The 56,478-nt window shown below is 46.9% G+C and carries 64 protein-coding genes (2 of these 64 running past the window's edge); 61 read left to right on the top strand and 3 right to left on the bottom strand.

From position 1 onward, the window contains the following. From rpsA to AC4PM4_RS20270, 9 genes are all read left to right on the top strand, one after another. Positions 1 to 521 carry the final stretch of a 30S ribosomal protein S1 gene (gene rpsA / locus AC4PM4_RS20310; protein WP_063566753.1) on the top strand. 694 nt of this gene lie to the left of the window's left edge, so 521 of the gene's 1,215 nt are visible here — the last part of the coding sequence; its start codon lies beyond the left edge, outside the window; it ends in the stop codon at positions 519 to 521. Positions 522 to 705: 184 nt separating this feature from the next. Next, on the top strand, positions 706 to 2,028 hold the full coding sequence (gene der, locus AC4PM4_RS20305; RefSeq protein WP_063566754.1) for a ribosome biogenesis GTPase Der: 1,323 nt from the start codon (positions 706 to 708) through the stop codon (positions 2,026 to 2,028). An 11-nt stretch (positions 2,029 to 2,039) separates the two neighbouring features. Further along, positions 2,040 to 2,663, top strand: a complete 624-nt coding sequence (plsY, locus tag AC4PM4_RS20300) for a glycerol-3-phosphate 1-O-acyltransferase PlsY (RefSeq protein ID WP_063566755.1) — start codon at positions 2,040 to 2,042, stop codon at positions 2,661 to 2,663. Next, positions 2,656 to 3,696, top strand: a complete 1,041-nt coding sequence (locus tag AC4PM4_RS20295) for an NAD(P)H-dependent glycerol-3-phosphate dehydrogenase (protein WP_491614438.1) — start codon at positions 2,656 to 2,658, stop codon at positions 3,694 to 3,696. The genes plsY and AC4PM4_RS20295 overlap by 8 nt, the downstream gene beginning before the upstream one ends. Positions 3,697 to 3,795: 99 nt before the next feature. Next, the gene (locus AC4PM4_RS20290; RefSeq protein WP_024630680.1) at positions 3,796 to 4,071 is read left to right on the top strand and encodes a stage VI sporulation protein F; all 276 of its coding nucleotides are present in this window, start codon (positions 3,796 to 3,798) and stop codon (positions 4,069 to 4,071) included. A 170-nt stretch (positions 4,072 to 4,241) separates the two neighbouring features. After that, complete coding sequence (locus AC4PM4_RS20285) at positions 4,242 to 4,421, top strand: DUF2768 family protein (protein ID WP_063566757.1); 180 nt, start codon at positions 4,242 to 4,244, stop codon at positions 4,419 to 4,421. A gap of 83 nt (positions 4,422 to 4,504) precedes the next feature. Continuing rightward, positions 4,505 to 5,122, top strand: a complete 618-nt coding sequence (locus AC4PM4_RS20280; protein WP_491614435.1) for a hypothetical protein — start codon at positions 4,505 to 4,507, stop codon at positions 5,120 to 5,122. A gap of 16 nt (positions 5,123 to 5,138) precedes the next feature. Beyond that, positions 5,139 to 5,492, top strand: a complete 354-nt coding sequence (locus AC4PM4_RS20275) for a 2Fe-2S iron-sulfur cluster-binding protein (protein ID WP_109998486.1) — start codon at positions 5,139 to 5,141, stop codon at positions 5,490 to 5,492. Between the two features lie 35 nt (positions 5,493 to 5,527). Further along, positions 5,528 to 6,301 carry a YphF family lipoprotein gene (locus AC4PM4_RS20270; protein ID WP_491614432.1) on the top strand — a complete coding sequence of 258 codons (774 nt, stop codon included), beginning with the start codon at positions 5,528 to 5,530 and terminating at the stop codon, positions 6,299 to 6,301. 152 nt (positions 6,302 to 6,453) lie between these two features. On the opposite strand, the gene AC4PM4_RS20265 is transcribed toward AC4PM4_RS20270, so the two are convergent. Then, positions 6,454 to 6,843, bottom strand: coding sequence for a tautomerase family protein (locus AC4PM4_RS20265; RefSeq protein ID WP_491614429.1), 390 nt, complete (start codon positions 6,841 to 6,843; stop codon positions 6,454 to 6,456). Between the two features lie 455 nt (positions 6,844 to 7,298). On the opposite strand from AC4PM4_RS20265, the gene spoIVA reads away from it, so the two are divergent. From spoIVA to AC4PM4_RS20240, 5 genes are all read left to right on the top strand, one after another. Beyond that, the gene (gene spoIVA / locus AC4PM4_RS20260) at positions 7,299 to 8,777 is read left to right on the top strand and encodes a stage IV sporulation protein A (RefSeq protein ID WP_024630674.1); all 1,479 of its coding nucleotides are present in this window, start codon (positions 7,299 to 7,301) and stop codon (positions 8,775 to 8,777) included. Positions 8,778 to 8,996: 219 nt separating this feature from the next. Further along, positions 8,997 to 10,094: a sugar ABC transporter substrate-binding protein gene (locus AC4PM4_RS20255; RefSeq protein ID WP_063566761.1), complete on the top strand. Its 1,098-nt coding sequence runs from the start codon at positions 8,997 to 8,999 to the stop codon at positions 10,092 to 10,094. Between the two features lie 109 nt (positions 10,095 to 10,203). Next, positions 10,204 to 11,721 carry a sugar ABC transporter ATP-binding protein gene (locus tag AC4PM4_RS20250; RefSeq protein WP_064636844.1) on the top strand — a complete coding sequence of 506 codons (1,518 nt, stop codon included), beginning with the start codon at positions 10,204 to 10,206 and terminating at the stop codon, positions 11,719 to 11,721. Beyond that, a complete protein-coding gene (locus AC4PM4_RS20245) occupies positions 11,718 to 12,704 on the top strand; it encodes an ABC transporter permease (protein ID WP_063566763.1) in 987 nt (328 codons plus the stop codon). Before AC4PM4_RS20250 ends, AC4PM4_RS20245 begins: the two co-directional genes overlap by 4 nt. A gap of 220 nt (positions 12,705 to 12,924) precedes the next feature. Further along, the gene (locus AC4PM4_RS20240; protein ID WP_024630670.1) at positions 12,925 to 13,197 is read left to right on the top strand and encodes an HU family DNA-binding protein; all 273 of its coding nucleotides are present in this window, start codon (positions 12,925 to 12,927) and stop codon (positions 13,195 to 13,197) included. Positions 13,198 to 13,263: 66 nt separating this feature from the next. Here AC4PM4_RS20240 and AC4PM4_RS20235 read toward each other — a convergent pair whose 3' ends face one another. Continuing rightward, positions 13,264 to 13,425, bottom strand: coding sequence for a hypothetical protein (locus AC4PM4_RS20235; RefSeq protein ID WP_491614427.1), 162 nt, complete (start codon positions 13,423 to 13,425; stop codon positions 13,264 to 13,266). Positions 13,426 to 13,572: 147 nt separating this feature from the next. Between AC4PM4_RS20235 and mtrB the strand changes: the two genes are divergently transcribed. From mtrB to AC4PM4_RS20070, 33 genes are all read left to right on the top strand, one after another. After that, entirely contained in the window at positions 13,573 to 13,794 is a 222-nt protein-coding gene (mtrB, locus tag AC4PM4_RS20230) for a trp RNA-binding attenuation protein MtrB (protein ID WP_024630669.1), read from the top strand. A gap of 98 nt (positions 13,795 to 13,892) precedes the next feature. Beyond that, the gene (locus tag AC4PM4_RS20225) at positions 13,893 to 14,444 is read left to right on the top strand and encodes a hypothetical protein (RefSeq protein WP_063566764.1); all 552 of its coding nucleotides are present in this window, start codon (positions 13,893 to 13,895) and stop codon (positions 14,442 to 14,444) included. Between the two features lie 101 nt (positions 14,445 to 14,545). Beyond that, on the top strand, positions 14,546 to 15,409 hold the full coding sequence (locus AC4PM4_RS20220) for a heptaprenyl diphosphate synthase component 1 (protein WP_063566765.1): 864 nt from the start codon (positions 14,546 to 14,548) through the stop codon (positions 15,407 to 15,409). A 14-nt stretch (positions 15,410 to 15,423) separates the two neighbouring features. Continuing rightward, the gene (locus AC4PM4_RS20215; RefSeq protein WP_053780684.1) at positions 15,424 to 16,152 is read left to right on the top strand and encodes a demethylmenaquinone methyltransferase; all 729 of its coding nucleotides are present in this window, start codon (positions 15,424 to 15,426) and stop codon (positions 16,150 to 16,152) included. Beyond that, positions 16,145 to 17,011, top strand: a complete 867-nt coding sequence (locus AC4PM4_RS20210; protein ID WP_063566766.1) for a UbiA-like polyprenyltransferase — start codon at positions 16,145 to 16,147, stop codon at positions 17,009 to 17,011. The genes AC4PM4_RS20215 and AC4PM4_RS20210 overlap by 8 nt, the downstream gene beginning before the upstream one ends. 2 nt (positions 17,012 to 17,013) lie before the next feature. After that, positions 17,014 to 17,631 carry a UbiX family flavin prenyltransferase gene (locus AC4PM4_RS20205; protein WP_090951460.1) on the top strand — a complete coding sequence of 206 codons (618 nt, stop codon included), beginning with the start codon at positions 17,014 to 17,016 and terminating at the stop codon, positions 17,629 to 17,631. A gap of 339 nt (positions 17,632 to 17,970) precedes the next feature. After that, a complete protein-coding gene (locus AC4PM4_RS20200; protein WP_063566768.1) occupies positions 17,971 to 18,945 on the top strand; it encodes a polyprenyl synthetase family protein in 975 nt (324 codons plus the stop codon). A gap of 189 nt (positions 18,946 to 19,134) precedes the next feature. After that, positions 19,135 to 19,578, top strand: a complete 444-nt coding sequence (ndk, locus tag AC4PM4_RS20195) for a nucleoside-diphosphate kinase (protein WP_063566769.1) — start codon at positions 19,135 to 19,137, stop codon at positions 19,576 to 19,578. A 24-nt stretch (positions 19,579 to 19,602) separates the two neighbouring features. Next, positions 19,603 to 20,397, top strand: a complete 795-nt coding sequence (locus tag AC4PM4_RS20190; protein ID WP_064636850.1) for a CheR family methyltransferase — start codon at positions 19,603 to 19,605, stop codon at positions 20,395 to 20,397. Positions 20,398 to 20,643: 246 nt separating this feature from the next. Further along, positions 20,644 to 21,813 (top strand): chorismate synthase, encoded by a 1,170-nt coding sequence (gene aroC, locus AC4PM4_RS20185; protein ID WP_063566771.1) that lies wholly within the window; start codon positions 20,644 to 20,646, stop codon positions 21,811 to 21,813. A gap of 1 nt (position 21,814) precedes the next feature. Next, positions 21,815 to 22,909 (top strand): 3-dehydroquinate synthase, encoded by a 1,095-nt coding sequence (gene aroB, locus AC4PM4_RS20180; RefSeq protein ID WP_090807391.1) that lies wholly within the window; start codon positions 21,815 to 21,817, stop codon positions 22,907 to 22,909. A 5-nt stretch (positions 22,910 to 22,914) separates the two neighbouring features. Then, positions 22,915 to 23,292, top strand: coding sequence for a chorismate mutase (gene aroH, locus AC4PM4_RS20175; protein WP_063566773.1), 378 nt, complete (start codon positions 22,915 to 22,917; stop codon positions 23,290 to 23,292). Positions 23,293 to 23,320: 28 nt separating this feature from the next. Further along, positions 23,321 to 23,503, top strand: coding sequence for a hypothetical protein (locus tag AC4PM4_RS20170; protein ID WP_143813571.1), 183 nt, complete (start codon positions 23,321 to 23,323; stop codon positions 23,501 to 23,503). A gap of 488 nt (positions 23,504 to 23,991) precedes the next feature. Then, positions 23,992 to 25,563 (top strand): anthranilate synthase component I, encoded by a 1,572-nt coding sequence (gene trpE, locus AC4PM4_RS20165; RefSeq protein ID WP_063566774.1) that lies wholly within the window; start codon positions 23,992 to 23,994, stop codon positions 25,561 to 25,563. A gap of 86 nt (positions 25,564 to 25,649) precedes the next feature. After that, positions 25,650 to 26,672 (top strand): anthranilate phosphoribosyltransferase, encoded by a 1,023-nt coding sequence (gene trpD, locus AC4PM4_RS20160; protein WP_371121629.1) that lies wholly within the window; start codon positions 25,650 to 25,652, stop codon positions 26,670 to 26,672. Further along, positions 26,662 to 27,453 carry an indole-3-glycerol phosphate synthase TrpC gene (gene trpC / locus AC4PM4_RS20155; RefSeq protein WP_063566775.1) on the top strand — a complete coding sequence of 264 codons (792 nt, stop codon included), beginning with the start codon at positions 26,662 to 26,664 and terminating at the stop codon, positions 27,451 to 27,453. The genes trpD and trpC overlap by 11 nt, the downstream gene beginning before the upstream one ends. Then, on the top strand, positions 27,450 to 28,187 hold the full coding sequence (locus tag AC4PM4_RS20150; protein WP_072733417.1) for a phosphoribosylanthranilate isomerase: 738 nt from the start codon (positions 27,450 to 27,452) through the stop codon (positions 28,185 to 28,187). Before trpC ends, AC4PM4_RS20150 begins: the two co-directional genes overlap by 4 nt. Then, complete coding sequence (gene trpB, locus AC4PM4_RS20145; RefSeq protein WP_063566776.1) at positions 28,184 to 29,383, top strand: tryptophan synthase subunit beta; 1,200 nt, start codon at positions 28,184 to 28,186, stop codon at positions 29,381 to 29,383. Before AC4PM4_RS20150 ends, trpB begins: the two co-directional genes overlap by 4 nt. Next, complete coding sequence (gene trpA, locus AC4PM4_RS20140) at positions 29,380 to 30,186, top strand: tryptophan synthase subunit alpha (protein WP_063566777.1); 807 nt, start codon at positions 29,380 to 29,382, stop codon at positions 30,184 to 30,186. The genes trpB and trpA overlap by 4 nt, the downstream gene beginning before the upstream one ends. A gap of 86 nt (positions 30,187 to 30,272) precedes the next feature. Beyond that, entirely contained in the window at positions 30,273 to 31,373 is a 1,101-nt protein-coding gene (gene hisC / locus AC4PM4_RS20135; protein WP_072733416.1) for a histidinol-phosphate transaminase, read from the top strand. 27 nt (positions 31,374 to 31,400) lie between these two features. After that, positions 31,401 to 32,495: a prephenate dehydrogenase gene (locus tag AC4PM4_RS20130; protein ID WP_063566779.1), complete on the top strand. Its 1,095-nt coding sequence runs from the start codon at positions 31,401 to 31,403 to the stop codon at positions 32,493 to 32,495. A 663-nt stretch (positions 32,496 to 33,158) separates the two neighbouring features. After that, complete coding sequence (locus AC4PM4_RS20125; protein WP_053780698.1) at positions 33,159 to 33,752, top strand: RNA polymerase sigma factor; 594 nt, start codon at positions 33,159 to 33,161, stop codon at positions 33,750 to 33,752. Further along, a complete protein-coding gene (locus tag AC4PM4_RS20120; RefSeq protein WP_491614426.1) occupies positions 33,749 to 34,384 on the top strand; it encodes an anti-sigma factor family protein in 636 nt (211 codons plus the stop codon). Before AC4PM4_RS20125 ends, AC4PM4_RS20120 begins: the two co-directional genes overlap by 4 nt. A 40-nt stretch (positions 34,385 to 34,424) precedes the next feature. After that, the gene (locus AC4PM4_RS20115) at positions 34,425 to 35,024 is read left to right on the top strand and encodes a histidine phosphatase family protein (RefSeq protein ID WP_491614425.1); all 600 of its coding nucleotides are present in this window, start codon (positions 34,425 to 34,427) and stop codon (positions 35,022 to 35,024) included. A 237-nt stretch (positions 35,025 to 35,261) separates the two neighbouring features. Next, the gene (locus AC4PM4_RS20110; protein ID WP_491614424.1) at positions 35,262 to 36,380 is read left to right on the top strand and encodes a hypothetical protein; all 1,119 of its coding nucleotides are present in this window, start codon (positions 35,262 to 35,264) and stop codon (positions 36,378 to 36,380) included. Positions 36,381 to 36,424: 44 nt separating this feature from the next. After that, the gene (locus AC4PM4_RS20105) at positions 36,425 to 36,931 is read left to right on the top strand and encodes a gamma carbonic anhydrase family protein (protein WP_063566783.1); all 507 of its coding nucleotides are present in this window, start codon (positions 36,425 to 36,427) and stop codon (positions 36,929 to 36,931) included. Between the two features lie 23 nt (positions 36,932 to 36,954). Then, positions 36,955 to 37,134, top strand: coding sequence for an IDEAL domain-containing protein (locus AC4PM4_RS20100; RefSeq protein ID WP_063566784.1), 180 nt, complete (start codon positions 36,955 to 36,957; stop codon positions 37,132 to 37,134). A gap of 164 nt (positions 37,135 to 37,298) precedes the next feature. Continuing rightward, complete coding sequence (locus AC4PM4_RS20095; RefSeq protein ID WP_491614423.1) at positions 37,299 to 37,721, top strand: DUF2487 family protein; 423 nt, start codon at positions 37,299 to 37,301, stop codon at positions 37,719 to 37,721. Between the two features lie 193 nt (positions 37,722 to 37,914). Next, complete coding sequence (locus AC4PM4_RS20090; RefSeq protein WP_063566786.1) at positions 37,915 to 38,457, top strand: QcrA and Rieske domain-containing protein; 543 nt, start codon at positions 37,915 to 37,917, stop codon at positions 38,455 to 38,457. 15 nt (positions 38,458 to 38,472) lie between these two features. Continuing rightward, on the top strand, positions 38,473 to 39,144 hold the full coding sequence (gene qcrB / locus AC4PM4_RS20085; RefSeq protein ID WP_017687726.1) for a menaquinol-cytochrome c reductase cytochrome b subunit: 672 nt from the start codon (positions 38,473 to 38,475) through the stop codon (positions 39,142 to 39,144). 21 nt (positions 39,145 to 39,165) lie between these two features. Beyond that, positions 39,166 to 40,047 carry a c-type cytochrome gene (locus AC4PM4_RS20080; RefSeq protein ID WP_452562498.1) on the top strand — a complete coding sequence of 294 codons (882 nt, stop codon included), beginning with the start codon at positions 39,166 to 39,168 and terminating at the stop codon, positions 40,045 to 40,047. A gap of 113 nt (positions 40,048 to 40,160) precedes the next feature. Then, complete coding sequence (locus AC4PM4_RS20075) at positions 40,161 to 40,787, top strand: DUF1405 domain-containing protein (RefSeq protein WP_090807585.1); 627 nt, start codon at positions 40,161 to 40,163, stop codon at positions 40,785 to 40,787. A 66-nt stretch (positions 40,788 to 40,853) separates the two neighbouring features. Next, positions 40,854 to 41,723 carry a sporulation protein YpjB gene (locus AC4PM4_RS20070; RefSeq protein ID WP_064636870.1) on the top strand — a complete coding sequence of 290 codons (870 nt, stop codon included), beginning with the start codon at positions 40,854 to 40,856 and terminating at the stop codon, positions 41,721 to 41,723. A 104-nt stretch (positions 41,724 to 41,827) separates the two neighbouring features. Here AC4PM4_RS20070 and AC4PM4_RS20065 read toward each other — a convergent pair whose 3' ends face one another. Beyond that, the gene (locus tag AC4PM4_RS20065) at positions 41,828 to 42,697 is read right to left on the bottom strand and encodes a YitT family protein (RefSeq protein ID WP_063566789.1); all 870 of its coding nucleotides are present in this window, start codon (positions 42,695 to 42,697) and stop codon (positions 41,828 to 41,830) included. Positions 42,698 to 42,870: 173 nt separating this feature from the next. On the opposite strand from AC4PM4_RS20065, the gene AC4PM4_RS20060 reads away from it, so the two are divergent. The 14 genes from AC4PM4_RS20060 to AC4PM4_RS19995 all read left to right on the top strand — a co-directional run. Next, positions 42,871 to 43,200 (top strand): nucleotide pyrophosphohydrolase, encoded by a 330-nt coding sequence (locus AC4PM4_RS20060; protein ID WP_024630636.1) that lies wholly within the window; start codon positions 42,871 to 42,873, stop codon positions 43,198 to 43,200. A 52-nt stretch (positions 43,201 to 43,252) separates the two neighbouring features. Then, positions 43,253 to 43,777, top strand: a complete 525-nt coding sequence (locus AC4PM4_RS20055; protein ID WP_236703321.1) for a tetratricopeptide repeat protein — start codon at positions 43,253 to 43,255, stop codon at positions 43,775 to 43,777. Between the two features lie 81 nt (positions 43,778 to 43,858). Next, positions 43,859 to 44,662, top strand: a complete 804-nt coding sequence (dapB, locus tag AC4PM4_RS20050; RefSeq protein ID WP_053780709.1) for a 4-hydroxy-tetrahydrodipicolinate reductase — start codon at positions 43,859 to 43,861, stop codon at positions 44,660 to 44,662. Between the two features lie 52 nt (positions 44,663 to 44,714). Then, positions 44,715 to 45,155 (top strand): methylglyoxal synthase, encoded by a 441-nt coding sequence (mgsA, locus tag AC4PM4_RS20045; RefSeq protein WP_024630633.1) that lies wholly within the window; start codon positions 44,715 to 44,717, stop codon positions 45,153 to 45,155. Continuing rightward, the gene (gene bshB1, locus AC4PM4_RS20040) at positions 45,152 to 45,853 is read left to right on the top strand and encodes a bacillithiol biosynthesis deacetylase BshB1 (RefSeq protein WP_491614418.1); all 702 of its coding nucleotides are present in this window, start codon (positions 45,152 to 45,154) and stop codon (positions 45,851 to 45,853) included. The genes mgsA and bshB1 overlap by 4 nt, the downstream gene beginning before the upstream one ends. A gap of 96 nt (positions 45,854 to 45,949) precedes the next feature. Further along, positions 45,950 to 47,110, top strand: coding sequence for an N-acetyl-alpha-D-glucosaminyl L-malate synthase BshA (gene bshA, locus AC4PM4_RS20035; RefSeq protein ID WP_064636876.1), 1,161 nt, complete (start codon positions 45,950 to 45,952; stop codon positions 47,108 to 47,110). Between the two features lie 81 nt (positions 47,111 to 47,191). Further along, entirely contained in the window at positions 47,192 to 48,490 is a 1,299-nt protein-coding gene (locus AC4PM4_RS20030; protein WP_240321517.1) for a CCA tRNA nucleotidyltransferase, read from the top strand. Continuing rightward, positions 48,477 to 49,454, top strand: coding sequence for a biotin--[acetyl-CoA-carboxylase] ligase (locus tag AC4PM4_RS20025; protein WP_491614417.1), 978 nt, complete (start codon positions 48,477 to 48,479; stop codon positions 49,452 to 49,454). Before AC4PM4_RS20030 ends, AC4PM4_RS20025 begins: the two co-directional genes overlap by 14 nt. A 330-nt stretch (positions 49,455 to 49,784) precedes the next feature. Then, positions 49,785 to 50,660 (top strand): 3-methyl-2-oxobutanoate hydroxymethyltransferase, encoded by an 876-nt coding sequence (gene panB, locus AC4PM4_RS20020; protein WP_491614416.1) that lies wholly within the window; start codon positions 49,785 to 49,787, stop codon positions 50,658 to 50,660. Then, complete coding sequence (gene panC / locus AC4PM4_RS20015) at positions 50,657 to 51,553, top strand: pantoate--beta-alanine ligase (protein WP_491614414.1); 897 nt, start codon at positions 50,657 to 50,659, stop codon at positions 51,551 to 51,553. The genes panB and panC overlap by 4 nt, the downstream gene beginning before the upstream one ends. Next, a complete protein-coding gene (gene panD, locus AC4PM4_RS20010) occupies positions 51,546 to 51,929 on the top strand; it encodes an aspartate 1-decarboxylase (RefSeq protein ID WP_024630626.1) in 384 nt (127 codons plus the stop codon). The genes panC and panD overlap by 8 nt, the downstream gene beginning before the upstream one ends. Before the next feature lie 117 nt (positions 51,930 to 52,046). Continuing rightward, a complete protein-coding gene (locus AC4PM4_RS20005) occupies positions 52,047 to 52,670 on the top strand; it encodes a tetratricopeptide repeat protein (RefSeq protein WP_231952455.1) in 624 nt (207 codons plus the stop codon). A gap of 141 nt (positions 52,671 to 52,811) precedes the next feature. After that, entirely contained in the window at positions 52,812 to 55,673 is a 2,862-nt protein-coding gene (gene dinG, locus AC4PM4_RS20000; protein WP_079694038.1) for an ATP-dependent DNA helicase DinG, read from the top strand. 226 nt (positions 55,674 to 55,899) lie between these two features. Further along, positions 55,900 to 56,478, top strand: partial view of a redox-sensing transcriptional repressor Rex gene (locus AC4PM4_RS19995; protein ID WP_053780717.1) — the 5' portion only. 75 nt of this gene lie beyond the right edge of the window; only the first 579 of its 654 coding nucleotides appear in the window; its start codon is at positions 55,900 to 55,902; its stop codon lies beyond the right edge, outside the window.

The raw sequence follows: 56,478 nt of genomic DNA, 5'->3' as shown, positions 1-56,478 counted from the left end.
ACGTTGACAAACCATCGGACGTTCTGTCTGAAGGCGATAAAGTAAACGTAAAAGTGCTGAAAGTTGATCCTGAAAAAGGTAAAATCAGCCTGAGCATGAAAGCTGTTCAACCAGGTCCTTGGGAAACAGCTGGCGACAAATTCAACTCTAGCGATATCGTAACAGGTGTTGTAAAACGTCTGGTTGACTTCGGTGCTTTTGTTGAAATCGCTCCTGGTGTTGAGGGACTTGTGCATATCTCGCAAATCTCCCACAAACATATTGGCACTCCGCACGAAGTATTGAAAGAAGGACAAGAAGTTCAAGTTAAAATCTTGGACATGAATCCTTCTGAGCAACGTGTAAGCCTGAGCATCAAGGAAACTGAAGAAGCTCCTGCTCAAGCGCCAAAATCAGAAAGACCTGCAAGAAACAATGCTCCACGTGAAGAAATCAACAACCCGAACGTTTCCTTGAGCAATCAAGGTCTGAGCATCACGCTCGGCGAGCGCTTCGGTGACAAACTCAGCAAATTCAAATAAGTTATAAATGCATGGTTCTTAGTTATATACTGCATATTTTGCTGAACAATAAAAGCAAGATCGGCGAGCCCCAGCGGGTTCGCCGATTGTTTTTATTGCGAGTATAACGGCATGAAACGTTAGCCAAGACAGGCGTTTTTTGCTATGATGAGTATCGTAAGTATGGACAGGAGGAGTGGAATGTATGGCAAGACCCGTTGTGGCAATTGTCGGGCGACCGAATGTGGGCAAATCCACCATTTTTAATCGGATCATCGGCGACAGATTGGCCATTGTGGAAGACAAGCCGGGCATTACCCGTGACCGTATCTACGGAATCGGCGAATGGAACGGTAAACCATTTAGCATTATCGATACAGGTGGTATCGAAATCGACGGCGAGGACGTCATTTTAAAATCAATCCGGATGCAGGCAGAGCTCGCCATTGAAGAAGCGGATGTTATTGTATTCATGTGTGATGCAAAAGCAGGGATTACGCAATCTGATGAAGAAGTCGCAGAGATGTTGTACCGCTCAGGTAAGCCTATCGTTGTAGCCGTTAACAAAGTGGATAATATCGGGCGCAGTGAGCTCATTTATGAGTTTTATGGATTTGGATTTGGTGATCCAATCGGAGTATCGGGAAGTCATGGTACAGGTGTAGGTGATTTGCTCGATGCCATCGTAGAGAAATTGCCTGAACTTGAGGAAGAGACTTACGATGACGATGTCATTCGTGTAGCTCTGATCGGACGTCCTAACGTGGGTAAATCTTCATTGGTGAATGCCATTTTGGGCGAGGAACGTGTTATTGTCAGTGATGTTGCTGGTACGACGCGGGATGCAATCGATACACCGTTTGAAAAAGACGGTCAGCGTTATGTGCTGATTGATACAGCAGGTATGCGTAAACGTGGTAAAGTTTATGAAACCACGGAGAAATACAGCGTAATGCGTGCGATGCGTGCCATTGAGCGTGCAGATGTTGTTCTGATTGTAATTAATGGCGAAGAAGGCATTATTGAGCAGGACAAGCATATTGCAGGTTATGCATTCGAAGCAGGTAAAGCTTCCATGTTTGTTGTGAACAAATGGGACGTTGTAGAGAAGTCTGATAAAACAATGAATGAGTTTGAGAAAAAAATTCGGGATCATTTCCTGTTTATGACTTACGCTCCGGTTGTATTTTTGTCAGCCAAGACAAAACAACGCTTACAAAAATTGTTGCCTGTTGTGCAACGTGTAGCACAGCAGCATACTATGCGTGTTCAGACGCATCTGCTTAACGATGTAGTATCTGATGCAGTGGCTATTAATCCGCCACCAACTGATAAAGGACGCAGAATGAGAATCAACTATGTAACTCAGGTTGCAGTTAAACCTCCGACCATGGTTATTTTTGTGAACGATCCGGAATTGATGCACTTTTCTTACGAACGTTACCTGGAGAATAAAATTCGTGCAGCGTTTGATTTTGAAGGGACGCCAATTCGCATATTTACTCGGAGGAAGTCCGACGAAGGTTAGGGGAGAAGTTTGTGATTTTACAAATCGCAGCGATTGTACTGAGCTATCTGCTCGGTTCAATCAGCTTTAGTGTCCTCCTTGCAAAAGCACTACGGGGGATCGATATCCGTCAACACGGAAGCGGAAATGCAGGGGCTACCAATACTTTGCGGATATTGGGTAAAGGACCGGCAATTCTGGTACTGCTGTTGGATGTACTCAAAGGTATTGCGGCCGTTTGGATTGGGGTTTGGTTCAGCAATGGTTCCGATTGGATTCCTGCACTCAGTGGTATAGCTGCCATTGCAGGACATAACTGGCCGCTGTACTTCCGTTTTCGTGGAGGAAAAGGAATTGCGACAGCGATCGGTGTGCTCGTAACTCTTGCACTTATTCCTGCGCTATGCGCCGGTGTATTTGCCATCCTGTCCATCGTATTGACACGATATGTTTCATTGGGTTCCCTTATTTTTGTAGCTTTGACACCGCTCTTCATCCTTGTGTTACCCGGATATTCGATGAGTATCTTCTGGGGAAGTCTGATTATTTGTCTGTTTGCGTTCTGGAGACATCGTACCAATATTGCGAAGCTCGCCAAAGGACAGGAAAATAAATTGGGATCGAAAAGCCCTGGAGGGGGAAAACGCGTTGTCTAAAAAAGTTGCTGTTCTGGTTGCGGGCAGTTGGGGTACTGCACTTGCCAGTATATTAGCTGCCAATCAACTGGATGTGATCATGTGGACACGTGGTGAAGACCAGGCCACAGAAATCAATAATAAACATACAAACCAACGCTTCCTTCCCGATGCAGAGCTGTCACCTCGTATTCAGGCAACCACGGATATGGCGACGGCAGTTGAAGGGGCTTCTGCTGTGTTAATTGTTGCTCCTTCATCGGCGATGCGTTCGGTTGCTCATCAGCTTAAGGCCTATTACAAACCGGAAATGTTAATCATTCATGCAACCAAGGGATTTGAGACAGAAAGTCTAAAACGCATGTCCACAGTCATTTCGGAAGAACTTGAATGTGAAGAAGGACATATCGTTGTACTTTCTGGTCCAAGCCATGCGGAAGAAGTGGTTAAGCGTTGCCCAACGACGGTTGTTGTGGCATCACTGGATAAAGCTTCTGCCGAGGCCGCCCAAGGTTTATTTATGAATGCTTATTTCCGTGTGTACACGAATCGAGATATGATCGGTGTAGAATTGGCGGGAGCGTTTAAAAATATTATTGCGCTGGGAGCAGGTATGTCAGACGGGCTTAACTTTGGTGACAATGCCAAAGCAGCGTTGCTAACACGCGGGCTGGCCGAGATCACACGCATCGGTGTGGAGATGGGGGCGAATCCGCTTACGTTCTCCGGACTTGCAGGGATCGGTGATTTGGTCGTGACCGCGACTAGTCAGCACAGTCGTAACTGGAGAGCAGGTTCCTTGCTGGGCAAAGGACAGAAGCTGGACGATGTATTGAATTCCATGGGCATGGTTGTGGAAGGAATTCGGACCACACAGGCCGCCCACTTCATTTCTCAGAAATATGGTGTGCAAATGCCGATTGCAGATCAGCTTTATCACGTTCTTTTTCAGGAGAGACAGCCGCGGGATGCGGTTGAAGCTTTAATGGGACGTGATCCCAAGACCGAAATGGAAGTCATGACGCTTGAAACCTGGGAGCAGTGGCATTCCTGATGGTAGCGTAGGCAGCTTTCCCGAAATGAGAAGCTTATTCACCTTTTTTGCGGTGCACTCATATTATACACATGAGTATTGCCGGAGGAGGGGAGACGAATGGCTAACAACATTTCCAAGGAAGCGCTGAAAGCGATCAACAAAAAAACAGGGAAATCGATTACGGAAGGTGCCGTCAAGAAATTGGCGAGTACAGTAAAACCGTCCACCATGCAGAATGAAGCTCAGTTGCGCCAACTGATCAAGCAAGTATCCGCCATGGCAAAAGTGCCGGTATCTGAGGATACAGTTCAGGATATCGTGAGTGCCGTCAAAAAAAGCGGATTAAACCCAAACAGTATGGAATCATTAATGAAAATGATGATGAAAAAATAATAGATCGCGCCTGCATGCAGGCGATCGAGCAAGACAAAAAGACAAGTCGGCATTTGCCGGCTTGCTTTTTGTCTTTTTTTTGGAAAGCTGAGCAATGTTTCGTGTTATAATAGTTGCAATTGTCACAGTGTCAGTGATGAATTACGGACTGAAGGGGAGAACTCTGGATTATGAACGCGATGGACAAGATGTGGCTTTCATTGGTCGCAATCCTCATTATGGGACTATCTGTATTCCTAATTACGTTTGCTCGCTCCAAAACGAAAGGCGTTGTACGGGGCATTCTTTCTTTAATCGCTTTTCTCATTATGCTGATTGGCCTTTTCGGCGGAATAGCTTCTCTGACCTGATCTTTCTCGCCTGAGAGATAACATCCGCATAAACACATCATAAGAACTGACACAACGAAAACGGATGAAGGGAAGGTGAGCCGATGAGGTCGCATGAAACGGAGGATCGGACAGAGCGCTATCCGGAATTACACGCGGCTTTGCTGGAAACGGCGAAAGCTTGGGATGCAGAGCCTTATACGTGGCTGCTTGGGGGAAGCTGTGGGTTGTTGCTCCAGCAGGTGGAATTACAGCAGGCTCCCAGAGATATTGATATTTACGCTGATATCACCGCCGCGAAGTTGCTGCATAAATCTGCGCCTGGAATGGTACTGGACGAGCCTGTCGTAGATAAGACGGGACCTTATGCCTCGCTACTCAGTCATTATCAGGTAGGGACTTGTTCGTTGGAACTGGTTGGTGGTTTCGAAGTATGGTCACGTAAAAGCTGGTACCGCATTGAAATTGAGCATGTATTGTCCAAGTATGCACCTGAAGCCAAAGTGGGTTCTTACACATTGCGTCTAATGCCACTTGCTCATGAGCTGTTGTTCAATCTAATGAGAGGCCGTGCCGATCGTTACGAACCCATTGCAAGACAGATTCGGCAGATGCCCGAATTGCATCAACCTCTAATGACTTTATTGGGGAAGCAAAATATATGGACAAGCCGATTTAGAGCAGAAGTGGAAGAGCTTGTTGGCTTCGAATGGCCTCAGTAGGTTGGGAGGAAGAATGATGGATTACAATATTACATTTTTACCGCAAAATAAAACGATTCGGCTAAAGCCAGGGGTAACGCTGCTAAATGCTGCACGCCGTGCAGGGGTGAAAATAGCAACGCGATGTGATGGAAAGGCAGCCTGCCTGATGTGTAAGGTGAAAGTAGATTCGGAACATCTTGCAGCACTGCATCCGCCAACAGATGCGGAGAGGCGTAAGCTAGGTTCACTGCTGGATGCAGGCACTCGGCTGTCATGTCAGGCGAAGATTCGGGGATCGGTGACAGTTCATGTTCCGGAGGACCCGCTGAAGGCAGCGATTCGTAAACAATTGGAGCGTCAGCAGCAGGAAGAGGACGATTGGTTCTAAGAATACCTGAGTGGAACGATTCAAGGAGGATACGGATGAACGTGAATATGACGAAGAACGTGAAATCAAGAGGGCAGAGGCGTCATTTGCAGAAGATGTCCTGTCTGCTCTTATTCCTGTTGTTTTCTATTACTGCAACGGGGTGTATGTATCAATCCCAGAGTAATCCCGATCCCAAAATAGCTTATAGGGAAAGCGTAAGCCGTATTCAAACTGCGGTAGAAGCATTCCAACAGGATCAAGGGATTTTGCCCATGGTCAACGCAGATATGGAAACACCGAAATATGAAAAATTCAGAGTTGATCTGTCCAAGCTGAAACAGCAGGGGTATCTGGATGAAATACCCAGCACGGCGTTTGAAAGTGGTGGGAGCGCTTACTTTCTCATTCAGGATGAAGAAGTGAACCCGACAGTCAAAGTCATGGATCTTCAAACGGTACAGAAAGTAAATGATGTTCAACGAATGGTCAATCAGTACAAGTCCGTACATAACAATCAACTACCAAGTGGGGAAGAACTGTATCCGGGGCTATACGCTGTAGATATGGAACAAGCCGCACAGGCTGGTGCCCCAGCGGTTACACTGAATAGTGTATATTCGGGTCAGGAACTGCCCTTCATGATGGATGACGAGGGCAATGTCTATGTAGATTATGCTTTTGACATTATGCAGGCTGTAGAGAAGTCAGATAATGCTCCAACAAAAGTGGAAGATTTGCGTGAATTCTTGCTGGAGCATTCTTACTTTGTCCCTGTAAAATCAGTCGCCTATACCTGGCAGAATAACACCCCGATTGCAACAAAGTAATAATGAGCGTTAATTCGATTCGAATGCACGCAATCCATTGATTGTCCTTAAGGTAAAAAAAAGAGATATTCCGCATCACGGGATATCTCTTTCTTATAAGTTGGTTTATAGTCACATCATATGGTCCATAAGCTATATTTAGATTACTTTGTTCAGACCTCCACTTTATAACTCAAGTCAAGTTCATCACCGGGTAATCCCCGAATACCCCAATGACTGCGCGGTGTTTCAAATATAGTAATCTCCACATCATTGGGCGACAATTTCAACTGTTCGTTCATCCGTGTGAATAATTGCTGAATGAGTTCTTTCTTGACTTGATCTGTTCGGCCTTCGAACATGCTGATTTCAATAATGGTATACCCTGCTGAACGATCAGAGGGAAAAAGAAAATCATCCGTGTTCATGGGAAAGTAACGTTGAAACTTCTTGTTCTCCGGTAATCCCATAACATCCACCATAACGGAGTGTATAACTTGTGAAAGCTGCTCTTTCAATGGGTTCAAGTGCTCACCTAGTCCATATACTTTGATCTGTGCCACGCTCATCTCACCTTTCTCAGCTCGTTATCTCTGCTCTTCTCTGCTAAAAAATGCCTTACCCTCACAGTATACCTTCTGCACGGCTTGAACGGTACCACGAGAACCAAATGAACGAACCGGCATAAAAGCTTCGGCACGCTCATAAAGTAGATTGTAATAAAGACGCGCAGTCCGAGAGCGGGGCGATTCTCTTAAGGCAACTACCTTGAGAAAAAAACAAAAAATACGCGTCATAATGCTGCATACGGATACATAAGATGATACTAGTCCAATTGCATGTACGAGTTAACGCCGCTCTCGCCGATTTCATCAGAATGCAACGTTCGGCGGCGGACGACTTCCGGGCACTCACAAAGGCGGCTCTACCGTTGCAGGGATTTCAGTCTTCTGATTGAAAAAACGAAGCGGATGCTCTTTAGCATTTTTCCTTCGGAGTAATTTAGGGAGGGATTTCATTGGAGAAAGTGGACATTTTTAAGGACATTGCCGAGCGGACCGGAGGGGATATTTATCTCGGGGTTGTCGGCGCAGTCCGGACGGGGAAATCAACATTTATCAAACGTTTCATGGAAACAATCGTCTTGCCGAACATTACAAATGAGGCAGACCGTGCGCGGGCAGTGGATGAACTGCCACAGAGCGCAGCTGGCAAAACAATCATGACTACGGAGCCAAAATTCGTACCGAATAATGCGGTTCAAATCAAGGTCGCCGAGGGACTTGATGTCAATGTGCGCCTTGTGGATTGCGTAGGCTACGCAGTGGAAGGAGCCAAGGGATACGAGGATGAGAATGGACCACGCATGATCTCCACGCCTTGGTTTGAAGAACCAATTCCTTTCCAGGAAGCCGCCGAAATTGGCACACGCAAAGTCATTCAGGAGCATTCCACACTGGGTGTGGTGGTTACAACAGACGGCACGATCGCTGAGATTGCCCGGAGTTCCTATGTGGAATCAGAGGAACGCGTTATAGCCGAACTGAAGGAAGTAGGCAAACCGTTTGTACTGGTGATCAACTCGACTCGCCCTCGCAGTGAAGAAGCGCTGCAGTTGCGCAGTGAGCTTGCTGCCAAGTATGACATTCCGGTTATGACACTCAGTGCAGCTACAATGACAGAAGATGATGTCACAGGTGTGCTTCGCGAAGTGCTGTATGAGTTCCCTGTACATGAAGTGAATGTGAATTTGCCGAGCTGGGTGATGGTGCTGAATGAAAACCACTGGCTGCGCAGCAACTATGAAAATTCCGTTCGCGACACGGTTAAGGATATTCGCAGGCTGCGTGATGTGGATCGAGTTGTTGCTCAGTTCATGGAATACGAATTCATCGACCGAGCCGGTCTGAGTGGCATGAACATGGGGCAGGGTGTAGCAGAAATCGATCTGTATGCACCGGATGAATTATATGATCAGATCCTCGTGGAAGTTGTTGGTATTGAAATTCGAGGCAAAGATCATCTGCTGCAATTGATGCAGGAATTCTCCCATGCGAAGAGGGAGTACGATCGCTTCGCTGAGGCGCTGGAGATGGTCAAAACGACTGGCTACGGCATCGCGGCTCCATCCCTCGCCGAAATGGCATTGGATGAACCTGAACTCATCCGGCAGGGTACCAAATTCGGCGTCCGCCTGAAAGCAACCGCACCATCCATTCACATGATCCGGGTCGATGTGGAATCGGAGTTTGCACCGATTATCGGAACGGAAAAACAGAGTGAGGAACTGGTGAGGTACTTGATGCAGGACTTCGAGAACGATCCGATCAAGGTATGGGATTCAGATATGTTCGGTCGTTCACTGCATTCCATCGTGAGAGAAGGCATTCAGGGTAAAATTGCGATGATGCCAGACAACGCACGATACAAATTGCAAGAGACGCTGGGACGTATTATTAACGAAGGTTCCGGTGGATTAATCGCTATAATTCTGTAAGTCCAAAAGGCCGTAGGGGTACCCCTCGCGGTCTTTTTCTTGTTTTATTTTCATGATTCTGGATGAACTGGATAAGATACTTTGGTTTCGAATAAAAACTTAGCGAGTTTTAGCTTTAAATTACTAAAACCCATTTACATACTAGGGATTAGCCGTTATATTAATATTCAACTATTGTGATCGAGATCACAGAGAGAGTGTGAACAGGGGGAGAAAGAGATGAGAAGTAAAAATACAAAATGGGTATGGTTGAGTGTGTTGCTTGTATTTACATTGGCGCTGTCCGCTTGCGGAATTAAAAAAGAGCCTGCTTCAACTACAGCTTCCGGCGCAGCAGAGGACAAGCCTCAAACCGAAGCAGTAACAGGCCCACTCAGTGGAAAACGAATTGCACTGATCATGGAATTTAACACAGGTACGTTCTCACAGCAATATGTGCAAGGGGTTAAAGAAGAAATCGAAAAATTCGGTGGACAATTGACTACGTTTGTCGCCGATAATGATAAAGCCAAAATGGTATCGTTGCTCGATAGCGCAATTAACCAGAAATTCGATGCCATTCTAACGGATCATGGGGATTCCTTGCTGACGCCGGGCGTGAAAAAGGCAGTAAAACAAAACATTCCGGTTGTTGTGTTCGATGCAGACATTAGTGTTCCGGGAGCAACAGTGTTGTCCCAGGATGATCAAAAGATGGCTGAACTTACGCTGGAGCAAATGAAAAAAGATATCAACGGACAAGGCAATATCGTAAAAGTATGGGTTGCCGGCTTTGCACCAATGGAACGTCGTCAGGTTGCTTATGGCAAGTTCCTGAAAGAGAACCCGGATATTAAGGAAATTGCAACGTTTGGTTCAGCTCAGAACCCGGCGCTGGATACACAAGCCAAAATGGAAGCGATCCTGAAACAATATCCAAAAGGTGAAATCACAGCGGTATGGACTGCATGGGATGAGTTCGCCAAAGGTGCAGCGCGTGCCATTCAGCAAGCAGGACGTGACGAGATCAAGGTATATGGTATTGATATGAGTGATGAAGATTTACAGATGATCCAAGATCCGAAAAACCCTTGGGTAGCTTCCGCAGCGGTTGATCCAACAGACATTGGACGTGTACAAGTCCGTTATGCATACCAGAAGCTGAACGGGGATGATACAGAGGATCAAGTGGTTCTCAACCCGGTTTATGTACAGCGCGATGCGCTGCCTGACAAACAAATCTCCACTTCAGAGCTGTCCGAGTATGTTGAGGGTTGGGGAGGTAGTACACAGGGAATCAAGGAATGGATGTCGGAATACGGAGTTACTGCTAAATAAAACAGCGTAACGGAGGCGCGCCGCAAGGCGCGCTTTTTCCAACCATGATGGAATATAACTACATGAGAATAGTGACACTCCCGGAGGGGAGCGATTGGAGGTTGGCGTCATGAGTACTGCACCGATTCTGCTTCAAATGGAACATATCCACAAGCAGTTTGCAGGCATTCCTGCACTGAAAGACGTGGAGTTCTCCGTGAAAGGCGGAGAAATTCATGCGCTGCTAGGTGCGAATGGTGCCGGCAAGAGCACATTGATGAAAATTCTATCTGGTGCCTATCAACTGGATCAGGGTACTATCCAATTAAGCGGGCAAACGCTTCATCTGAATTCACCAGGCGATGCCAAAGCGAGTGGTATTCACTGTGTGTATCAAGAGGTGGATGCTGCGCTGGTTCCCCAATTGACAGCTGCCGAGAACATTATGCTGGATCAATTAGCGTCGCCGAGTGGAGGTTGGTGGAAAAGCCCGCGGAAACTGCAACAGCGTGCGGCTGAAGCTTTGCAGCAATTAGGAGCGGCTATATCCGTTCACAAAAAAGTAGCCGACCTGACGCTCGCGGAGAAGCAGATGATTCTGCTCGCACGTATCCTGATTCAGGATGCCAAGGTCATTATTTTTGATGAACCAACTGCACCGCTGAGCCAGGAAGAAACGGATGCTTTTTTCCGAATTGTACATTTGTTGAAAGAACGCGGAGTGGCATGTATTTTTATTACTCACCGTCTTCCTGAAGTTACAAGTCACTGTGACCGCGTCACCGTGATGAGAGATGGACAACATGTGTTCACGGGTGAGGCAAAAGAGCTTACGATCAATGATCTGGTGACACAGATGCTCGGAAAACCGTTTGAGGAAGAGTTTCCCAAGACAGAAGCACCGGTAGGAGAAGTGTTGCTGGAAGCAAGAGGACTTCGGCGTGGAGTCCGAGTCAAGGGTGTGGACCTATCTGTTCGTCGAGGCGAAGTGCTTGCTGTAGTAGGGCTTGTAGGTGCGGGGAAAACGGAATGTTCCCGCTTGTTGATTGGTGCAGATCGGTTGGAGAGTGGAGAGATTCGGCTTAACAATCGTGAACTTCGTCTTTCCCAACCTGCTGATGCTGCTGCTCTGGGAATTGTCTCCGTGCCTGAGGAACGGCGGAAACAGGGGATTTTGATTGAGGAAAACGTGGAGCGGAATTTGAGCCTGCCTTTGCTTGGACGTCTTAGTAGATTAGGTTTTGTAAGTCGAAAGCGAGAGCGTGAGAATGCGGAATCTTTAGTGCAGCAACTCGGTATCAAAACATCGTCAGTGCGACAGGAAGTGAAGTATTTAAGCGGTGGCAATCAACAAAAGGTGGCCATTGGCAAATGGCTTAATGCTGACGCAGACGTCTTTATCTTTGATGAGCCGACAAAAGGTGTGGATATCGGCGCCAAAAGTGACATTTTTCGCATCATTAACGAACTGGCTTTGGCGGGTAAAGCTGTTATCTATTTCACGTGTGAACTGGATGAAGGATTGGGCATTGGTGATCGGATTGCAGTCATGTGTGAAGGGACGATTGTAAAGGAATTCAAACGGGGCGAGACCAATCAAGAACAGCTGCTATACTACGCAAGCGGTGGACAAGAGGTGGAAGCATGAAGGATAAATCATTAGATTTCGCGTTCCGTTATGGCGCAATTATCGTTATTATTGGTGTTATAGCATTTTTCGGTATTAAATTGCCTTATTTCTTCACGTACAGTAACTTGACCGATATTTTGGGTTCAATCTCTATCGTGACATTTGTGGCGATTGGTGTTACCTTATCTCTCATTGTTGATGGATTTGATCTTTCGGTGGGGGCGACCGTCTCGCTGACTACTGTCGTTACCGCTTCATTAATGATTTGGTATCAGCAGCCGCTGGCAGTTGTCATTATCGTCCCACTGATTATTGGGGCTGTGATTGGTTGGCTTAATTCCTTGCTAATTGTGAAACTGCGTATCCCGGATCTACTCGCTACACTTGCCACGATGTACATTATCGGTGGAATTCACAAAACGTATGCTCAAGGGTACACGATCTATAACCATATGCAGTTTCCTGACGGAAGCAAGGCTGCCGGAGAGATGGACCCCACATTTCTGCAGCTTGGGCAGGGAAAATGGCTGGGAATGCCGATTTCGGTCATTCTATTGCTCATTGCGGTTATCGGTGTGCATATCTTTTTGACGTATACGAAGTATGGGCGCCAGATGTACGTTACGGGGGGCAATGAAGAAGCGGCACGCCTATCCGGTATCAAGGTGAAAAAGGTGCGTACACTCGCTTATGTAGCTGCTGGAGTGTTTGCTGCAATCGGCGGTATTATCTATGCATCCAAAGTAGGTTCAGGGCAAATTGATGCGGGTTCTCCGTTGTTAATGGAATCCGTAGCCGCGGTATTTGTCGGATTCTCCGTATTTGGTGCAGGTAAACCAAACGTGATCGGAACATTCATTGGTTCGGTTCTGATTGGTGTACTGGTGAACGGTTTGACTATGATGAATGTTCAATATTTCACGCATGATATTGTAAAAGGTGGGGTGCTCGTGCTTGCCCTGGCGGTTACATTTTACGTGTTAAACCGCAACCGCACTTGAAATTGTGTGCTGTCTGTATTAGTATAAAATTTGTTCGGCGTCTGAAACAACCTTTGTTTCAGGCGACATTCTGCCGGAAATGACTGTTGACCGCAGGCCGAGATTTCTGTTCATCACGCTCAAGATGTACGTAGATTTTTTGTGTATGAACGTATATTTCGCTATAAAACGGAAACACAGTATAACATTCAGGACATTGATTCAGGAGGTGAAAAAACAAATGAACAAATCAGACTTGATTACACACGTGTCCGAAGCTACTGAATTGTCCAAAAAGGATGTAACGAAAGCGGTTGATGCCGTATTCGAAGCAATCTCTGAGGCTCTTCAAAGCGGAGACAAAGTACAATTGGTTGGTTTTGGGAACTTCGAAGTTCGCGAGCGCTCTGCACGTAAAGGACGCAACCCGCAAACAGGTGAAGAAATCGAAATTCCTGCGAGCAAAATTCCTGCATTCAAACCAGGTAAAGCGCTCAAAGACGGAATTAAATAAGATTTCTACATATTCCATATGTCGACAAAAAGACCGTGACTTGTTCACGGCCTTTTCTTTTGTCCTTTAATTATTTTTCTTCCTGCCGTCTAGCGATTCCGGCTCATCCGATTGCTGCGCATAGGCAATCAGAATCAGTTCTTCTCCAGCAGCTGCGGACAGATGCTGTTCAGTTTCTTTTAACTGGTGAATATGCTCGTCTGTCAGTGCTGCGGGAATGTACTTCATAGAGACTCTCCTTTCTGTGGCTGGATCACTTGTAGTATGACCTGGGAGTAACAGATTATTGCGCCCCATTCACATAAGGGCTGGTTGACAAATGAAACAATATTTATCATCATTAACGCTATTGAACTAGGAGAGGGGATGTGCGTGATGGATCATCCAACCGGCAGTGATTATATCGTAATTAAGGCGGAGGAGAACGGTGTTCAGGTGATCGGCTTAACCCGAGGTCAGGATACCCGCTTCCACCATACGGAGAAGCTGGATAAGGGAGAAGTCATGTTTGCCCAATTTACCAATCATACTTCCGCCATTAAAATCCGTGGAAAAGCCACGCTGATCACCAAGCATGGACAAATTCAGTCGGAATAATGAAAATTGCAGGCATAGCCTGCTTTTTTTCATTGTACAATGAGGTATGAGCCTTTACCGGACAGACTACACTAATAGGTAAGGGCAGGGAGGCATTTATGAAACCGCGGATGATCGTGACTGCTTCACTGCTGGCAACGGTTGCGGCGGTCCTTCTGCTTGTTGCCATACAAACCTTACATATGCGTACCTTGGGCGGTGAAAACGTACAACCCGTTTCTGCGGCGCAGCATCCCGTCCAGCTAACAGAAGACAATCTGGTGGACGTGCTGAGCACCATGAAATTATCGACACCCATTGCCAGGGTGGAGTGGAAACGATCCATTTTGACGCTTGATCTAAAGGTTACCGGAACCAGCACAAGTTACACCGAAATCTATGGTAATATGGCTGCTGTGGCAGATCTAGGATTTCGAAGTCTGGATAACGTGGAACAGGTGATGCTGCGTGTTATGGCAGAGGATGAATGGCTTCACAAAAGACATTTGTTGCTCGCTGCCGATTTTCGGCGTGGGGAATGGCCAATGTACGCGATCGAAACGCTTAGAGACTGGAATAGTCCGATCCTCTCGGACGAATTGAAGGACTGGTTTCACATGATGGAGACCGAACTTTGGAAGAAGCAATTCGAAATGTCAAGTCCGGGGTAATAGAATAGCATGATTCAGTGCGTGCCCGATAAACATATGCTATAATATATAAGATTGTAGTGCAGAAATGGTTTAACAATGCAAAGGCTCGGAGGCTGAGAATGAATTCATATCGCGTACCCCAACTAGCAAAGAAATATACGGATTACGACATGATTCGACAACATACGGAAATCCCATCATTTCCGGATAGCCGGGCTCGTCTGCTGCAGGTATTTGTGGGCCGCACAGACGAAAAGGTTCATGATGAGCTATACGCTCTCGCAACCTCGCTCGTTCAGTTGGCCATGGATACGCATGATCGAATCGATACGATATCCGGAGAGCGTAGAGAACTGGAGATGCGTTCACGCCAGCTGAACGTGCTTGCCGGAGATTATTTCAGTAGCCGTTTCTATCAGTTGCTTGCCCATGCAGGCAAAATTGAAATGATCGGTAAACTTAGTGGTGCTGTATCCGAAGTGAATGCACGCAAGATGACGCTGTATGAACGGATGAAAAAGCTTCTCGTTTCGGCTGAAGAATACTTGCGTGAAACAGTACAGCTGAAGATGCAGCTGTTTCTTTCTTTTACAGGCATGATCCGCGATAACGAAGCATCACTATGGAACGACCTGTTGGCCGAATTCAGCTACTGCGAGGCAATTATGGAAGAGCTGCATCGGATGAATGACGAACAGAACTTTTATCACAGTTATGCTTTCTGGCATATTTACGAGTATGGCAATGACGACGAGCGCAATACGCTGCGTCAGCCGGAGCCTGATACAAGAGCATGGAGTGGTATGGTGCATAAGTATCGAATCGGCGAGTTTTTGCTGGACAAGCTTCGTGAGTGTACACACCGTATACAACTGTTGCTGCAAGACGAGGAAGATCAACTGGGCCTGCAAGAAATTGATGCAATCCTGGAGCCTTACTTGACGTATTTGCAGCCTTCACATGCGGCAGTAAGGGAAGATTGAGGGGGAGACAACGAATGGGGAGCGGAGAGACCAAACCTAAAGAAGAATTTGTCCATTCTGTTTTTCAGAGTATAGCAGGTAAATATGACGTCATGAATGATATCCTGAGTTTCCGCAGACACAAGGCTTGGCGCAAATTTACGATGAAGAAAATGAATATGTCCAAAGGCGATACCGGTCTTGATTTGTGCTGCGGCACATGTGATTGGACGCTTGCGATGGCTGAAGCAAGTGAAACAGGTCACATGCATGGACTGGATTTCAGCAGCAACATGTTGGAGGTTGGACAAACCAAAGTTGACGCTGTAAATCGGCAAAAACAAATTACGTTGGTACAGGGCAATGCAATGTCACTTCCCTTTGAAGACAATTCATTCGATTATGTAACGATTGGATTTGGACTGCGCAATGTACCGGATCTTAGACAGGTTCTGTCGGAGATGAAGCGTGTAGTGAAACCGGGTGGCATGGTGGTGTGTCTGGAATTGTCCAAGCCGACATGGCAGCCGTTTAAAGGTATTTATTATTTTTATTTTGAACAAGTATTACCCAATCTTGCCAAATTGTTTGCCAAACGTTATGAGCAGTATAAATGGCTGCCCGACTCACTTGCACTTTTTCCAGGAAGGAAGGAACTGGCCGACATTTTCGCTGAAACTGGATTGCAGCAAGTGCAGGCCTACCCTCTAACCGGAGGCGTCGCGGCACTGCATATTGGAACCAAGGAGAATCAGCATGTTTAGGAAAATTCGCATCTTTTTAGAAATGATCAAAATTGAACACACGCTTTTCGCTTTACCTTTTGCATTTATGGGAGCCATCCTCGGTTCCATGGTAGTGAATGATACATTCCCGACCTGGATGCAGATTATGTGGGTGTTACTGGCTATGATTGGTGCAAGAAGTGCTGCTTTTGGCTTGAACCGCATGATTGACCAGGCCATAGACAAGAAAAATCCACGTACCGCGATGAGAGCAATTCCGGCCGGTTTGTTGAAAAACGGTGAGGTCGTTATTTTTATCATAGTATCATTTGTGCTCTTGTTCTGGGCCTCATCCAACCTTAACGTGTTATCCATGCAGCTGTTGCCGATAGCTGTATTTATGCTGGTTTTGTATTCATATACCAAACGTTTCACCTGGTTGTGCCACGTAGTGCTCGGTATGACCATTGGTCTGGCTCCACTTGGGGGTTGGGTAGCAGTAACGGGTACGATGGATTGGACAGCGATTGTGCTGTACGTTACGATTGTGTTCTGGACTGCAGGGTTCGATATCATCTATGCATGTCAGGATCTGGATTTTGATCAGGGCGAAGGCCTTCATTCCATACCTTCCCGTTTTGGTCTTAACAAATCATTGCAGATCGCAAAGTTCTTCCACGTGATTACAGCAATCGGTTTTCTTGCTTTGTTATTGTTGACCGATCTGAGCTGGTGGTATGGAGCCGGAATGCTGATAACTTATGGTATCCTCTTCTATGAACACTATATTGTATCGCCAAATGACATGAGCCGTGTACAAACAGCATTCTTTACGATGAACAGTGTGCTGAGTTTAGTGGTATTTACGTTTACCCTGATTGATTTGGCGGTGAAATAAAGATGCAGCAGCCGGACAATAAACGACTTGTTGTCGGAATTACCGGGGCCAGTGGAAGTATATATGGCATCAGATTAATTGAAACGCTGCTTGATCTGGAATACACTGTGCATCTGGTGATCTCCAATGCCGGGTGGCGTGTATTGAAAGAAGAAATGGACTGGGATATTACGAATCGGGACCGTGTGCTGGAAGAAAAATTCGGCGGTCGTGCGGGTTCCCTAATCTATCATCCCGTTAGTGATATTGGTGCCTCCATCGCGAGTGGTTCTTTCCTGGCAGAAGGCATGATTATAATGCCATGCTCCATGGGTACTCTTTCATCCATTGCACAAGGGTCATCGGACAATCTGATGTCCCGGGCTGCTGATGTCATGATGAAAGAGGGAAGAACGCTGATTCTGGTGCCACGTGAGACGCCACTGCATGCAATTCATCTGGAAAACATGCTGAAACTCTCACGGCTTGGTGTCCGCATGATACCGGCCATGCCTGCTTTTTATTACAAACCCCAAACGATGGACGAGTTGATTCTGTTTCTAGTGGGTAAAGTGCTCGATAGTCTGCGCATCCCGCATCAACTGTTTACCAGGTGGGGAGAACCGGATGAACGGGGATAGCTTCTGAGCTTCCTGCAATTTAGAATCTGCTGACCGAATTGCAGGGGCAATTTGCTGTCCCCCAATCCCGGGGTATTGGTGAGCGCTGATGGTGATGTTTGGATGGAACCACAGCCTTGACCCATGCTCCGGCAACTTCTGTACTTATGTTTCAGAACAAGTCGCAGAGTTTAATTCCCGGATGTCGGCCTTGACATTCGAAGAAGATTAGTACGTCTCAGAAGAACACAAGCAGGAAAGGCAAGCCCTGGTTTTTCGTTATGCCTGCAGGCCCGACTTGCTGGAGGGGAAGGTAAGCATGGATTTATGGACTGACAATACGCTGACACGGGTGAACGAATGAAACTATTGGATATTTTCGGGTTGTTAAAAAAAGACATGGACTACATTGAAAAAGAGCTGTATCGCAGTGTTCAGGGAGAACAGAAACTGCTAAGCGAAACGTCACTTCACCTGCTCAAGGCAGGGGGTAAGCGTTTGCGTCCGGTATTTGTGTTACTCGGTGGGAAATTCGGTACATACGACATTGAACGTCTGAAGCTGGTAGCGGTTCCGTTGGAACTGATTCATTCGGCTTCTCTGGTTCACGATGATGTTATTGATAATGCAGCGACACGGAGAGGTAAACCAACGGTGAAGTCCAAATGGGATAATCGGATTGCCATGTACACCGGAGATTACATTTACGGCAAGGCGCTTGAGATGACTGCGGGCCTGTCCGATCCGGCGATACACCGTATTCTGGCCAAAGCGATGGTGCAGATGTCCATTGGTGAAATGGAGCAAATTCGGGACTTTTTCAACACGGGACAAAGTGTACGTAACTATCTCTTGCGAATTCGTCGCAAAACGGCGCTTCTTATTGCTGTCAGCTGCCAGCTGGGGGCGCTTGCTACTCGTGCGCCGGAACATGTATCTTCGTTGCTGTACACCTACGGTTACAACGTGGGTATGGCGTTCCAGATTCAAGACGATGTACTTGATCTGGTTGGCACCGAAAAGCAACTGGGCAAGCCTCCAGGCAGTGATATGAAGCAGGGGAATATTACGCTGCCTGTACTGTATGCATTGCAGGAACCTAATTTGCGTGAACCTTTGCTGAAGGAGATAGCCCGCGTTCAGCACGAGGAGGGACGGGCGAGTGCATCCGATGCAATTGGAATGATTCGCCAAAGTCAAGGAATTGCTAAAGCAGAAGCCCTGGCTGACCGATATATGAAGAAAGCGCTCGATGCTCTGGATCAACTGCCTAACATCAAGACCACCAAAAACTTGCGTGATATCGCTCATTTTGTGGTCAAACGTACGCATTAATATGTTTGAACATAGACTGCTATGGACGGGCATCTTTTCATGAATGCAGTTCCTCGTGTAGCTGTCTCACTCAAAAAATAACATTCATGTGATATTCCTCATTGGGAGGATTTGGACATGTATGTTACAATCAAAGGGATTGCGTTTACATAATGAAATAACTTTGAACCGTGAGTGAGGAGTGAGCCTATGGATCGTACATTTTTGATGGTGAAGCCGGATGGTGTGCAGCGTGGTTTGATAGGGCGTATCGTTAGCCGTCTGGAAGACAAAGGATTTAAGTTGGTGGCAGGCAAGCTGGTGCAGATGTCTGAAGATCAGGCCAAACGCCATTATGCTGAACATGAGGGGAAACCGTTCTTCGATGATCTGGTTCGTTTTATCACATCTGGACCTGTATTTGCTATGGTCTGGGAAGGTGACGACATCGTGGCGCTTGCGCGCATTGTAATCGGGAAAACCAATGTGAAGGAAGCGGCTCCGGGTACAATTCGCGGAGATTTCGCCAGCCATACACCGCATAATCTGATTCATGGGGCGGATTCACCGGAAAGCGCCACTCGTGAAGCAGCGAACTTCTTTACTCCGGATGAGCTGGTAACGTACGACAAGAGCATCGCAGCCTGGTTGTAATTTTTTAGCCAGAAGGGTGATACGATGCTGGAGCAGGAACAACTACTAGACCCGGATTACACCGGATTTATTCGGAAAATCAAAGAGAGCACAGGCATTGATCTTGCTCAATACAAGGAAGGCCAGATGAAAAGAAGGCTGACCACACTTCGTAACAAAAACGGATTTCATACGTTTTCTATCTTTTTTGATGCCATGCAGAAGGACAAGTCTCTGTTTTATGAGTTTCTGGATCGCATGACCATTAACGTCTCGGAATTTTGGCGTAACCCCAATCGCTGGGAAGTACTGCGGGATGAAATCCTGCCTGAGTTGCTGGGTCCGAAGCGTGGCGTTAAAGTGTGGAGTGCCGCTTGTTCCACAGGCGAAGAACCTTACACTCTGGCAATGATTCTGGACACGATGGGCATTCTTAAGGGAAGCTCCATTACGGCAAGTGACTTGGACGAAGGAGCTCTCGCTAAAGCCAAGGAAGGGCGTTATATGGAACGCTCGCTCAAAGATGTACCGAAGGAAACAGCAAATCGATACTTCAAGCAGGATGGCTTGGTGTACCGTATTGATGAACAACTGAAAAGTTCAGTCAAGTTCATGAAGCAAAATCTGTTACTCGATCGTTTTGACGAAGGATATGATCTGATTGTGTGCCGCAATGTCATGATCTATTTTACCGAGGAAGCCAAAAACCTGTTGTATCACAAGTTTGCAACAAGTTTGCGTCCAGGTGGTATTTTGTTCGTGGGCAGTACGGAACAGATTTTTTCCCCGGGGCAATATGGTCTGGAAACAGCGGAAACATTCTTTTATCGCAAAAAATAATTTCAATTATTTCATAACCGTCTGGCGTGCACATGTATATGTGTCCAGGCGGTTATTTGCATAATGGATGAATGGATATTTCTCAGACACGTCGGAATCTCAATCAATCACCATTCGAGTCCAATCCAATTTAGGACAAGAAACGACCGACTTTCTTGTCAAAGCCGGTCAGCTATACTATAATAAGCAAAGAAATTATGGGATTTTAGCAATGTGAAGTTTAACAGTTTAAAGGGGGAACGTATTATGAGTTTACGCTATTTAACCGCAGGGGAGACGCACGGACCCCAATTAACCGCAATTATTGAAGGATTGCCAAGCAATCTGAATATTGACTTTGAAGAGCTGAATTTTCAGCTTCACCGCCGCCAAAAGGGATATGGCCGTGGACGTCGCATGCAAATTGAGAAGGATCAGGCCAATTTCGTTGGTGGTATTCGTCACGGATATACAACAGGTGCTCCTGTAGCGTTGGTTGTTCAAAATAATGACTGGAAACACTGGCAGAATATTATGAATATTGAGCCGATTGAAGGCAGTGACGAAGAGAAACGTCGCGTTCATCGTCCACGTCCGGGACATGCTGATTTGAATGGCGGGCTCAAATATAACCTAAAAGATTTGCGTAATGTGCTGGAGCGTTCCAGTGCGCGTGAGACAACGGTACGTGTAGCATGTGGTGCTATTGCACGTCAATTCCTTGCTGAATTCGGAATCAAAGTAGCTGGACGTGTGTTGCGTATCGGAGAAATCGAAGCTCCTTATCAAGATCTGCCGATTGATGAACTGATCGAAGTGACAGAAGCTTCTTCCGTACGTGTAACTGATGCAGAAACCGAGAAGAAGATGGAAGCTTACATCGACCAGATCAAGCAGGAAGGCGACTCCATCGGTGGAATTGTGGAATGTATCGTTGAAGGTGTGCCTGTGGGTCTTGGTAGCCATGTACAGTATGACCGCAAACTGGATGCAAGGATTGCTCAGGGCGTGATGTCCATTAACGCATTCAAAGGTGTGGAAATTGGTATCGGGTTCGAAGCCGGAACGATTCGTGGTTCTCAGGTGCATGATGAAATCGTGCATAGTGAAGAGCGTGGTTACCACCGAGCTACCAACCGTTTGGGCGGATTCGAGGGCGGAATGACTAACGGTATGCCAGTAGTGGTACGTGGGGTTATGAAACCTATTCCTACGTTGTACAAACCGCTTCAAAGTGTGGATATCGATACAAAAGAAGCATTTACAGCTCAGGTTGAGCGTTCTGATGCATGTGCTGTTCCGGCAGCTAGTGTAGTAATGGAGCATGTGGTAGCCTGGGAAATTGCAAAAGCTTTCCTTGAGAAATTTGGCGGAGACTCCATGGAGGAAATCCGCGCGAACTTTGCCAACTACAATAATCAACTGGAGAATTACTAAGATGCGCCAGCTGACAGTGCAGTTGGAGGAGCGCTCATATCCAATCCTGATTGGCAGCGGCCTGTTGGCTCAAGCGCCTCAATATTTTGAGCAATATGGCTTAACCAAAAAAAGCCCCTTACTCATTATTACTGATGATCATGTGGCACCCAAATACTTGTCCGATCTGGAACAAACACTGCGTACGGCTGGTTTTACAGTCGTCTCCGCAGTTGTTCCATCGGGTGAAACATCGAAATCCCTTTCGGTATATCAGGATATGATGACGGCCGCCATCGAAGGCAAACTGGATCGCAGTTCGGCAATTGTTGCTTTAGGCGGCGGTGTAGTAGGGGATCTGGCTGGTTTTGTTGCTGCTACATATATGCGTGGAATCAAGTTTGTACAGGTGCCTACGACGATCCTGGCGCATGACAGCAGTGTTGGAGGCAAAGTAGCTGTCAATCATCCGCTGGCTAAAAATATGATCGGTGCATTCCATCAGCCAGAGCTGGTGCTCTATGATGTGGATACTCTTCAAACCTTGCCGCCACGCGATGTCTCTGCTGGTTTGTCAGAGATGCTGAAGCACGGACTGATTCGGGACGAAGCTTTTGCATACTGGTGTGAGGAGCATGCGGATGAACTGCTTGCCCTTGATCCGGAGGCTTTGGGATATGGCTTGGAACGAGGCTGTGGTATCAAGGCAGAGATTGTATCGCGTGACGAACGTGAAAATGGAGAACGTGCATTGTTAAACCTGGGTCATACGATTGGTCATGCCATTGAAGCGATTGCCGGTTACGGCGAATTTCTGCATGGTGAAGCCATCTCGATTGGTATGGCGGGTTCGGCATTGCTCGGCGAAAAGTTGGGAGCCCCAGCAGGACTCTATGACGATACGGTTCGCATGCTGCGTTCATTGCGCCTGCCGGTGACGATGCCAAAACATTTGGATACGGATGCATTAATGGATGCAATGATGCACGACAAAAAGTTCCGTGAGGGCCATATGGTCTTCATTATTCCTGACCGGATCGGCGCTGCCAGAATTGTGAAGGATGTACCGGTATCGGCAGTACGCGACGTCATTGAAATGCTCAAGAAGGGAGATTAAAAGTGATGGTTACTCGGGGAATTCGCGGGGCTACTACGGTCACGCATAATAACGAAGAACATATTTTGAAAGAAACGGCTGTACTATTGCAGGAAATCGTGGATCGTAACGAGATTCAACCCGAAGATATTTGCAGTGTGTGGATTACGATGACTGGAGATCTGGATGCAGCTTTCCCAGCAAAGGCAATTCGCCAGTTGGATGGCTGGGAGCTTGTACCTTTGATGTGTGCGCTGGAAGTTCCGGTTGCAGGTGCCTTGCCACAGTGCATCCGTTTTATGGTACATGTTAACACTGCAAAAGGTCAGAATGAAATCAACCATGTGTATCTTAACGGTGCACAGTCTCTGCGTCCCGATTTGGCGGCACCTTCCAATTCGTAAGATTAGAGTGGTTGTCAAATCATTCTGAATGATGTATAGTGAGAACCAGTTGAGTAGAGTAGAGATTGAGCTGAGAGCAGCTGAGATGAGTGGAGTATATAGCAGAGTCCAGCGGGTGGTAACCGGAGTAACAGAAGCCGGTCAACTGATTCGCGGTACGTCGAGCTACGGAATTATTAGAAACAGGATGAAGGAATGCAAACGTGTCTAGCGACATCGTTTTGTTTAGGTATAACACGACCGATATCCTCTTGCATTTCATGAAAGAATGAGTGCTATGGGTGAGAATCAGTGTATGCCGGTACATTTCCTTTTTATTTGATGGATTTGTATTACATCCATACAACAGCCTGTGTGATAATTCGGTAAGTATGCATGTATAGGGACTTGTTATTTATGAAGCACCAACCTGTTGAAACAGCTTATAACCAAACCTCTACCTGATGGTAGAGGTTTTTTTGTTGTATATTGAATTGTTTCTTCTACCCATATAGGTTCAACTAAACTTTTTACACAAAAACGGAGAGGACAGAAATAACCTGAAGAAGCGGAGCGTTCGCCTTTATCACCGGATTTTCCCTTTAGAAAGGGAATCAAAAAATCTGGGGATAACAGCGATCGGAAGGTTGTTCTGTCATCGGAGTGCTCAGTGTAAACCTCTTTAGTTGAACTTATATAAATCTGAAAGGACGTGATCTGATGATAACGCCAAACGTTAATCAAGTACTGAAAATGTCGAATGAATATAATCTGATTCCGGTAGTCAAACGGATTCTGGCAGACATGGAGACCCCGATTCGGATTTTCCGCCGTTATGCTGACAACGACCGGGCATTTCTGCTGGAAAGTGTGGAGGGTGGAATTCAATGGGCGAGATATTCCTTCATCGGTACAGATCCGTTCCTAATGATCTCCGCCAAAAAAGGCCGGATCGTGGTAGAAGAAGCGGGACAGATTCGAGAACTGCCAGGCAAACCGATTGAAGAACTCAAAGCACTGCTGCGTAAGTATCGCAGTCCAAAAGATGATGAACTGCCGCCATTTACAGGTGGGGCCATTGGTTTCTTTGGATACGATCTGCTGCAATATTATGAGAAGCTTCCGGCCCACGCGCTGGATGATCTGAAAATGGATGATATTCGCTTCATGTTCTGCGACCAGATTATCGTGTTTGACCATGTGAAGCAGCAGATGCTGCTTGTGGGCAATGTGCACGTGAAGGACGGTGCAACGGATGATGATATCCGTCAAGCTTATGCTTTAACTTCTGAGAAGCTGGAACAGGCGGCTGAACGCTTGCAGCAGCAAGGACCAGGGGAGAACTTGAACCCGCGTTCCATCCCAGGAGACGTGGAACTGGGGGATATTCGATCCAATCTCACGAAGGAACAGTTTATCGGGAATGTAGAGCAGGCCAAAGAGTACATTCGGGCAGGAGATATTTTTCAAGTGGTATTATCCCAACGTTTCCACATTGATACCGAAGTATCTCCGCTGCATGTATATCGCGTGCTTCGGACGTTGAATCCATCACCCTACATGTATTATCTGAAGATGGACGATGAGATTATTGTGGGGACTTCACCGGAAGCGTTGGTAAAAGTGGATGGAAACCGCGTAGAGACACGGCCGATTGCGGGTACTCGTCCAAGAGGAGCTACGGAAGCAGAAGATCGTGCATTGGCGGCAGATCTGCTGCAGGATGAGAAGGAACGTGCAGAACATCTGATGCTTGTTGATCTGGGACGTAATGATCTAGGACGTGTGTCTAACTTCGGAAGTGTGAAATGTGACATGTTCATGGAAATTGAACGATATTCCCACGTCATGCACATGGTGTCCAACGTTACAGGTGAGCTTAGAGAAGACAAGGATTTCTTTGATGCATTTCTTTCGTGTTTGCCGGCGGGTACGGTATCCGGTGCGCCGAAGCTACGTGCGATGGAGATCATCGCGGAACTGGAAAAAGAAGCACGGGGTGCTTATGCAGGTGCTATCGGTTATCTTGGTTTCTCGGGCAATATGGACTCCTGTATTACAATCCGAACGATTATTTTCAAAAAGGGAAAAGCTTATGTGCAGGCTGGAGCCGGAATCGTATGGGATTCGGTGCCTGAGAATGAATATGAAGAAACAGTAAATAAAGCCAAAGCGTTGCTTAAGGCGATTCGTACAGCAGAAGCGATGTTTCCTGCCAAAGAGAAGGATCACACCTTGAAACTTGCCAACGCCGATTATTTTGTTACCCCAGCCACGGCTGCACAAAACTGAGAGAGGAGAGACCGGAAATGAATATGAACCCAGTCATGAATGAAGAATCCGAGCGATCTGTAACTAAAGTTAGTCATGCGGAAGGAATGAAGAATGGCCTTGCCAAAATTTTGGAGGGCAGCCATCTGGAGCAGGCGGAAGCGCGCGACTTGATGTACTCCATCATGAGAGGTGAGGCCACTCCGGCTCAAATCGGAGGTTTGCTTATGGGCTTGCGGATGAAGGGGGAAACGGTGGATGAAATCACGGGGTTTGCCGAAGCCATGCGTGGACAGGGCGGACGGATCCTGACCGACGGCAATGGACTGCTGGACACCTGTGGAACAGGTGGTTCAGGTATTCATAAGTTCAACATTTCAACAGCATCGGCGATCATTGCTTCAGCAGTCTCTGTCCGGGTGGCGAAGCATGGAAATCGCTCTGCCTCAGGCAAGGCGGGCAGTGCGGATGTACTTGAAGCATTGGGCGTGAATATTCATCTGGACGGAGAGCAGGCGAGACAATGTCTCGATGAGATCGGAATCTGTTTTTGTTTTGCTCAGGTGTACCACCCTTCTATGAAACATGCTGCTGCGCCAAGAAAAGAGCTGGGTGTGCGTACAATCTTTAACATGCTCGGACCTCTAACCAATCCTGCGGGAGCGGATCGACAATTGCTTGGTTTATATGACCGCAGCCGGACACCGATGATCGCTGAAGTGCTGAATCGTCTGGGGCTGAAAAGAGCTTTGGTTGTAGCGAGTCATGATGGACTGGATGAAATCAGCATCTCCGCACCTACCCAGGTATCCGAGCTGCGTAATGGTGAAGTGCATACGTATGACATTGATCCACGTGATATGGGATTATCGTTACATCCGCTGGAATCGGTTCTTGGAGGAGATGCGGCTCAGAACGCCGAAATTATTAAAAGGATCTTCCAGGGAGAACGGAGCGCATACCGCGATGTCGTTCTGTTGAATGCCGGGGCGTGCATCTATGTATCCGGTCTAGCAAATACCATTGCAGAAGGTGTGTTGATGGCGACAGACGCTGTAGACTCCGGCAAGGCTGCCGGGAAGCTGGAACAGTTAATTCATACAACGGAGGCGTACAGTCATGTATCTTGATCGAATCGTAGCAACCAAACATAAAGAAGTTGAAGTTCTGGCACAAACATTTCAGATGGACGATGCGCTGAAAAAGATAGAGGCATTACCCAATACTCGTGGATTCGAACGTGCTCTATCAGAGAGACGTAACCGTAAACTGGGTCTCATTGCCGAAGTGAAGAAGGCTTCTCCGTCCAAAGGACTGATTCGTCCTGATTTTCATCCAGTAGAAATTGCTTCCGCATACGAACGGGCTGGAGCGGATTGTATATCCGTATTGACCGACGTTTCTTATTTCCAGGGAAATAGCGAATACTTGCAGGCCATTCATGAAGCTGTGAACATACCGCTACTGCGCAAAGATTTTATTATAGATGAACGACAGATTGCCGAGGCAAGGCTGCTTGGCGCGGATGCCGTTTTGCTGATTGCGAGTATTCTGACACCCGAACAGATGCGTCAATATCTGACGTTTGCCAAAAGTCTGGGCCTGGATGCATTAATTGAAGTCCATGATCGTGCTGAACTGGAGCAAGTACTCGATATACCGCAGGCAACACTTGTGGGCATCAACAACCGCAATCTGAAAACGTTCGAAACCAGTCTCAACACCACGTTGGATTTGATGAACTTGATTCCGGATGGTGTCACATTAATCAGTGAAAGTGGAATTGACGGCCCTCAGCCACTGGAATCTCTTATTGAGGCAGGTGTGCATGGTATCCTTGTTGGGGAGCATCTGATGCGTAAGGACGATGTTGAGGCAGCGGTATATGAACTGATGGGACCAAAAGCATGAATGCATTTAATCATGACGGCACAAACAGCAGAGACGTGGATCTGCGAACCCGGCCGGCAGCGGCTGTAAAAATATGTGGACTTCAGGACGTTGAAGTGCTAAAATCGATGATAAACTTGCCTGTGGATTACGTTGGTGTTGTTTTTGCCCCATCCCGTCGCCGTATTACGCCTGAACAGGGTGCCGAGCTAAGAACGGTTCTCTTGGACTGGACGATGTTTGATCGGCCGAAGCTGGCGGGTGTTTTCGTGAATCCTACGCTCGAAGAGCTGGAAAGCATCATGCAGATTTCAGGCCTGGATGTCATTCAGCTGCATGGACAGGAATCGCCGGAATTTTGTGAACAGGTGAAGCAGCACTTCGGTACCGAAGTGTTCAAGGCTTTCTCTTTTCCCAAGGATGAAACAGGTTCATTAGCTGACGATACTGCCTTATTGGCACTTGATCCATATAAAAATGTGGTGGACGCCATATTGCTCGATACGTTTGACCCGCTCTATGGAGGGGGCTCCGGTAAAACCTTTGCCTGGGAACGAATTCCATTCTACGCCGAGTGGGCAAGAAAACATGGAATCGCGTTGTTCGTGGCAGGAGGTTTACAGCCGGATAATGTGCAACAACTGATACAGACATATGCACCGGACGGCGTCGATGTATCCAGCGGTGTAGAGTCCGAAGGTGTGAAGGATATTGCGAAAATTACAGCATTTGTAGAAAGGGTGAAGCAGGCATGACACATCAATTGCCGGATCAACACGGGCGTTTCGGTCCCTTCGGAGGCCGCTTTGTACCTGAGACACTAATGAACGCTCTGATCGAACTGGAGGAAGCGTATAGCCACTTCTCCGAAGACGAGGAATTCAACAAGGAACTGAATTACCTGCTAAGCGAGTATTCTGGCCGGGAAACGCCTTTATACCATGCAGAGCAATTGTCCCGCCGCTTGGGTGGACCCAAAATTTATCTGAAACGTGAAGACCTGAACCATACGGGAGCGCACAAGATCAATAACGCTATTGGACAGGGATTGCTGGCTAAACGGATGGGGAAAAAGAAAGTCATCGCCGAAACAGGTGCAGGACAGCATGGTGTTGCCACCGCAACAGTTGCTGCATTGCTGGGGCTTGAATGTAAAGTGTTTATGGGTGAAGAAGATACGCAACGGCAACAGTTGAACGTATTTCGGATGAAGCTGCTTGGGGCGGAAGTCATTCCGGTGACATCTGGCACGCGCACATTGAAAGATGCAGGAAACGAGGCGCTCCGCTACTGGGTTAGTAATGTGGAAGATACCTTCTACGTGCTTGGATCGGTAGTCGGTCCTCATCCGTACCCAATGATGGTACGTAACTTCCAGCGAGTGATCGGTGATGAGACACGGCGCCAGATTCAGGAGATTGAAGGACGTTTGCCGGATGTGATTGTTGCAGCTGTAGGCGGCGGAAGTAATGCAATCGGTATGTTCTATCCGTTTATTGGCGATCAGGATGTGAAGCTTGTTGGTGTTGAAGCAGCAGGTAAAGGGGTGGACACCGAGTTCCATGCGGCTACGATGAGCAAAGGGACACATGGTGTATTCCAGGGTTCGATGAGTTATCTACTGCAAGATGAATATGGACAGGTTCAGCCAGCCCATTCCATTTCAGCGGGACTTGATTATCCGGGTGTTGGTCCCGAGCATTCCTATCTCAAAGATATTAAACGTGCAAAATATGTTCCGATTACGGACCAGGAGGCATTGGATGCCTTGCAGTTGCTGAGCCGAACAGAAGGCATTATTCCCGCTTTGGAGTCAGCCCATGCTGTTGCGCAGGTCGTCAAGCTTGCGCCTGAACTCAGCGCTGATGATATCGTTGTGATCTGTCTTTCCGGTCGTGGTGACAAAGACGTTGAATCCATTATGAAATACACAGGAGGGGACTTGGCATGAACCTGATGGACCAGACCTTCCAACAATTGAAAGAACAGAACCGGACAGCACTTATTCCATTCCTTACGGTTGGAGATCCAGATGTGGATACCACGGTGGAAATCATTAAGGAATTGGAACAGGCGGGGGCAGACATTTTGGAACTCGGTGTTCCCTATTCTGATCCGCTCGCAGATGGACCGGTAATCCAGCGTGCTTCCGAGCGTGCATTGAAAAGTCAGATCACGATTCGGACTTGTATGGAGACAGCAGCAAGAGCGCGTGCGGAGGGTGTGAAAATGCCTTTTGTCCTGTTCACCTACTATAATCCAGTATTACAGACGGGATTGGATGTATTTTTTGACGAGTTGGTCAAACATGAGATCAGCGGCATGATCATTCCGGATCTTCCGATTGAGGAAGCCGAGGATATGCGACGCCGTGCAGATGCTGCAGGTGTGCATTTGGTTCCGCTCGTAGCCCCTACGTCCAACGCGAGGATCGAGCGTATTGTCACGGGAGCACGTGGTTTCATCTATTGTGTCTCTTCTCTGGGTGTCACGGGAGAGAGAGCTTCCTTTTTCGATGGGGTAGAGAGCTTCATTGAAACTGTAAAGAGCCTGACAGATATTCCTGTCGCTGTTGGCTTCGGCATTTCCAGTCACGAGCAGGTAGCTCGTTTCTCCCGCATCTGTGATGGTGTTGTTGTTGGTAGTGCTATCGTTCGTCAGGTGGAAGAAGCTATACCTCTTCTTGGAAACCCGGATACGCGTCAGGCGGGACTGTTGCAAATTCGCAACTTTGTGGCACAATTAAAAGGATAGGGATTAAATGATGTTACATCCCCGGGGCATGCTCAGCACAGGCTGAGGCATGTCCATAACTATTTCAATAACAGGAGGCGGTCGGGTTGAAACCGAAGTCCCAGATTGTCAATCTGCCTGTATATAAACCGGGCAAACCGATTGAAGAAGTGAAACGTGAACTGGGTTTGGAGCAAGTGATCAAGCTGGCCTCCAACGAAAATCCATATGGAAGTTCGCCTGCTGCGCTTGAAGCGATCACCAGAGAGCTGGTCAATGTAAGCATATATCCGGATGGCAGTTCCACGGAACTGACTGAAGTGCTGGCGAAGCATCTGGGGGTAGAACGGGATAATCTGATCTTTGGTTGTGGATCGGATGAAATCATTGCGTTGATCACTCGTGCATTCTTCCTCCCGGGAGACGAGAACATCATGGCTGACCAGACGTTCTCTGTATACAAAAGTAACGCTGACATCGAGGGTGCTGTCAGCATTGAAGTGCCACTTAAAGATGGAACTCATGACCTGACTTCCATGCTGGGACAAATCAATGATAAGACCAAAGCAGTTTGGGTATGTAACCCCAATAATCCAACGGGTACAATTATCTCTGAGCAGGAATTGACGGCATTTATGGATCGTGTACCTTCTCACGTCATGGTTGTGCTGGATGAAGCCTATTATGAATTCGTAACGGATGAGGCGTATCCACAAAGTGTCTCTATGATTGAGCGTTATCCTAACTTGGTCATTTTGCGGACATTCTCCAAAATCTACGGCCTGGCTTCATTGCGTATTGGATACGGTATTGCACGCCCGGAAGTGATCGATCTGATCAACCGCGTGCGTGAGCCGTTTAATACTTCACGATTCGGTCAGGCTGCGGCGAAAGCTGCACTTGAGGATCAGGCTTTTGTCCAAGAATGTGCGGAGCGTAATGCAGTAGAACGAGCGTATTTGCAAAATGAGTTCACACGGCTAGAACTGCCGTTTTTCCCTTCGCAGGGTAACTTCATCATGGTTGATCTGGAGATGCCTTCTGCAACGGCATTTCAGTCGCTATTGAAACAAGGCATTATTGTTCGTCCTGGATTCCATGTATATCCAACATACATTCGTGTGTCCGTAGGAACATCAGAACAGAACCGTGCGTTTGTCACGGCACTGGAGAACACGCTGGCTGAGAAGGCGGTAGCACGCCCTTAAATCTGGCGATGAAAAGAGTGAGGACCCATGAAACTAAAAATTGCAATGATCGGTGTAGGGCTCATCGGCGGTTCATTGGCGCTTTGCTTCAAAGGCAAGCCTGGTGTAACGGTGATGGGCTATGCCCACCTGCCTGAACTGAAGGACAAGTACATAGCGAGTGGTGTAGTGGATGATGCTACGCTCTCTCTGGAGGAAGCGGTACAGGATGCCGACTTTATTTTTTTGTGCGTACCTGTTGGGCTGCTCGAATCCTATTTTGGACAATTGGCCAAGCTTCCCTTGAAAAAGGGATGTATTATTACGGATGTAGGAAGCACAAAGGCGTCCATCGCAGCCTGTGCTGAGCATGTCCGCATGAGTGACGCATACTTTATCGGCGGGCATCCGATGGCCGGATCTGAGCGTGCAGGTGTAGATGCAGCCTCGGCAGTATTATTCGAGAATGCATACTATGTCTTGACCCCTTCAGAATATGTACCTGAGGAAGCTTATGACAGGTTATCTGATCTTCTTGCGTATACACGTGCCCAGATTGTACGTGTAGAGCCGCTGCTGCACGATGACATTGTGGGGGCGATTAGTCACTTGCCACATGTTATTGCAGTTGCGCTGGTGAACCAGGTGCGCGAATATAATGAATCGAACCCTTTGTATAAAATGCTAGCTGCAGGCGGTTTCCGGGATATTACTCGGATTGCCTCCAGTGATGCCATTGTATGGAGAGATATTTTGCTGAGCAACCGTGAGGTGCTGTTGGGCTTGCTGAAGGACTGGAACGGCCAGATGACGGCTTTCACCGAAATGCTGGAGCAACAAAATGGTGAGGGCATTGAGGAGGCGTTTCGTCAGGCACGCGAGTTCCGCAGTGTGCTGCCAGAACGACGGAAAGGTATGATCTCGTCGTTGTTTGATCTGTATACGGATGTACAGGATGCACCGGGGATGATCGGCAAGATTGCCACTGAGCTTGGGGCGAATGATATTAACTTAAGCAACATGGAGATTATTGAGAACCGGGTCGATGTACCGGGCATTATGCGTTTGTCGTTCCGGCAAGAAGAAGAGATGGAACGGGCCAAAACGTTGCTGGATTCCCTAGGGTATCAAGTGTGGATTTAGGTTTTTAGAAGGGGGCGAAGGCCCTCTTTCTTTGTGTTGAAAACTAACTGTTACAGGACATGTTCTAAAAAAGGACAAAAAAAAGACCGCTTACATAAGCGGCCATTGCTCACGTGGAGCAATACAGTTATTGGATAGGAGTGGAGAGAAACCATACTGTACTTTTATTATATGTATCCGTTTTCATTTTGTCAACACTTTGAGTAAAATTGTTTGAATTAATTATAACATTCGTAAATTAAGGAAATATAATCCTTGCATCAAAGTGGAATAGATCTTCATTTGGAACTGAAATTTTGAATTAATTCTTTATTCACACAAACTTTTTGAGGCCTTCGTTCGTCCAATATATGAGTGGCTTCACAAAAGGGATCAAATTGAAGTCATGGACGAGAAAACGGCCGCATAATAATGACTGGTCGGGCTTCAATGAAAGCCATGGATTTGCCAGGACGATGCAGACCGTTGTACAATAAATACTGTTAATGTAGAAACGTTGGGGAAATTGCCATTACATAGGGGAATTTGGCGGGAAGGCCTGTTTTGGCGCTGAACGCTGTTTTATGCGGTGAAAACCGCAACTTTTTTGTGCCTGTTCGGTAATACATGGATAGAGTCGAACGGGGAGAAGCACATGGATGGGCGAGGAGGGGTCGCACTCAAATGACGGATTCCCAGTTGATTCGAGAGATCAAGGAAGGTAACCTGGAGTTATATTCCGAGCTGATGAGTCGTTATCAGCGTAAAATACTGGCTTTCGTATATCATATGTTGAAAAGTTCTAATATGGAGCTGCTTGCGGAAGATCTCTGTTCTGAGACTTTCTATAAGGCGTTCCGCAGTCTGCACTCATTCCGAGAGGTGGATGCCTCATTCTCAACCTGGTTATATACCATCGCGAGAAATACGGTACTGAGTGAGCTTCGCAAACAGCGTAGTGGGAGTGTTCCACTTGAAGAGAGCGGTATTGTACCTGTTGCTCCTTCTGAGAATGCGCCAGAGCATGCTGTATTGCGCAGTGAGCGGGTGATGCTGGTTAGGGATGCAATTAACAATTTACCGGAGAAGCAGCGTTCTGCCATTATACTCCGAGAGTATGATCAACTAGATTACCAGGAGATTGCAAATATTCTTGGGCAGAGCGTCAGTTCTGTAAAATCGTTATTGTTCAGAGCAAGGTCAAGCGTAAAAACTCAATTGGAACCTTATTTCTTCGAACCGGTCTACGAGCCATATGAAGGGATGAAGAACAGATGAATTGCAATGAAGCCCAGGAACTGTTTGCACTGGTCTGGGACTTGCCGGAAGCTCACCCTCAGCGAATTGCATTTCATGCTCATCTCGCTGGTTGTGAAGATTGCTCGCAGCAATTTGAGGTGTGGGAAGAAGCTCAAATTCTGATGCACAGCATACCGGTCCCAGTGACAGAACAACAAGCAGAGAAAGTGAACCGTAATGTTATGGACCGGATCTATGCGGAGTCTCCATGGCTATTGCCGGGAGAGGCAAAGGTTAATCGTTTCTCTGCTGTAATCCGCAAGCATATGTCTTTGTGGATTGCTGCGTTCCTGGCAATTTTTTTATGCAGTTTTCTGTACATGGCGATGTTTAAGCCAGACGTATCAGAAGCTGAGCAGACCAATGTGGTCTCTACGGGCATTTTGGAGACAGGAGTAGCGGGCAGTGAGCCTTCTTCCTCCGGATTGTACAAGTACAACATGACGGGAGCGGACAGAGGTAGTATTATTGAGCCCTTCGTTGTGAGCATGGGCCCAGCGTATCCTCAGTACTGGATGGCGTTGTCACTGCTTGCAATAGGTATGGCTCTGTTCTCTCTTGGACGGATGCATCGTACAACGAACAAACGCAAACAAGGTGCACGTGCTTAGGTAAAGCTTTCGTTCACCGTATAGAGAAATGAGGGATGAGATGCGGATCGGGCTTATTCGTCACGGTCTAACCGACTGGAATGCGGCAGGACGTATTCAGGGACAGACAGACATACCTCTGAATGCAGAAGGTCGTGAGCAAGCTGAGCGTCTGGGTAGACGTTTGCTTACCGAAGAGTATCGCTGGGACCAAATCATTACGAGCGGGCTGTCTAGGGCTCAGGAGACGGGAGAGATTATCTCCGGGCTATTGAATGTTCCTTTGCTGGAGCCAGATGCACGCTTGAAGGAGCGTGCCTTTGGTCAGATTGAAGGTCTGACGTCCGAAGAGCGTGTTGCTCGCTGGGGCGCTTCCTGGGAGACGCTGGATTTGGGGCAGGAACAGATTGCTGATATTCAGACACGTGCATTGGGCTTTCTGGAGGATTTATGGGAGGCTCATCAGGACCAAAATGTGCTGATTGTCTCCCATGGCGCTTTTTTAGCCAATCTGCTATCAGCTTTGTATAAAGACCGCTATACGGAACGAATTGGAAACCTGTCGCTTACGATCCTGGAGAAGGAACGTGACGATTGGAGTCCACTGCTTTATAACTGTACACGACACCTTGCATTGGATCTGGCAAAACAACCTGAGTAATTAACTCAGGTTGTTTTTTTTGCGTTATAGCAATTTATAACTGTCATTCTATATGATTTTGAACCTCTCATTCTTCTTCTGAGCAGGCAACTTCGGGCATAGTATGGTTAAAACATAAAAGATTTGCAAAAAAGAGGTTTAGATCATGGGAATTCCGTCAACGATATTTACAAAACCAAACTACTCCAGGCCCCGAATCAACAGCCAAAAAGTAGTCAAGGGCGAGGCGATGGACCCATGAATCTAGCGGATATGCTTACTTTTGCCGATATCGGCCAGCTTAATCGAATAGCAGACTATTACCAGTGCGAGTGTAAGCCCAATTCCAAACATGAACTCATCCAGAGTATTCTCACTACATTGGGCAGCAGACCTTTTTTTGAGCAGCAGGTTCGTGAACTAAACCAGGTAGATCTGCGATTTTTGAACAACTTGCTGTTTGATGCCCGTCAATACTTCGGTATGGAGGAACTTGTCGCCATTGCTCGTCAATCGATGGATAAAAAAGATAGCGAGGCTGGAGCCAGTCCACGTGATCTTATCGTACGCTTCACGAAGAGTGGATGGTTGTTCAATGGCACAACTCAACAGACCAGGTATCTGTATCAGGTACCCCAGGATTTGCAATTGAGGTTTCGGGATGTGTTATCCACTCACCTGAAAGCCGGTATTGCACAGACGAGCGAGCCGCCCATTTACCGGGATGAATACCATCTACTCGCAGATGATCTGAAACTGTTTCTACAATTTGTCCAGCAGCATGAAATAGCACTAAACGCAGAAGGCATGATGTATCGTCGTTCTCAGCAGCAGATCATGGAGCATTTGCATGTGAGTGAGGCGCTGGTGAGTAAGGCAGGATGGAGATTTGGTTATGGTCGTTCGTTCAAAGACTACCCCGACCGATTTGCGTTCATCTATGACTACGCTTTTCATCATCGTCTGGTCCGCGAGGAGCAGGGCACGCTGAAATTGTCACCTTCCGGTGAAGACAAGCTGGGGGCAGAGAAAACAGCTGAGATGATACAGCTATTTCGGTTTTGGTTAAGACTTTATAAAGGTGCTATTCCCAATCTGTCCTCCATTGTGTACTGGACAGGGGAATGTGCAGCTAGCTGGTCCACAGCAGAGTCTTTGTTCCGACAGATTGGTCCCTACATTCAGCCGTTCTATTATGACACTGCAGAGACGATTTATGACAACAGGATACTCAAAATGATGCTGCACCTAGGCATGCTTCGCATTGGAGAGCATGCAGATGGGCGAACAGTACAAATGACAGCATGGGGTTCACGTCTTGCGTCATCCTGTCGCTCGCTATCCGGGGATATTACCCCCGTTATGTTTGACAAGTGAAGGACAAGTTGCTAAAATCACTCCCAAATTAAGGAGTGATACTTATGATAATTCCATACAAAGGTATGCAACCCCAGTTACACCCTTCGGTATATATGGCTGAAGGCGCCAAACTTATAGGTGATCTGACAATGGGTGAAGAATCTACGATCTGGTTCAATGCTGTGCTTCGCGCCGATCTGGCACCCATTGTGATTGGACGGCGCTGTAATATACAGGATAATGCTGTTGGACACGTCAACACGGATCAACCTTTGATTTTGGACGACGATGTGTCGGTAGGACATTCTGCGATTATCCATGGATGTCGTATCGGAACAGGTTCGCTGATTGGTATGGGCGCTATCCTTCTCAATGGAGCCGAAATTGGTGAATATACGCTGATCGGGGCCGGTTCTGTTGTTACTGAAAATACTAAAATTCCGCCCTATACCCTTGCTTTGGGCACACCAGCCAAAGTGATACGTGAGTTGACTGATGCAGATCTTGAGCGGATGTCGAGAACTACACTAGGTTATGTTGCCAAAGGAAAGGAGTATAGGAGCTCTTAAATCCGTTTTGGAGGTGCATCCTATTGGATAAAATGAAAGTTACGTATGAAGTCATGTTGGGGCTGGCTGCTGAGATGGTGTGGGACGACGCGCTTCGTAAACAGCGCAGCGAGAAGCTGTATATGGAAATCGATAATGCATTGGCTACCGGAGACGAAGTAGCTTTCCGGAATCTGACGGATGAACTGAAGGCCATAAACTGATGAGCATGTAAAAATAAATATATAACACAGGAAATGCGTGAAACACGCATTTCTTTTTTTCGTTCACGACCATTCCTGCACGGAAAAAGTATCAATCTCTGGATTTATAATATAAGCTCATATATAATATGGGAATAAAATGGATAGAGAGGGGAATTAGGGAATTGAAATTCAGTGAGATGACTCAAGACAGCTGGGCAGAACTGCAACTCTATCTGGATACATGCCTTATTCCATATACAGCCCTAACGGGCAAGCAGTCTCCGGTTGAAGCAACTGAGGCGTTGGAGTGGCTTAGAGATTTTTTGGATCTAGTGGAGATTCCGTTTAAAGGGCGTATCATGACTTACCCTGCATTCCATTATGCGTGTCCGGATATGTCAATGGCATTAAATACCTTATCCGAACAACTCAAATCTTCCGGTTTCAAATATGTGGTTATAATGTCATCTGATGGTGTGATGGAACAGACCCAAATTACTTCTGCAGATTTGGTATTAAGTCGTTCTGTTTTAATTCAAGAGGTTGGAGAAGAAGGGATTTCGCGTTTTGTCGGGGAAAAAATCCGTGAGTTATGGAAAAGATGACCTACCTGTGACAAATGTGACAATTTACCAACACTTTTTTAATAACGCTTACAAATGAACCTTAAAAATGTGTGACAAATTCTTGACGGTGTTCTAGGGCTACTATATGATTATGTATGTTCTAGTAAGTCGTGGAATTTCTGATAATGAAAACGATTAAGAGAGTTGGCTGAAAAAGGGGGTTGGAGACAGTATGAGCAGTGAGCATGACCAGCACGAAGCTTCGATGAAATTGCCAAGCCGCATGGAAATGTCACGCAGGCAGTTTTTGACGTACACGCTTGGTGGAGCTACAGCCTACATGGCCGCCGGTGCAATACTTCCCATGGTCCGTTTTGCGGTGGACCCGATTTTGCAGCACAAGGGAGAAGGCACCTCTGTCAAAGTAGCGGAAATCAGCAAAATTACGAATGAACCTCAAGAATTTACGTTTGAAGTGAAACAGCAAGACGGTTGGTATTTGAGCAATGCTTCGTTAATCGCCTGGATCAGGAAAGATGAACAGGGCAAAATCTATGCGCTTTCACCCATTTGTAAACATTTGGGATGTACCGTAGGTTGGAACAGTGATAAGCAGTATCCCGACGAATATCATTGTCCGTGCCATGGTGCGCATTATACCAAAGAAGGCAAGAATCTTGCCGTAGCCCCGAAGCCGCTGGATGAGTATGTGGTTAAGGAAGATCAGGGTTGGGTTTATCTGGGCGACATTGTTCCGAACACCCGAGTCAAATAGGAGGCGTGAACGCAGATGTTTAAAAATGTCTATGACTGGATTGACGAGCGTCTCGATATCACGCCAATTTGGAGGGACGTTGCGGATCATGAAGTTCCAGAGCACGTAAACCCGGCTCATCACTTTTCCGCATTCGTGTACTGCTTTGGTGGATTGACGTTCTTTATCACTGTTATTCAAATTTTGTCAGGGATGTTCCTGACCATGTATTATGTGCCTGATATTATTAATGCTTACGCCAGTGTCGAGTATTTGCAGACCAAAGTAGCCTTCGGCCAAATTGTACGCGGGATGCACCATTGGGGAGCCAGTTTGGTTATCGTTATGATGTTCTTACATACGATGCGTGTATTCTTTACCGGCTCTTACAAAGCACCACGTGAGATGAACTGGGTTGTCGGCATGCTGATCTTTTTTGTCATGCTGGGTCTCGGGCTTACCGGGTACCTGTTACCATGGGATAACAAAGCTTACTTTGCAACCAAGGTTACTCTGGAGATTGCGAACACGGTTCCTTGGCTGGGGCCGATCATTAAGGAATTCCTGCAAGGCGGAACTATTGTAGGTGCGCAGACGTTAACACGGTTCTTTGCCCTGCACGTCTTCTTCCTTCCGGCTGTGCTTCTGGTGCTTCTGGTCGGTCACTTTATTATGATCCGCAGACAGGGCATTTCGGGACCACTATAATCTGAGAAGGGAGGAATCGACATGGCTCACGGACACAAGTCAGATGACCAGGAAAAGATTATCTTCGTCGGGGACTCACGCGTCCGTAAAGGCGCGGGGTTTATAACTCCACCGGATTACACGGCGTATCCCGGCAAATCAGAGGCTTTTATTCCTAACTTCTTGCTGAAGGAATGGATGGTTGGTGTTGTTGTACTGGTTGGTATTCTGGTATTAACGATTTCGGAACCTGCACCATTGGGCTATCCCGCCAATCCAAGTGCATCGGTTATCCCGATGCCGGACTGGTACTTCCTTTTTCTGTATCAGTATTTGAAATACCCATATGCCTCAGGTGATTATGTCCTGCTCGGGGTACTTGGAGTCAGCGGAGTTGCTTTCGGCGCTTTGTTACTGGCCCCTTTTCTGGATACAGGCAAGGAGCGGCGTTTCTACAAACGTCCGATTGCATCATCACTTATGATTCTATCGGTGATGGCCGTTTTCTACCTGACCAATGTTGCGTGGACACACTACGCGCATGAGTTGGAAGCAAGCGGCCAGAAGCCGGAACATATTCAGCGTGAAGAAGAAGCGCGTGAGAAACACGCGCAGGGTCTGCCTACCTCCAATGCGGCAGGTCAAAAAGAAGAAGTGGCGATCGTTGAGAAGGATGACCCTGCAATGGAAACCTTCAAAAAGGCCGGATGTATCGGATGTCATGCGGCTGATATGAAGGGAGCAGGAGGACCTTCGCTTCGGGGTGTGGGCGACAAACACAGCCAGGAAGAAATCCTGACGATTATCAAAGAAGGATATAACAGTATGCCTGCTCAGTACGACAACGCCATTGCTCAAGGGCTGACAGATGATGACATCAATCACCTGGCAGAATGGCTTGCGAAACAGAAGGCAGAACAGTAAAATCGAAATAAGCAATGAAACCTGATCGTTTATGCGGTCAGGTTTTTTTGAGGCGTTTTTCGCAAAACCTATCTTTGGAATGCAGAACACATATGATGGAAGGGGCAGAGAATGTGGCTTTATCGTATTTTTGGAGCCGGGAATTTCTAACGAACCGTTATTTCCTGTGGCTTCTTTTTTGGTGTAATGCATTAGGAACAGTATATGGATACATATGGTACGGGGATCAATTGGAATATACGCTGGCACAGCAACCACTATGGCAAATTGTGTTTGTGCCGGACAGTCCGACGGCGAGTCTGTTTTTTACACTATCCTTGTTGTGGATTTTGTACAAGCCGAAATCGATGCTTCTGAATCGGATTGGACATATCATACAGGCGCTTGCTGTGGTTACTTCGGTAAAATACGGTGTTTGGGCAGTCTCCATCATTTTTGCAGGCTGGATGCAGGGGGGCGCACAGAACTGGCAGGATTGGATGTTAATTGCGTCGCATAGCGCCATGGCTATTGAGGCTCTGCTGTATGTGCGGTTCTTTGGGTTCCGTTGGGGTGCTCTAACAATCGCTGCATTATGGACGCTGTTAAACGATACGATGGATTATACTTATGACATCTTCCCTTGGCTGCCCGCATCGCTGATGGACCATCTGGATGGTGTACGCAACTTCACAGTGGGACTGACGCTTGTGAGCATTCTCTGTGCATGGCTTGCATTGAGACAGGCCAAACGGACCTGATTTCCTAATGTAAGCTTGTTCTAAGGAACTCCGGCCCGCCATACATTGATGGTGGGAGGGATGTCCATGAAGAGAACGTTCAGGATCAAAACTGGATTTATGGTGGTGTCGTTCATGACTCTACTGTTCTGGACGAACTTGTCATACAGCGTATCAGCGGAAAGTACAGGTGCGAACGGAAATACAGATCAGCAAGTATTAGCCAAAAATTCAATTCAGCAATTAAATGAAGAAGCGGCCCTGCTGTATCGACATGCCTTGGAGAATGATATTGAAGAGGTTAGAGGCAGTATTTTGCGAATCAGTAAAGGTCTGGAGCATATATCCTTTGAGGGTCAGACGACAGTAGAAGGCATTCATGCCCTATCCGAGACCATTGTTGAAGTGAAAGAAGCTGCGGTCAGGGTGAAAAGTGATGATGCATCTCTGCAGCAGGCCTCTGCCAAACTTCGACTTGCGGCAGACAGTCTTGCGAACCCGGCCAAACCTTTATGGCTCCAGTATTATAAAATCGTAAAAAATGATATTGATGCGCTATCAACCGCGGCAAATCAACAGTTAAGTTCGGCGATAATAGCAAGTCGCTACGCCTTACTGGAGGAGCATTACGAGACGATCCGGCCTGCGGCGATGATCCGCCGTGAACCTTACGAGATCGCCCAACTGGACGCCTGGTTGTCTCATACCAAGGGTCTGACTGCGGCCAAGCAGACTGACATCGCACAATTGAAGAGTATGGTAACCCACGGTGAAGAGTTGGTGAACCAGTTGTTTGGTCGGGAAAAGGACGAAAGTGCCTTCGTACCGTTTGTTCAGGGGCCCAATCGTAGGGCAGCCGGATTGCTCATTACTTCCATAATCATAGCAACGCTAAGTTATGCGGGTTATCGTAAATATCGGGCACAGCAACAAGGGATTTTTCCTTTTCGGCGTTAAGCCATTACTGTTATCACGATATGACAAAGACCTCTTTCTACAAGGCAGGCCATTCGTGGCCTTCTCTTGGGGAGAGAGGTTTTCTTTTTTGTAGAAGTAAAAGGTCAACTTTCCTTAAACCCTTCTCCATGTACATCATGCACATCGCTAATAATAACAAATGCTCTAGGATCAACCGAACGCACAATCGTCTGCAAACGTCGGAATTCCTGCCTGGAGATGACACAGTAAGCAACATGTTTGGCCTGCTTCGAATATGCACCAATGGCGGGAATGAGCGTTACACCGCGGTCCATATCACGGGTAATCAAATCTGCAATCTCAGGTGCATGGTCACTGATGATCATAAATGCGCGAGCCGAATAGGCTCCTTCCTGAATGAAGTCGATCACTTTAGAAGCGATAAACACAGCTACAAGGGTATACAGTATTTTTTCTTTGGGAATGTAGACGAGGGAGATACCAATAATGATGAAATCGATACCTAATAGTACACGTCCCATACTCCAGCCATATTTTCGATTAAGAATGCGGGCAATGATGTCAGAGCCACCTGTCGTTCCACCCCAGCGGAATACGATGCCAAGCCCTGCTCCCAATGTAACTCCAGCGTAAAGTGCTGCAAGTAAAAGATCATTCTGGGTATGCAGCGGTTCAATCCAACCAAGATGAATCATTTTTTCAAATAACCACAGGAACACAGTAAGTGCTCCTATACCCACACCTGTATAGATCATCTGTCTGCCGCCCAATATCTTAAGCCCCACCAGAAAGAGTGGAATATTAACAACCAAGGTTGTAAGCGAAGGAGAGATGTTGAACGCATAATTTAGCAGGACCGTAATCCCGGTTACGCCGCCTTCCATGAGCTGGTTGGGGATGATGAAGTACAGAAGTCCAAAGGCATATAATGCCGTACCCAATAGGATGGGGAGAATCAATTTGAATTGAACCCAGGTTTTGGAAGTGCTCATAAGTTCCCTCTCCATTTTACAAATTAGAATGAGAAAGCAATCATTCCCATCTTAGTATACCTGTTTATCGATTCTTTAAAAATGATTTGTCGTTTATGATGGTGGAAGTGAATCTAAATAACTGATATATTAGGAACAAATACGACACAATTTCAAAAGGAGAATCCGTTCTCATGGAGAAAAGCATTGCAGAAATGCAGCGTGAGGTTGATCTGTATATTTCCCAGTTCAAAGAAGGATACTTCAGCCCGCTGGCCATGCTCGCCCGTATGTCTGAAGAGGTGGGAGAGCTTGCAAGGGAAGTGAATCACGAGTTCGGTGAAAAACCGAAAAAATCTTCCGAAGCAGACAATTCCATTGAGCTTGAGCTCGGTGATATTTTATTTATCACGATTTGTTTTGCTAATTCTCTCGGGATCGACCTGGCAGAGGCGCACGACAAAGTCATGCATAAATTTAACACACGCGATGCAAATCGGTGGACGCCAAAAAACACCGATTAGGCGTAGATTACATATGCTGTACCATCACCTCAATGAGGGAGGGACAGCTTGGATGATGAAACCGGAAGAGTATATGCAGCATGCGTACCGCTGTATTTTGCAAAATGATTTTGAGCAGGCGATTCGTTGGTTCGAATCTGCCATTGATGCTCACCCGGAACATGCGGAGCTCTATTATCGTTGTTCCATTACACATGCCCGCAGTCAACACTTGGCTCCAGCGCTTGAATATGCGCGTAAGGCTGTTGAACTGTCACAGGGGATAGAGGAATATGTTTTGCATTTACAGACCCTGGAAGCCAAACAGATAAGCCTTCAGGCCAAGGTGTTGCTTGAGCAGGCAGGAGACGGAACGCATGAACGATATGTGCAGGCGGCCGATCTGCTGAAACAGGCAGTTAAACTTGACCCGTTATATGTGGAAGCGCATATCATGCTTGCTCTTGCTTACAGCGATCTGAATGAGTTCGACCTTGCAACCCGTTCCGTACGTGACGCATTGTTGCTGGACCCGCAGAATGATCAACTGCATCTATTGTTACAGGAAATTAAGCAGCGTATGAAATCCATTCAATAAGATGCCATTTCATAACGGGATGGAAATCGTTTGAACTGGATTCAACCAAATGAACCAACATAGTGAGGAGATGCAGTCAAGATGAGTGAAGTAATAAGAGTTGCCGTAATCGGAGCGGCTGGCCGGATGGGCCGTGAAGTAGTGAAACTGGTGCTTCAAGATCCTGAACTGGAGCTCGCCGCAGCGGTCAACCGCTCAGGAGTAGGCACGGATGCCGGAACACTTGTCGGTCTACCCGAATGTGGGGTGCTTTTGACCGATGATATCGAGATGGCTTTTGCAGAGACTAAACCGCAGGTTATGGTGGACTTCACAGTCCCTCAATATGCCTTTGCCCATACAGAAATTGCCATTCGTCACGGAGTAAGACCTGTTATGGGTGTTACCGGCTTTACGCCGGAGCAGATCGAACAGCTGGACAAGCAGTGTCAGGACAAAGGCATTGGAGGGTTGATTGCCCCGAACTTCTCAATCGGTGCTATTCTGATGATGAGATTTGCCGCACAGGCTGCCAAACATATGCCGAATGTGGAGATCATCGAATATCACGGGGATCAGAAGCTGGATGCTCCTTCGGGTACAGCAATCAAAACAGCCGAGCTAATTGCAGCAAACCGCGAGGAACTTCGTCAGGGTAATCCGAATGAAGAAGAGACGATCGAAGGATCGCGTGGCGGATATTATAATGGATTCCGAATTCATAGCGTACGGTTGCCGGGAGTGTTCGCCCAGCAGGAAGTGGTATTTGGAGACTTTGGCCAATCCCTCAAAATTCGTCATGACTCCTATGAACGTGCAGGTTATATGCCTGGTGTTAAGATTGGTGTACAGAAGGTTATGGAATATACAGGACTTATCTACGGATTTGATCACTTTATCGACTAAGAGAGGTAGTTCAAAAAGTCAACTTTTGAACACACACTAAAAGGAGATTGTCATGTTGAAAATTGCATTTATTGCCCATGATCGCAAAAAAGAAGAGATGGTTAACTTCGTGACAGCCTACGAAAATGTATTTACAGACCATCAACTATACTCGACAGGTACAACAGGTCTTCGCATTATGGAAGGAACCTCTTTACAGATCCATCGGTTTGAATCCGGTCCACTGGGCGGGGATCAACAGATCGGAGCCTTGGTTGCGCAAAATGAGATGGATTTGATTATTTTTCTGCGTGATCCATTGATGGCACAGCCTCATGAACCAGATATTAACGCTTTGCTGCGTCTGTGCGATGTACAGGGGATTCCGCTTGCTACGAATATTGCAACTGCAGAGATTCTCGTTAAAGCGCTCGATCGCGGTGATTTTGGCTGGAGAGAGCTTGTACATAAATACAAGCCTGAGGGTGGATTGAATTCGGGTGATGCTCAATGAGTTTGGACATTCTCATATTTGGTGCACACGCGGATGATGCAGAGATTGGGATGGCAGGAACGATTGCCAAACATACTGCAGCTGGACTGAAAGTAGGCGTGTGTGATCTGAGCCGGGCGGAGATGTCTTCCAACGGGACGGTAGAGCGCAGAGCCGAGGAAGCGGAGCAAGCCTCCCGCGTCCTCGGTCTTTCGTGTCGAAGCAATCTCGGTTTGCCTGATCGGGGGCTGTATATTACTCCAGAACACATCGAGGCTGTGACTGCCGAGATACGGCGTCATGCCCCTCGAATCGTGTTTGCGCCATATTGGGAGGATCGTCACCCGGATCATGTGATGTGCAGCAAACTGGTGCAGGAGGCTGTCTTTAATGCCAAGCTTAGAAACTATATGCCGGACATGCCCGCAGTTCAGGTGAAAGAATTGTATTTTTACTTTATTAACGATATCGGACCAACGGATTTGATTGTGGATATTACGGAACACTATGAGCAGAAGGAAAATTCATTGCTCAGTTATCGATCTCAGTTCGAATTGGGAGAAGGCGCAGTTGCCACTCCATTGACTCAAGGATATATTGAACGTGTGAAAGCTCGGGATTCTTTGCTCGGACAGCGGAGCCTTATTCCATTTGCAGAAGGATTCGCTAGCATTACACCTTATGTAGTTCATCAATTTGGCCAAGCGGCCAAGTCATAAAACGATCGAACTTGCTCGTATAAATCATTTATCAATTGCATTTCCGTTGCATTACATCAACCTGCACACGCGGGAGATTAAAGGAGCGTCCACCGGATGGATCAAAAGCTAAAAATTGGTATTACCTGTTATCCGTCCCTCGGAGGGTCTGGCGTTGTCGCAACGGAGCTGGGCAAATTGCTTGCCGAACAGGGTCACCAGGTTCACTTTATTGCTAATAGTATCCCGTTTAGACTGGGTAAATTCCAGAAAAATATTTTTTATCATGAAGTTGAGGTCAACGATTACTACGTCTTCCGTTATCCACCGTATGACCTGTCATTGGCCACGAAAATGGCGCAAGTAGCCAAAGCACAGCAACTGGATCTGCTACATGTACATTATGCAGTTCCACATGCGGTGTGTGCCTTTTTGGCAAAACAAATGGTTGGTGAGGACTTAAAGGTGGTTACAACGTTACACGGAACAGATATTACTGTGCTGGCGCAGGATGAGTCGTTGAAGGATTTGATTCGACTTGCCATCAACGAGAGTGATGCGGTTACGGCCGTATCTCAGGATTTGATTCGTGAAACGGTTGAGTTGCTGGATATAAGACGTCCAATCGATCTGACCTATAACTTTATTGATAAAAGAATTTATTATCCACGTGATGCAGCAAGTCTGCGTAGAGACTTCGCAGCACCTCACGAAAAAATACTGATGCATATCTCCAACTTCCGTCCTGTGAAGAGAACACAGGATGTGGTAGAAGTGTTCCGTCAAGTACAGGAGCAAGTACCTGCCAAGCTGTTATTTGTTGGAGAAGGACCGGACTTGCCGAAGATTCAATGGAAGATTAATGAGCTTGGACTGAATGACAAGGTTCATTTCCTAGGTAAGCAGGATGATATTGCTCAAGTCATTTCGATGGCTGATGTGCTTATGCTGCCGTCTGAGAAGGAAAGCTTTGGACTGGTAGCACTCGAAGCCATGGCTTGTGGTGTACCTACTATTGGATCACAGGCAGGGGGTATTCCTGAACTGGTATTGCACGGCAAGACCGGATTTTTGTCTCCAATTGGCGACACGCAATCGATGGCGGAGAACACGATTCGTTTGTTGACTGACGACCGTTTGACAGCAGACTTCAGAGAGGCATGTTTGAGACGGGCCCATCATGATTTCTGTAATGATGCCATTCGGCATGAATATGAACAAATATACTACCGGGTGCTGGGACGTGAAGTTCCGAATCTGAAGCCGGTTTGTGGCTGATTGTCAGATAGGATTGTTCCATCTTGGAAATATATCTGTGTAAGCCACACCAAGCAACACGTAGTTATGGGGTGAGAGTAAGTGGTTCAATGGACACAGGTAGATCATGAAATGGCAAGACAAAGTGAACAGGTACTGCGAACATTAAATGAAACAGGGTACGAAGCTTATTGGGTCGGTGGTTGTGTGCGTGATGAACTGCTGGAACGTAGCGTGGATGATATGGATATCACCACGTCCGCTTCTCCTGAGCAAGTCATGGAACTGTTCGCGGATTGTATTCCTACGGGCCTCCAGCATGGAACGGTTACTGTACGTTCAGGAGGTTTTTACTTTGAAGTTACAACTTTTCGCACTGAATCTGAATATAAGGATAATCGAAGACCCACTGCCGTTCAATTTGTGCAGGATGTCAAAGAAGATTTGCAGCGGCGTGACTTCACAATGAATGCTCTCGCTATGGATCGTGACGGTAATATCGTTGATCCTTTTGGTGGACAATCGGATATTCAGGATGGACGGGTCAGGTGTGTGGGATCGGCGGCAGAACGGTTTGGAGAAGATGCGCTGCGGATGCTTCGCTGTGTTCGTTTTGCTTCAGTATTTGATTTCAAAATTGCCTACAACACCTGGAAGGGGTTAGTTCGACAAAAGGATCTGCTACAACATATCGCCATGGAAAGAGTACGTACCGAAATGGTGAAAATGATGGCAGGCCCCCATCCACTGCGCGGTCTGGAATTGCTGTTTCGTAGCCAGGCACTGGAGCATGTGAAGGCACCAATCTCCATGGAGCGATTCAATAAAGCCCTCATGTCCAATATGGAACAATTGAACCAAGAAAACGTTCTATTGCGCTGGTCCATTGTGCTGATTGCAGGCCATTATACCAGGGATGAAGCAGATGCTTTACTTCGAAAATGGACGTTTTCTAATGACGATCGTTCCCGCATTAATGGAGTTCTCCAGGTCGAACAGTTGATCCAGACTGTCGTACAAGAGCAGAAGGATGAAGAGACACTTCGATCAGAATGGATCGTAACTGTGCTGTCTGGAGGACGTCAGGCAACAGAGGACTGGCTCATCATCCAACAACTGCTACCAACTGGTTGGAGGGATCAAGAGGTTCTGCACGAAGAACAGATCGTATTAATACAATCACGAGGTGCAGCATGGAGTCAATCCATGAAGGTGAATGAACTGAAAGATCTGCATATTACGGGTGAGAACGTTTTGCAGTTACTTGGACGCAAGGGCGGACCATGGCTGGGACAACTAATGAAGCATCTCTTAAGAGAGACTGCGATTGGAAATATAGCGAATCAGCATGACATGCTGACCAACGAAGTAAAGCGGGTGGCTGCAGATGACAAAGCATGAGGAACTGTTACATATGTTACTGAATGCCGAAGGAGAGTTTGTGTCTGGTGAAGAGATTAGTCGCAACCTTTCCATTAGCCGAACGGCCGTGTGGAAGCACGTAAACAAACTGCGTGACATGGGTTATGAGTTTGAGGCCGTATCTCGCAAAGGGTATCGCTTGATCACGAAACCGGACAGTATCGATGCCACAGCGCTTCAGCTGGCATTGGAAACGACGGTGTTTGGTCGGAAGGCAATCATTCTGAATTCCACGTTGTCCACCCAAGGTGATGTTCAGCACATGGCTGAACAGGGGCAGGGCGAAGGGGCAGTGGTGCTGGCAGAAGAACAAACGGGTGGACGAGGCCGCTTTGGACGTAAATGGTTCTCACCACCTGGACGAGGCATCTGGATGAGTGTTCTAATGCGTCCGGAGCTTGCCCTGCAAAATACACCACAGCTTACGTTATTGACGGGTGTGGCGGTGTGTCGTGCCATTCGATCATATACAGGTGCTGATGCTGGGATCAAATGGCCTAACGATCTTTTGATTGATGGTCGTAAAGTATGCGGAATTCTACTTGAATCAACCGTCGAAGACCACGAATTACGCTACTGTATCGCAGGCATAGGCGTGGATGTGAACTTCGATCCTAAGGATTATCCCGAGGATCTGATAACAATCGCAACTTCGCTTAAGATGGAGACCGGACAAAACATAGACCGAACCAAACTTGCAGCGGCCATTCTCTCGGAATTGGAGCGTTTGTATTTTTTGTATCAAAAGGAAGGGTTCGGCGTAATCTCTTCGCTCTGGGAAGCTTTGTCCGTATCCATGAATCGTGAAATTAAGGTGGCTAATCCGCAGGGTATCATCGAAGGTACTGCCATTGGCCTTGATCCTTCTGGTGCATTGATTTTGGAGAAGAAAAACGGTGAGCGAGTATCGGTTTACTCCGGTGAAGTTTCATTGGTAAATTAAACAATTTGTCGAATTTACACCGTAAAAATGAACATAAGACGTGAACTTTGGGCAGAACTTTGGTATACTGTGTTCGTGAGGCGATATCGGCTAATGCAGACCGAATTGCACTCCGACAATAGTATGCTTTGTTCTGCTTCAAAATGTTGCAGTGACAAGGCAAGAATGGTAGTAAAGTGAGTTGTTGGATTCTGCTCTGAGCCGAAGAGGACCGAGACAGAAGGGACGATCGCAAGTGACTCTTTTTTGACTTTTCGGGACTTTTTAGTGGAAACTAAAAGGTTTTTTTGTTGCGTTTAAATTGAAAAGATGAGAGGAGCCATAACGAAAATGGCAAACAAACAAGCATTGAATATTGTGAAAATGAAAAAATATAAGCAGGACGGCGTGCCGCTTAGCATGATTACAGCTTACGATTATCCGACAGCCCAATTGGCCGAGGAAGCGGGTATCGATCTAATTCTGGTTGGTGATTCACTGGGAAACGTGGTATTGGGTTATAACTCCACCTTGCCTGTTACGATCGAAGATATGGTGTACCATACACGCTCTGTAGTACGTGGTGCGGGAAATACGTTTATCGTGGCTGATATGCCCTTCATGACGTATCATGGTAGCTTGGATGAGACGCTTAAAGGTGTACGTCGCCTGATGCAGGAAGGTCATGCACAAGCGGTCAAGATGGAGGGCGGTCTTGAAATCGCGGATACGGTAAAAGCGGTTGTGCAAGCCGGTGTACCTGTACTTGGACATATCGGACTTACACCGCAATCCGTGAATCAAATTGGCGGTTATCGTATTCAGGGCAAGGATGCTGCTGATGCCAAACGGCTGATGGACGAAGCCAAGGCGCTTGAAGCAGCTGGCGCTTTCGGCATTGTACTCGAACTGGTCACGGAAGAAGTGGCAAGAGCGATCTCGGAGGAATTGTCTATTCCTACGATTGGCATTGGCGCAGGTAGAGGGTGTGATGGTCAGGTACTGGTATTCCATGATGTGGTTCAGTATGCTTCCCCATACACGCCAAAACGCTTTGTCAAATCGTATGGAGACGTAGGTACATTGATTCGCAACAGCATCGAGTCCTATGTGAAAGAAGTCAAGGATCGCTCGTTCCCGGCACAGGAGCATGTATTTACCGCTGCTGACGGCGTTCTGGATCAATTGTACGGACATCGCAAAGAAAAGGTGGAGACCAACTTATGAAAGTGATACGGACAATCGCAGAATTAAGACAAGAGCTTAGCTTGAAACGTCAGTCGATTCAGTCCAGACAGTCCGTTGTAGGACTCGTGCCTACGATGGGATTTCTTCATGAAGGCCATGCAAGTTTGATGCAAGCGGCCAAACAACAGAGTGATATCGTGGTTTTGAGCATATTTGTAAACCCAATTCAATTCGGTCCGAATGAAGACTTTGACAGTTACCCTAGGGATGAAGCTAGAGATGTGGAAACTGCACGAGCAAAAGGGGTGGATATCGTATTTATTCCCTCTGTTGAAGAGATGTATCCACAGCCTACACAAACGACCATATCGGTTTCCCGCTTAACGGATCGCTTGTGCGGTGCTTCTCGTCCAGGGCATTTTGACGGAGTGACTACGGTCGTGTCAAAGCTCTTTAACATTGTACAACCGCAGCGTGCATTTTTTGGCATGAAGGACGCACAGCAGGTAGCTGTGATCCAGCAGATGGTTAACGATTTGAACATGGCGGTTGAGATTGTGCCTTGTCCTATCGTTCGTGAAAGTGATGGCTTGGCGCTTAGTTCGCGCAACGTGTACCTCAGCACAGAACAGCGTCAGGAAGCTCTTGTTCTTTCCAAGGCTCTGCGTGAGGCACAGGAAGCTGTAGATGCAGGGACGGCAATGACAGCAGCGGATATCCGCGTTATATTGCGTGAGAACATTGAACGTTCACCAATGGCCGTGATTGATTATGCTGAAATTCAGGCTTTTCCAAGTCTTGAGCCACTTTTGGATCAGGAAAAAGTTCATGGTCGTGACGATCTGTTGATCGCACTTGCAGTAAAATTCGGCAAAACAAGATTGATTGACAATATAAGGCTGCAAAAATCGGAGGTACTGTCCCATGTTTAGAACACTAATGAAATCCAAAATTCACCGGGCAACCGTTACGGAAGCAAACCTGAACTATGTGGGTAGCATTACCATAGATGAAGATCTAATGGAAACTTCCGATCTAATGGAAAATGAAAAAGTGCAAATTGTGAATAACAACAATGGTGCACGTCTGGAAACCTATGTCATTCCAGGCCCACGTGGAAGTGGAGTTATCTGTTTGAATGGAGCAGCAGCTCGCCTGGTACAGCCTGGAGATACCGTCATTATCATTTCATATGCAATGATGTCTCAAGAAGAGGCAAATAATCACAAGCCTACCGTTGTATTTGTGGATGGACAGAACAAACCTGTGCAAACGATGAAACACGAAGTTCATGCGACGATTATGTAATCGACTGGTAAGGGGAATGAAATCGACCCATTCTACAAAAAATGAGTACAGGTCACTGCACTAATCCATTTTTTCAAGGGTGGGGATGCATCGATGTTCCAGCATGTTTTCGCAGAAATGAATGACATGTTAGATGAAATTATCAAGCGCTACCCTTCTGCTGAAGGCCTAAGCAAACAGGAATTGCTGCAAAAGTGGAATTTGCTGAAGCGGATGAGTGACGGGATGATTGATGAGTGGCTGATGTTTGAAGAAAAAATGAGCCAGGTGAGGGAAAGGGAACTGGATAAGCCTGCTTCCCTCGAACCTGAACAGGAAGCTGTTACCGCACTGCCAGAACTGCATTTGGAGTGTTTCAGTCGCGGTCAGGGATATTTCAAACTGCAAATGTACCCGCAGGCGATTATGCAATTTTCTAGGGTTGTGACCGACTATCCGGAAAGTGCATTGACTCGTTTTTACCTGGCTCTTGCTCATCTCAACCTGGAACAAACCGAGGAAGCAGGAATACACTTGCAGCGGATCATGCATCTGAACGGTTCGCCGAGATTAAAAGGGTTGGTATGTAACGTCCTGGGCTGTATCGAGGCCAAGCTCGCGAATCCTGAAGGTGCATGTTCATTATTTGCGCAGGCGCTTCAGTATGACCCATCGTTGACCGAACCGCTGTATAACATGGAAGCTTGTCGTTTAAACAGCGGAAAATTGCAATATGCAAATCAGCTGACTGCCTTAAATTAGGGCTATTCGGCGGCATTAAGACGGTGTTCCCTCCTCTGGCATAGCGGCGGGGACACCGCCTTTTTTGTCAGTTAATTTTCAAACGCCCTTTTTTTTGCTATGCTGTAACATAGACTGGAATGGAAGGGACCGTACATTGCAATGAAATTTGCCGTATTGGATTTCGAAACAACCGGCACGCAGTCCGACGGTGAGATTATACAGGCCGGACTTGCCATCATAGATCATGACTACAGCATAACTCAAATATATAGTTCTTATGTGAACCCAGGTGTACCGATTCCTCCGTTTATTACGGGGTTAACCGGTATTACCGATGAAGATGTGGCGGATGCTCCCTCATTGGAAGAGATGATGATGGAGATGGTTCCGCTGCTTGATGATGTGGTTCTTGTTGGACACAATGTTGCTTTTGATTTTCATTTTCTTCAAAATGCACTCGATCGATGCGGTTATCTGCCATTTACCGGACGGATCCTGGATACGATTGATTTCCTGAAGATCTCGTTCCCGTCACTGGGCTCTTATCAACTCGGTTATGTGTCTTCGGAATTCGGATTTCAGCATGACCGTCCTCATCAGGCAGACAGTGATGCTCTTGCAACAGCTTTTGTATTACTGAAGTGTCTCGATGAGCTGCGTGCATTGCCTCTGATCACGATTCAGCGCCTCAGTGACCTGTTTGCACCGGAAGACAGTGACTTGGGTTGGTTCTTCGATGGAATGCGTTCTGAGAAGGAAGCAGAGCCTATTCAGGATCTGGATGGTCATACGTATTACCGCCAGCTTGCCCTGAACGTGAGTGACTGGACCGATATAGGCTCACCACGTGATGAGCGAGAGGGTAATCCGCTGGAAGGCGTGAGTTTTGAGCAGTTTATGGATCAGGTTAGAGATAACCTGAAGGAGACGCTGGACCATTATGAGGAGCGTGAGGCGCAAACTCAAATGTTCAGCAGTGTACGACAAGCTTTGGATGAGGAGAAACATCTCTTAATCGAAGCTGGGACAGGTACGGGCAAATCACTTGGTTATTTGCTGCCTGCCATCTATGAAAGTGTAAAACAGGAACAGAAAGTGATGGTCAGCACACATACCATCAACCTGCAGGAGCAATTGAGAGAGCGGGATATTCCTATGCTGACCCAAGTGGTTCCGTTCCCGTTCAAGGCAGCGGTGTTCAAAGGACGTGGGCACTATCTGTGTCTGCGTAAGTTTGAGCATAAAATCAATAAACGTGAATTTGCTACACCGAAAGAGGATTATTTTACAGCGGCTCAGATGATTGTCTGGCTTACTCAGACGGAGACTGGAGACGACGAGGAGCTTAATCTAAGCGGGCGCGGAGGAGACTTCTGGGAGACGGTACAGAGTGAGTCTGAGTCCTGTCTTGGACGTTCCTGTCCTTGGTTCCGCAAATGTTTCTATCACCGGGCCAAACATGAAGCCGGGCTTTCCGATATCGTCATTACGAATCATTCGAAATTGTTTACGGATGTCAAAGCAGCACATCAGCTGCTGCCAGCCTACGAAAGTCTCGTCATCGATGAAGCACATCATCTGGAGGACGTAGCAGGTAAGCACCTTGGTCTTCATATGAAATATTTCACGTTGGTTCATACACTGACCCGACTGTTTAAAGATAGCCGAAATGGCCAACTGCCGATGCTGCGTTCTCAATTGTCGGGTCATGAAAATTCGGTACAGTGGGGCTCCATGATTGATCAGATGTTCCCGCTTGCTGTCGAAGTTAAAGAGATGTGGGATCGACTAAGCGATGCCTTGTTCGGACTGCTGCCTGAACGCAGCGATGCTTCTCCAGGCGAGACAGGACAATTCTCACTTAGACTGAAGTCTTCACAAAAACCAGCCAAATGGCAGGAATTGCAGGACGCTGAAAACCAAATTTATGTCACCCTAGGCGATTTGATTCGTAAAGGCGACAAGCTGCTGCTTGAAGTGAAAGAAGATCAGGACGATTATCAGTCCGATAGTCTGATTACGGATATCTCAGGTCTGCTCAAGGATTTGGCAACGATTAAGGATAATCTGCGTTTCTTCATGCGGATGGATGATGCCAATACCGTGTACTGGATGGAGGCCAGCGGCCAGTTCCGCAGTAAATCACTGCAACTCTATGCTGTTCCTGTCGATGTCAGTGCACAATTGAAGGATATGTTCTTTGATAAAAAGAAAAGCGTTGTGCTTACATCGGCTACGCTCTCCGTTGACAAGTCATTTCAATTCATGATCGAACAGCTGGGTTTGCAGGAAGCTGCCGACAATAACCGTCTGTTAACGTCGATGCTACCTTCACCGTTCAATTATCGAGAACAAGCGCTGCTTGTCATTCCGCGTGATTTCCCAAGCGTGAAGGGCAGTGTAGGCGATGCACACTTTGTGGATATGCTCGTGCACTCGCTCGCGGAAACGGCTATTGCGACTCGTGGACGCATGATGGTGTTGTTTACCTCCTACCGCATGCTGCGACAGGTCTATGACCCGCTTAAGGAGGCCTTGTCAGGCAACGATATCTCTTTGCTTGGGCAAGGGGTGGACAGCGGCAGCCGTTCCAAGCTTACACGTCGGTTCCAAGATGCTAAAGCAACGGTGCTACTTGGCACAAGCAGCTTTTGGGAAGGCGTGGACATTCCGGGAGAGGCTCTGACCTGCCTTGCAATTGTCAGACTGCCGTTCCAGCCACCGAATCATCCATTAGTGGAAGCGAAGAGCGAGCTTTTGCAGCAGCAGAAGAAAAACCCGTTTATGAAGCTATCCGTGCCACAAGCCGTCATCCGTTTCAAACAGGGATTTGGCAGACTGGTTCGTACAGGCAAAGACAGAGGCATTGTGATTGTATACGATACACGCGTTATTGAAGCGTATTATGGCAAGTACTTTTTATATTCATTACCTGGTCCCAAAATGGAGCACATGCTTACAGAGCAGATGGTTCCACGCATTTCGGAATGGCTCGAGAGACCAACCGAAGAGCAACAATAACAGATACGCTCTGTAGCTTCCATTATTGCAAGGCGCCAGTGATTGGCGGTAAAATTGAGTAATATCATGTATTCGTTTCATGGATATGCGAGTAAAGCGATTAAAGCAATTATCCATTATATAACAAGGAGCATCCTGTTTAATTCAGTAATCATTTTGCATCGTTTTAGACAGGGTGCTCATCTTTTCATCTATCTATCGTGGCCTTGGTAAGGGGGAGCAATGAATGAAATCAGATAAAATTTCGGAAGCCGTGGTGCGTAGATTACCTGTTTACTTGCGTTATTTGAATGAACTGCATCAGCGGGAAGTCAATACGGTTTCTTCACAAGAACTTGGACTGAGGCTGGATTTGAATCCTGCCCAGATTCGTAAAGACTTGGCTTACTTTGGTGACTTTGGTCGTAAAGGGATTGGATATGACGTTTCATATCTCATTGAGAAAATCCGCCATATTTTAAAAATAGACCAGCAGATCAATGTAGCTCTTGTCGGAGCAGGTAATTTGGGACATGCCTTGTCCAATTACAATGCCTATCTCAAAGACAACATGAAGATCGTCGCTGTATTTGATGCCTACGGTCCGAAAATTGGGAGTCAAATCAACAGTTTGACGGTACAACCGATGAATGAATTAACGGATTCGGTCAAAAAAGATAACATTCGTATAGGTATTATCACGGTTCCGGATACGGAAGCCCAAAATGTTGCAGATCAGCTGATTGAGTCAGGAATTGAAGCGATTCTGAACTTTGCGCCAACGATCCTGAAGACCCCGCCGCATATTCGCATTCATCATGCTGAT

It is taken from the genome of Paenibacillus sp. MDV22-iso6 (assembly GCF_058408365.1).
Note: the sequence above shows the minus strand (reverse complement) of the source record. Positions and strands in the feature narration are given on the sequence as shown.

What these genes read in the sequence shown, in the direction of transcription:
- AC4PM4_RS20215 (WP_053780684.1), top strand. Translation starts at nt 15,424, where the DNA reads ATGGGGAGCGGAGAGACCAAACCTAAAGAAGAATTTGTCCATTCTGTT.
- der (WP_063566754.1), top strand. Translation starts at nt 706, where the DNA reads ATGGCAAGACCCGTTGTGGCAATTGTCGGGCGACCGAATGTGGGCAAA.
- dapB (WP_053780709.1), top strand. Translation starts at nt 43,859, where the DNA reads ATGAGTGAAGTAATAAGAGTTGCCGTAATCGGAGCGGCTGGCCGGATG.
- AC4PM4_RS20220 (WP_063566765.1), top strand. Translation starts at nt 14,546, where the DNA reads ATGAATTCATATCGCGTACCCCAACTAGCAAAGAAATATACGGATTAC.
- aroB (WP_090807391.1), top strand. Translation starts at nt 21,815, where the DNA reads ATGCGCCAGCTGACAGTGCAGTTGGAGGAGCGCTCATATCCAATCCTG.
- AC4PM4_RS20105 (WP_063566783.1), top strand. Translation starts at nt 36,425, where the DNA reads ATGATAATTCCATACAAAGGTATGCAACCCCAGTTACACCCTTCGGTA.
- AC4PM4_RS20275 (WP_109998486.1), top strand. Translation starts at nt 5,139, where the DNA reads ATGGATTACAATATTACATTTTTACCGCAAAATAAAACGATTCGGCTA.
- qcrB (WP_017687726.1), top strand. Translation starts at nt 38,473, where the DNA reads ATGTTTAAAAATGTCTATGACTGGATTGACGAGCGTCTCGATATCACG.
- AC4PM4_RS20005 (WP_231952455.1), top strand. Translation starts at nt 52,047, where the DNA reads ATGAATGACATGTTAGATGAAATTATCAAGCGCTACCCTTCTGCTGAA.
- AC4PM4_RS20235 (WP_491614427.1), bottom strand. Translation starts at nt 13,425, where the DNA reads ATGAAGTACATTCCCGCAGCACTGACAGACGAGCATATTCACCAGTTA.
- AC4PM4_RS20055 (WP_236703321.1), top strand. Translation starts at nt 43,253, where the DNA reads ATGATGAAACCGGAAGAGTATATGCAGCATGCGTACCGCTGTATTTTG.
- trpD (WP_371121629.1), top strand. Translation starts at nt 25,650, where the DNA reads ATGAAGAATGGCCTTGCCAAAATTTTGGAGGGCAGCCATCTGGAGCAG.
- panD (WP_024630626.1), top strand. Translation starts at nt 51,546, where the DNA reads ATGTTTAGAACACTAATGAAATCCAAAATTCACCGGGCAACCGTTACG.
- bshA (WP_064636876.1), top strand. Translation starts at nt 45,950, where the DNA reads ATGGATCAAAAGCTAAAAATTGGTATTACCTGTTATCCGTCCCTCGGA.
- AC4PM4_RS20205 (WP_090951460.1), top strand. Translation starts at nt 17,014, where the DNA reads ATGCAGCAGCCGGACAATAAACGACTTGTTGTCGGAATTACCGGGGCC.
- AC4PM4_RS20150 (WP_072733417.1), top strand. Translation starts at nt 27,450, where the DNA reads ATGAATGCATTTAATCATGACGGCACAAACAGCAGAGACGTGGATCTG.
- AC4PM4_RS20225 (WP_063566764.1), top strand. Translation starts at nt 13,893, where the DNA reads ATGAAACCGCGGATGATCGTGACTGCTTCACTGCTGGCAACGGTTGCG.
- AC4PM4_RS20240 (WP_024630670.1), top strand. Translation starts at nt 12,925, where the DNA reads ATGAACAAATCAGACTTGATTACACACGTGTCCGAAGCTACTGAATTG.
- AC4PM4_RS20170 (WP_143813571.1), top strand. Translation starts at nt 23,321, where the DNA reads ATGATGTATAGTGAGAACCAGTTGAGTAGAGTAGAGATTGAGCTGAGA.
- mgsA (WP_024630633.1), top strand. Translation starts at nt 44,715, where the DNA reads ATGTTGAAAATTGCATTTATTGCCCATGATCGCAAAAAAGAAGAGATG.
- trpC (WP_063566775.1), top strand. Translation starts at nt 26,662, where the DNA reads ATGTATCTTGATCGAATCGTAGCAACCAAACATAAAGAAGTTGAAGTT.
- aroC (WP_063566771.1), top strand. Translation starts at nt 20,644, where the DNA reads ATGAGTTTACGCTATTTAACCGCAGGGGAGACGCACGGACCCCAATTA.
- panB (WP_491614416.1), top strand. Translation starts at nt 49,785, where the DNA reads ATGGCAAACAAACAAGCATTGAATATTGTGAAAATGAAAAAATATAAG.
- AC4PM4_RS20190 (WP_064636850.1), top strand. Translation starts at nt 19,603, where the DNA reads ATGCTGGAGCAGGAACAACTACTAGACCCGGATTACACCGGATTTATT.
- AC4PM4_RS20065 (WP_063566789.1), bottom strand. Translation starts at nt 42,697, where the DNA reads ATGAGCACTTCCAAAACCTGGGTTCAATTCAAATTGATTCTCCCCATC.
- dinG (WP_079694038.1), top strand. Translation starts at nt 52,812, where the DNA reads ATGAAATTTGCCGTATTGGATTTCGAAACAACCGGCACGCAGTCCGAC.
- AC4PM4_RS20060 (WP_024630636.1), top strand. Translation starts at nt 42,871, where the DNA reads ATGGAGAAAAGCATTGCAGAAATGCAGCGTGAGGTTGATCTGTATATT.
- AC4PM4_RS20125 (WP_053780698.1), top strand. Translation starts at nt 33,159, where the DNA reads ATGACGGATTCCCAGTTGATTCGAGAGATCAAGGAAGGTAACCTGGAG.
- trpE (WP_063566774.1), top strand. Translation starts at nt 23,992, where the DNA reads ATGATAACGCCAAACGTTAATCAAGTACTGAAAATGTCGAATGAATAT.
- trpA (WP_063566777.1), top strand. Translation starts at nt 29,380, where the DNA reads ATGAACCTGATGGACCAGACCTTCCAACAATTGAAAGAACAGAACCGG.
- AC4PM4_RS20250 (WP_064636844.1), top strand. Translation starts at nt 10,204, where the DNA reads ATGAGTACTGCACCGATTCTGCTTCAAATGGAACATATCCACAAGCAG.
- AC4PM4_RS20090 (WP_063566786.1), top strand. Translation starts at nt 37,915, where the DNA reads ATGAGCAGTGAGCATGACCAGCACGAAGCTTCGATGAAATTGCCAAGC.
- AC4PM4_RS20200 (WP_063566768.1), top strand. Translation starts at nt 17,971, where the DNA reads ATGAAACTATTGGATATTTTCGGGTTGTTAAAAAAAGACATGGACTAC.
- bshB1 (WP_491614418.1), top strand. Translation starts at nt 45,152, where the DNA reads ATGAGTTTGGACATTCTCATATTTGGTGCACACGCGGATGATGCAGAG.
- AC4PM4_RS20025 (WP_491614417.1), top strand. Translation starts at nt 48,477, where the DNA reads ATGACAAAGCATGAGGAACTGTTACATATGTTACTGAATGCCGAAGGA.
- ndk (WP_063566769.1), top strand. Translation starts at nt 19,135, where the DNA reads ATGGATCGTACATTTTTGATGGTGAAGCCGGATGGTGTGCAGCGTGGT.
- panC (WP_491614414.1), top strand. Translation starts at nt 50,657, where the DNA reads ATGAAAGTGATACGGACAATCGCAGAATTAAGACAAGAGCTTAGCTTG.
- AC4PM4_RS20070 (WP_064636870.1), top strand. Translation starts at nt 40,854, where the DNA reads ATGAAGAGAACGTTCAGGATCAAAACTGGATTTATGGTGGTGTCGTTC.
- mtrB (WP_024630669.1), top strand. Translation starts at nt 13,573, where the DNA reads ATGGATCATCCAACCGGCAGTGATTATATCGTAATTAAGGCGGAGGAG.
- AC4PM4_RS20285 (WP_063566757.1), top strand. Translation starts at nt 4,242, where the DNA reads ATGAACGCGATGGACAAGATGTGGCTTTCATTGGTCGCAATCCTCATT.
- AC4PM4_RS20115 (WP_491614425.1), top strand. Translation starts at nt 34,425, where the DNA reads ATGCGGATCGGGCTTATTCGTCACGGTCTAACCGACTGGAATGCGGCA.
- AC4PM4_RS20280 (WP_491614435.1), top strand. Translation starts at nt 4,505, where the DNA reads ATGAGGTCGCATGAAACGGAGGATCGGACAGAGCGCTATCCGGAATTA.
- AC4PM4_RS20270 (WP_491614432.1), top strand. Translation starts at nt 5,528, where the DNA reads ATGAACGTGAATATGACGAAGAACGTGAAATCAAGAGGGCAGAGGCGT.
- trpB (WP_063566776.1), top strand. Translation starts at nt 28,184, where the DNA reads ATGACACATCAATTGCCGGATCAACACGGGCGTTTCGGTCCCTTCGGA.
- AC4PM4_RS20110 (WP_491614424.1), top strand. Translation starts at nt 35,262, where the DNA reads ATGAATCTAGCGGATATGCTTACTTTTGCCGATATCGGCCAGCTTAAT.
- AC4PM4_RS20255 (WP_063566761.1), top strand. Translation starts at nt 8,997, where the DNA reads ATGAGAAGTAAAAATACAAAATGGGTATGGTTGAGTGTGTTGCTTGTA.
- AC4PM4_RS20210 (WP_063566766.1), top strand. Translation starts at nt 16,145, where the DNA reads ATGTTTAGGAAAATTCGCATCTTTTTAGAAATGATCAAAATTGAACAC.
- AC4PM4_RS20130 (WP_063566779.1), top strand. Translation starts at nt 31,401, where the DNA reads ATGAAACTAAAAATTGCAATGATCGGTGTAGGGCTCATCGGCGGTTCA.
- aroH (WP_063566773.1), top strand. Translation starts at nt 22,915, where the DNA reads ATGGTTACTCGGGGAATTCGCGGGGCTACTACGGTCACGCATAATAAC.
- AC4PM4_RS20080 (WP_452562498.1), top strand. Translation starts at nt 39,166, where the DNA reads ATGGCTCACGGACACAAGTCAGATGACCAGGAAAAGATTATCTTCGTC.
- AC4PM4_RS20120 (WP_491614426.1), top strand. Translation starts at nt 33,749, where the DNA reads ATGAATTGCAATGAAGCCCAGGAACTGTTTGCACTGGTCTGGGACTTG.
- AC4PM4_RS20290 (WP_024630680.1), top strand. Translation starts at nt 3,796, where the DNA reads ATGGCTAACAACATTTCCAAGGAAGCGCTGAAAGCGATCAACAAAAAA.
- AC4PM4_RS20245 (WP_063566763.1), top strand. Translation starts at nt 11,718, where the DNA reads ATGAAGGATAAATCATTAGATTTCGCGTTCCGTTATGGCGCAATTATC.